Annotated in this window: 49 protein-coding genes and 2 pseudogenes (1 of these 51 cut by a window edge); 23 read left to right on the plus strand and 28 right to left on the minus strand. The window is 63.9% G+C overall.

What is annotated here, in order from left to right:
* Window positions 1-234 carry the 3' portion of a type II toxin-antitoxin system RatA family toxin gene (locus EDE08_RS09395; protein WP_131868627.1) on the plus strand. Its footprint begins 249 nt before the window's first position, so the window shows 234 of its 483 coding nt (coding positions 250-483); the start codon falls outside the window, past its left edge; it ends in the stop codon at window positions 232-234.
* A 159-nt stretch (window positions 235-393) separates the two neighbouring features.
* Here EDE08_RS09395 and EDE08_RS09400 read toward each other — a convergent pair whose 3' ends face one another.
* Genes EDE08_RS09400 through EDE08_RS09420 form a run of 6 tightly spaced genes read right to left on the minus strand, consistent with a single transcriptional unit; the run spans window position 394 to window position 5,534 of the window.
* Entirely contained in the window at window positions 394-1,209 is an 816-nt protein-coding gene (locus EDE08_RS09400) for a c-type cytochrome (protein ID WP_165935820.1), read from the minus strand.
* Window positions 1,209-2,831, minus strand: a complete 1,623-nt coding sequence (locus tag EDE08_RS09405; RefSeq protein WP_131868629.1) for a b(o/a)3-type cytochrome-c oxidase subunit 1 — start codon at window positions 2,829-2,831, stop codon at window positions 1,209-1,211. Before EDE08_RS09405 ends, EDE08_RS09400 begins: the two co-directional genes overlap by 1 nt.
* The gene (locus EDE08_RS09410; protein ID WP_131868630.1) at window positions 2,818-3,384 is read right to left on the minus strand and encodes a cupredoxin domain-containing protein; all 567 of its coding nucleotides are present in this window, start codon (window positions 3,382-3,384) and stop codon (window positions 2,818-2,820) included. Before EDE08_RS09410 ends, EDE08_RS09405 begins: the two co-directional genes overlap by 14 nt.
* On the minus strand, window positions 3,381-3,557 hold the full coding sequence (locus tag EDE08_RS38330; protein WP_027542758.1) for a hypothetical protein: 177 nt from the start codon (window positions 3,555-3,557) through the stop codon (window positions 3,381-3,383). The genes EDE08_RS09410 and EDE08_RS38330 overlap by 4 nt, the downstream gene beginning before the upstream one ends.
* Window positions 3,558-3,576: 19 nt before the next feature.
* Window positions 3,577-4,818, minus strand: a complete 1,242-nt coding sequence (locus EDE08_RS09415; protein WP_131868631.1) for a c-type cytochrome — start codon at window positions 4,816-4,818, stop codon at window positions 3,577-3,579.
* A gap of 8 nt (window positions 4,819-4,826) precedes the next feature.
* Window positions 4,827-5,534 carry a c-type cytochrome gene (locus EDE08_RS09420; RefSeq protein ID WP_131868632.1) on the minus strand — a complete coding sequence of 236 codons (708 nt, stop codon included), beginning with the start codon at window positions 5,532-5,534 and terminating at the stop codon, window positions 4,827-4,829.
* Window positions 5,535-6,542: 1,008 nt separating this feature from the next.
* Here EDE08_RS09420 and EDE08_RS09440 point away from each other — a divergent pair.
* Window positions 6,543-6,722, plus strand: a complete 180-nt coding sequence (locus EDE08_RS09440; protein WP_061881839.1) for a hypothetical protein — start codon at window positions 6,543-6,545, stop codon at window positions 6,720-6,722.
* A gap of 150 nt (window positions 6,723-6,872) precedes the next feature.
* Entirely contained in the window at window positions 6,873-7,649 is a 777-nt protein-coding gene (locus tag EDE08_RS09445) for a mechanosensitive ion channel family protein (protein ID WP_131868634.1), read from the plus strand.
* 22 nt (window positions 7,650-7,671) lie between these two features.
* Here EDE08_RS09445 and EDE08_RS09450 read toward each other — a convergent pair whose 3' ends face one another.
* Together EDE08_RS09450 and EDE08_RS09455 are read right to left on the minus strand one after the other, a co-directional pair.
* A complete protein-coding gene (locus tag EDE08_RS09450; protein WP_131868635.1) occupies window positions 7,672-8,280 on the minus strand; it encodes a CinA family protein in 609 nt (202 codons plus the stop codon).
* A 3-nt stretch (window positions 8,281-8,283) separates the two neighbouring features.
* Entirely contained in the window at window positions 8,284-9,465 is a 1,182-nt protein-coding gene (locus EDE08_RS09455; protein WP_131868636.1) for a bifunctional 2-C-methyl-D-erythritol 4-phosphate cytidylyltransferase/2-C-methyl-D-erythritol 2,4-cyclodiphosphate synthase, read from the minus strand.
* Between the two features lie 278 nt (window positions 9,466-9,743).
* Between EDE08_RS09455 and dusB the strand changes: the two genes are divergently transcribed.
* From dusB to ntrC, 3 genes are read left to right on the plus strand one after another with little or no spacing between them, the layout of a single operon-like run.
* Window positions 9,744-10,745, plus strand: a complete 1,002-nt coding sequence (gene dusB, locus EDE08_RS09460; protein WP_207912952.1) for a tRNA dihydrouridine synthase DusB — start codon at window positions 9,744-9,746, stop codon at window positions 10,743-10,745.
* A complete protein-coding gene (locus EDE08_RS09465) occupies window positions 10,742-11,917 on the plus strand; it encodes a two-component system sensor histidine kinase NtrB (RefSeq protein WP_028179545.1) in 1,176 nt (391 codons plus the stop codon). The genes dusB and EDE08_RS09465 overlap by 4 nt, the downstream gene beginning before the upstream one ends.
* 9 nt (window positions 11,918-11,926) lie before the next feature.
* On the plus strand, window positions 11,927-13,369 hold the full coding sequence (gene ntrC, locus EDE08_RS09470) for a nitrogen regulation protein NR(I) (protein WP_131868637.1): 1,443 nt from the start codon (window positions 11,927-11,929) through the stop codon (window positions 13,367-13,369).
* A gap of 168 nt (window positions 13,370-13,537) precedes the next feature.
* On the opposite strand, the gene EDE08_RS38335 is transcribed toward ntrC, so the two are convergent.
* Window positions 13,538-13,684 carry a hypothetical protein gene (locus tag EDE08_RS38335; protein WP_165935819.1) on the minus strand — a complete coding sequence of 49 codons (147 nt, stop codon included), beginning with the start codon at window positions 13,682-13,684 and terminating at the stop codon, window positions 13,538-13,540.
* 176 nt (window positions 13,685-13,860) lie between these two features.
* Here EDE08_RS38335 and EDE08_RS09475 point away from each other — a divergent pair, with 176 nt between their 5' ends.
* From EDE08_RS09475 to hflX, 4 genes are all read left to right on the plus strand, one after another.
* The gene (locus EDE08_RS09475; RefSeq protein WP_131868638.1) at window positions 13,861-16,263 is read left to right on the plus strand and encodes a sensor histidine kinase NtrY-like; all 2,403 of its coding nucleotides are present in this window, start codon (window positions 13,861-13,863) and stop codon (window positions 16,261-16,263) included.
* A 17-nt stretch (window positions 16,264-16,280) separates the two neighbouring features.
* A complete protein-coding gene (gene ntrX / locus EDE08_RS09480) occupies window positions 16,281-17,651 on the plus strand; it encodes a nitrogen assimilation response regulator NtrX (protein ID WP_131868639.1) in 1,371 nt (456 codons plus the stop codon).
* 310 nt (window positions 17,652-17,961) lie between these two features.
* Window positions 17,962-18,210 carry an RNA chaperone Hfq gene (gene hfq / locus EDE08_RS09485; RefSeq protein WP_007591126.1) on the plus strand — a complete coding sequence of 83 codons (249 nt, stop codon included), beginning with the start codon at window positions 17,962-17,964 and terminating at the stop codon, window positions 18,208-18,210.
* Window positions 18,211-18,221: 11 nt separating this feature from the next.
* The gene (gene hflX, locus EDE08_RS09490) at window positions 18,222-19,601 is read left to right on the plus strand and encodes a GTPase HflX (protein WP_165935818.1); all 1,380 of its coding nucleotides are present in this window, start codon (window positions 18,222-18,224) and stop codon (window positions 19,599-19,601) included.
* 210 nt (window positions 19,602-19,811) lie between these two features.
* Here the strand turns inward: hflX and mazG are convergent, their stop codons facing one another.
* The gene (mazG, locus tag EDE08_RS09495) at window positions 19,812-20,663 is read right to left on the minus strand and encodes a nucleoside triphosphate pyrophosphohydrolase (protein WP_131868640.1); all 852 of its coding nucleotides are present in this window, start codon (window positions 20,661-20,663) and stop codon (window positions 19,812-19,814) included.
* A 126-nt stretch (window positions 20,664-20,789) separates the two neighbouring features.
* On the opposite strand from mazG, the gene queC reads away from it, so the two are divergent.
* A complete protein-coding gene (queC, locus tag EDE08_RS09500) occupies window positions 20,790-21,503 on the plus strand; it encodes a 7-cyano-7-deazaguanine synthase QueC (RefSeq protein WP_131868641.1) in 714 nt (237 codons plus the stop codon).
* A 171-nt stretch (window positions 21,504-21,674) separates the two neighbouring features.
* Here the strand turns inward: queC and EDE08_RS09505 are convergent, their stop codons facing one another.
* Genes EDE08_RS09505 through nthA form a run of 3 tightly spaced genes read right to left on the minus strand, consistent with a single transcriptional unit; the run spans window position 21,675 to window position 23,331 of the window.
* Entirely contained in the window at window positions 21,675-22,052 is a 378-nt protein-coding gene (locus tag EDE08_RS09505; protein ID WP_165935817.1) for a nitrile hydratase accessory protein, read from the minus strand.
* Window positions 22,052-22,711, minus strand: a complete 660-nt coding sequence (gene nthB, locus EDE08_RS09510; RefSeq protein WP_131868643.1) for a nitrile hydratase subunit beta — start codon at window positions 22,709-22,711, stop codon at window positions 22,052-22,054. The genes EDE08_RS09505 and nthB overlap by 1 nt, the downstream gene beginning before the upstream one ends.
* A complete protein-coding gene (gene nthA, locus EDE08_RS09515; RefSeq protein ID WP_131868644.1) occupies window positions 22,708-23,331 on the minus strand; it encodes a nitrile hydratase subunit alpha in 624 nt (207 codons plus the stop codon). The genes nthB and nthA overlap by 4 nt, the downstream gene beginning before the upstream one ends.
* 119 nt (window positions 23,332-23,450) lie before the next feature.
* Here nthA and EDE08_RS09520 point away from each other — a divergent pair, with 119 nt between their 5' ends.
* Window positions 23,451-24,257, plus strand: a complete 807-nt coding sequence (locus EDE08_RS09520) for an enoyl-CoA hydratase/isomerase family protein (protein WP_131868888.1) — start codon at window positions 23,451-23,453, stop codon at window positions 24,255-24,257.
* A gap of 102 nt (window positions 24,258-24,359) precedes the next feature.
* A pseudogene (locus EDE08_RS09525) lies at window positions 24,360-24,482 on the plus strand (DL-methionine transporter permease subunit); the annotation flags it as partial.
* A 6-nt stretch (window positions 24,483-24,488) separates the two neighbouring features.
* Here EDE08_RS09525 and EDE08_RS09530 read toward each other — a convergent pair.
* Entirely contained in the window at window positions 24,489-25,478 is a 990-nt protein-coding gene (locus EDE08_RS09530; RefSeq protein WP_131868645.1) for a helix-turn-helix domain-containing protein, read from the minus strand.
* 179 nt (window positions 25,479-25,657) lie between these two features.
* Between EDE08_RS09530 and EDE08_RS09535 the strand changes: the two genes are divergently transcribed.
* Together EDE08_RS09535 and EDE08_RS09540 are read left to right on the plus strand one after the other, a co-directional pair.
* Window positions 25,658-26,854: a serine hydrolase domain-containing protein gene (locus EDE08_RS09535; RefSeq protein WP_131868646.1), complete on the plus strand. Its 1,197-nt coding sequence runs from the start codon at window positions 25,658-25,660 to the stop codon at window positions 26,852-26,854.
* A gap of 15 nt (window positions 26,855-26,869) precedes the next feature.
* Window positions 26,870-28,861, plus strand: coding sequence for a primary-amine oxidase (locus tag EDE08_RS09540; RefSeq protein ID WP_131868647.1), 1,992 nt, complete (start codon window positions 26,870-26,872; stop codon window positions 28,859-28,861).
* Between the two features lie 9 nt (window positions 28,862-28,870).
* Here EDE08_RS09540 and EDE08_RS09545 read toward each other — a convergent pair whose 3' ends face one another.
* The 5 genes from EDE08_RS09545 to EDE08_RS09565 form a co-directional block, all read right to left on the minus strand.
* A complete protein-coding gene (locus EDE08_RS09545; protein ID WP_131868648.1) occupies window positions 28,871-30,322 on the minus strand; it encodes an aldehyde dehydrogenase in 1,452 nt (483 codons plus the stop codon).
* Between the two features lie 43 nt (window positions 30,323-30,365).
* Window positions 30,366-31,091, minus strand: a complete 726-nt coding sequence (locus EDE08_RS09550; RefSeq protein ID WP_131868649.1) for an ABC transporter ATP-binding protein — start codon at window positions 31,089-31,091, stop codon at window positions 30,366-30,368.
* Complete coding sequence (locus tag EDE08_RS09555; protein WP_245524748.1) at window positions 31,084-32,757, minus strand: branched-chain amino acid ABC transporter ATP-binding protein/permease; 1,674 nt, start codon at window positions 32,755-32,757, stop codon at window positions 31,084-31,086. Before EDE08_RS09555 ends, EDE08_RS09550 begins: the two co-directional genes overlap by 8 nt.
* Entirely contained in the window at window positions 32,754-33,629 is an 876-nt protein-coding gene (locus EDE08_RS09560; RefSeq protein WP_061881593.1) for a branched-chain amino acid ABC transporter permease, read from the minus strand. The genes EDE08_RS09555 and EDE08_RS09560 overlap by 4 nt, the downstream gene beginning before the upstream one ends.
* 64 nt (window positions 33,630-33,693) lie before the next feature.
* The gene (locus EDE08_RS09565; RefSeq protein ID WP_131868650.1) at window positions 33,694-34,914 is read right to left on the minus strand and encodes an amino acid ABC transporter substrate-binding protein; all 1,221 of its coding nucleotides are present in this window, start codon (window positions 34,912-34,914) and stop codon (window positions 33,694-33,696) included.
* Between the two features lie 302 nt (window positions 34,915-35,216).
* Between EDE08_RS09565 and EDE08_RS09570 the strand changes: the two genes are divergently transcribed.
* From EDE08_RS09570 to EDE08_RS09605, 8 genes and pseudogenes are all read left to right on the plus strand, one after another.
* Window positions 35,217-36,041 carry a helix-turn-helix domain-containing protein gene (locus tag EDE08_RS09570; protein ID WP_245312134.1) on the plus strand — a complete coding sequence of 275 codons (825 nt, stop codon included), beginning with the start codon at window positions 35,217-35,219 and terminating at the stop codon, window positions 36,039-36,041.
* A gap of 317 nt (window positions 36,042-36,358) precedes the next feature.
* Window positions 36,359-38,623, plus strand: a complete 2,265-nt coding sequence (locus EDE08_RS09575) for a TonB-dependent siderophore receptor (RefSeq protein ID WP_502700579.1) — start codon at window positions 36,359-36,361, stop codon at window positions 38,621-38,623.
* A 59-nt stretch (window positions 38,624-38,682) separates the two neighbouring features.
* Complete coding sequence (gene fsrB / locus EDE08_RS09580) at window positions 38,683-39,975, plus strand: siderophore utilization protein FsrB (RefSeq protein ID WP_131868652.1); 1,293 nt, start codon at window positions 38,683-38,685, stop codon at window positions 39,973-39,975.
* Window positions 39,976-40,076: 101 nt separating this feature from the next.
* A pseudogene (locus tag EDE08_RS09585) lies at window positions 40,077-40,409 on the plus strand (hypothetical protein); the annotation flags it as partial.
* Window positions 40,410-40,667: 258 nt separating this feature from the next.
* A complete protein-coding gene (locus EDE08_RS09590; protein ID WP_131868653.1) occupies window positions 40,668-41,231 on the plus strand; it encodes an OmpA family protein in 564 nt (187 codons plus the stop codon).
* An 81-nt stretch (window positions 41,232-41,312) separates the two neighbouring features.
* Window positions 41,313-42,341 carry a hypothetical protein gene (locus EDE08_RS09595; protein WP_131868654.1) on the plus strand — a complete coding sequence of 343 codons (1,029 nt, stop codon included), beginning with the start codon at window positions 41,313-41,315 and terminating at the stop codon, window positions 42,339-42,341.
* A 309-nt stretch (window positions 42,342-42,650) separates the two neighbouring features.
* Window positions 42,651-43,679 carry an OmpA family protein gene (locus tag EDE08_RS09600; protein WP_131868655.1) on the plus strand — a complete coding sequence of 343 codons (1,029 nt, stop codon included), beginning with the start codon at window positions 42,651-42,653 and terminating at the stop codon, window positions 43,677-43,679.
* A 169-nt stretch (window positions 43,680-43,848) separates the two neighbouring features.
* A complete protein-coding gene (locus EDE08_RS09605) occupies window positions 43,849-45,078 on the plus strand; it encodes a matrixin family metalloprotease (protein WP_165935816.1) in 1,230 nt (409 codons plus the stop codon).
* Between the two features lie 238 nt (window positions 45,079-45,316).
* Here the strand turns inward: EDE08_RS09605 and EDE08_RS09610 are convergent, their stop codons facing one another.
* From EDE08_RS09610 to EDE08_RS09650, 9 genes are all read right to left on the minus strand, one after another.
* Complete coding sequence (locus tag EDE08_RS09610; protein WP_165935815.1) at window positions 45,317-46,903, minus strand: class I SAM-dependent methyltransferase; 1,587 nt, start codon at window positions 46,901-46,903, stop codon at window positions 45,317-45,319.
* Between the two features lie 5 nt (window positions 46,904-46,908).
* Window positions 46,909-49,548, minus strand: a complete 2,640-nt coding sequence (gene tssH / locus EDE08_RS09615) for a type VI secretion system ATPase TssH (RefSeq protein ID WP_131868658.1) — start codon at window positions 49,546-49,548, stop codon at window positions 46,909-46,911.
* A gap of 97 nt (window positions 49,549-49,645) precedes the next feature.
* Window positions 49,646-50,710, minus strand: coding sequence for a type VI secretion system baseplate subunit TssG (gene tssG / locus EDE08_RS09620; protein WP_131868659.1), 1,065 nt, complete (start codon window positions 50,708-50,710; stop codon window positions 49,646-49,648).
* Window positions 50,674-52,641: a type VI secretion system baseplate subunit TssF gene (gene tssF / locus EDE08_RS09625; protein ID WP_131868660.1), complete on the minus strand. Its 1,968-nt coding sequence runs from the start codon at window positions 52,639-52,641 to the stop codon at window positions 50,674-50,676. The genes tssG and tssF overlap by 37 nt, the downstream gene beginning before the upstream one ends.
* 1 nt (window position 52,642) lies before the next feature.
* A complete protein-coding gene (gene tssE / locus EDE08_RS09630; RefSeq protein WP_131868661.1) occupies window positions 52,643-53,191 on the minus strand; it encodes a type VI secretion system baseplate subunit TssE in 549 nt (182 codons plus the stop codon).
* A gap of 182 nt (window positions 53,192-53,373) precedes the next feature.
* Window positions 53,374-53,859 (minus strand): Hcp family type VI secretion system effector, encoded by a 486-nt coding sequence (locus EDE08_RS09635; RefSeq protein ID WP_061881606.1) that lies wholly within the window; start codon window positions 53,857-53,859, stop codon window positions 53,374-53,376.
* A 50-nt stretch (window positions 53,860-53,909) separates the two neighbouring features.
* Window positions 53,910-55,412, minus strand: coding sequence for a type VI secretion system contractile sheath large subunit (tssC, locus tag EDE08_RS09640; protein WP_061881607.1), 1,503 nt, complete (start codon window positions 55,410-55,412; stop codon window positions 53,910-53,912).
* 17 nt (window positions 55,413-55,429) lie between these two features.
* Window positions 55,430-55,957, minus strand: coding sequence for a type VI secretion system contractile sheath small subunit (gene tssB, locus EDE08_RS09645; RefSeq protein ID WP_131868663.1), 528 nt, complete (start codon window positions 55,955-55,957; stop codon window positions 55,430-55,432).
* A 124-nt stretch (window positions 55,958-56,081) separates the two neighbouring features.
* Window positions 56,082-57,395 (minus strand): type VI secretion system protein TssA, encoded by a 1,314-nt coding sequence (locus EDE08_RS09650; protein ID WP_131868664.1) that lies wholly within the window; start codon window positions 57,393-57,395, stop codon window positions 56,082-56,084.
* Window positions 57,396-57,671 lie beyond the last annotated feature (276 nt).

The following is a 57,671-nucleotide window of genomic DNA, read 5'->3' on the forward strand; positions in this document are numbered from 1 at the left end:
TATCTGCAAGGTCCCTTCAGCAACCTCGAAAACCGCTGGACCTTCGAGCCCAAGGGCCAAGAGGGGAGTGAGGGCGTTTGCGACGTCGGATTCTTTCTCGCCTACGAGTTCAGGAGCCGCATGCTGGCGATGCTGATGGGCTCGATGTTCGACGCCGCGTTCGCGCGGTTTTCGACCGCGTTCGAGAAGCGGGCGGACGCGATCTACGGCCGGCCGAAGCTGGCGTCGACGTAGGTAGCTCTCGTGTCCCGGACGCGCTGCAACGCCCTTGGACCAGCGTTGCTGCGCAGAGCCGGGACCCATAGCGACAGACTCCTCACTCGATAGATGGGCCCCGGCTCTGCAGCGCACCGCTGAAGGAGCGCTGCGCTGCGTCCGGGTACGAGACCTTCCTCAGTCCACCGCCTTCACCACGTCCGGCGGCTGCGAGGCGTAGTATGCCGCGGCCTGATCGATCTCCTGCGGCGTCATCGCGCGCGCGATGTTGCGCATCTGCTGGCTGATGTCATTGCGCCGTTCACCGGAGGCGAAGGACTGGAGCTGCGCCTTCATGTAGGCCTCGGACTGCCCCTCCAGCCACGGGCTGCCGATCTTGTTGTCGAGGCTGCCATGGCAGGAGCCGCAGGGCGCGATTCCGCGCATCGGCGCGCCATAGATGACGATGTTGGGTTTCGGCAGCTGCGGCGTCGGGTGGTAGGCCGGCAGCCGCGGCAGATAGGCGTAGTACATCGAGAGATCGGCGATCTCCTGGTCGGTCAGGTTGACCGCAAATGGCGACATCACGGCATTGGTGCGCGCGCCGGAGCGGAAATCGTGCAGCTCCTTGTAGATCACCGCCGCATACTGACCCGCGAGGTTCGGCGAGTCCGCGCGGCTGATGCCGGTCGGGCCGTGGCAGATGGCGCAGCGTTGCGCCAGCGTGGCGCCGCGGCCGATGGCCTCCTGGTTCGGGCGCGCCAGCGTGGAGGAGGTAAGCACGACCTCGGACAGGCGCCCGGTCTGCTCCGGCGCCGCCACGGTCGCCGCCCGCTGCGGCAGTCCGGCGGCGCTGCAGATCGCATCCCAGACATTGGCGAACTGGACCCAGGGCTGGGCGAAAGGCAGCACGATGAAGCCGCCGATCGCAGTCACGATCAGGATCGCGGCGGTGACGCCGACGGCTGCCGTGAAATGCCTGTTGCGGAAGGTGAAGAGGTCGCGCGCGATCATCACTGCGCTCCCACATAGACGGCCGGCACCGAGGTACCCTCGTTCAGCGCCAGCGTTAGGATCGGGTAGCCGTAATTGGTGAGGGTGAGCGCGATCATCAGCCCCACCCACAGCGCGTGGGTGTTGAGCGCGACCGGCACGGTCGCCGGCTGGTGCACGGCCAGCGCGAAGCGATACGGGCCGGCATCAGCCTGCGGTGCGCGCATGCCGCGCGCCAGGATGACCAGGAAGAGGATGCCCGATGCCAGCAGGATGAAGCCGCCGATCGCCGAAAGGGTGACGGAGAGCGCCTGCGGCGCGATCCCGGGATCGCCGAAGTCGAAATAGGCCATGCGGCGCGGCATGCCCAAAATGCCGACCCAGTGCCACGGGAACGTGGTGACCATCATGCCGACGAACCATAGCCAGAGCTGGGTGCGGATCAGCCGGAGATCGATCAACTCGCGGCCGGTCAGATGCGGCCACAGATCATAGGCGATCGCGAAATACATGATCACGATGGCGCCGCCGAAGATCAGGTGGAAATGGCCGGTGATCCACTGCGTGTTGTGGATGGACGCATCGAGTTGATAGCTCATGTTGATGAGGCCACCGGCGCCGCCGAAACCGAGCATGACGAAGGAGAAGGCGAGTGCGAGCATCATCGGATTGTCCCAGGGCAGGGCCCTGATCCAGCCAAACAGGCCGCGCCCGCCGCGCAGGCGCGCGGCGATCTCGACGGACGCGCAGATCGTGAACACCGTCAGGAATGTCGGCAACGTCACCAGCGCCGTGAAGGCCGAATGGATGAACTTGAAGCCGGCACCGACTTGCGGATCGGCAAAGGTGTGGTGCATGCCGATCGGCATCGCCACCACCAGGAACAGGATGAAGGAGATCCGCGCCATGGTGTCGGAATAGAGGCGGCCGCCGATCGCGCGCGGCACGATGGTGTAATAGGCGATGTAGGTCGGCATCAGCCAGAAATAGACGATGGCGTGCAGCGTCCAGGAGAAGAACACGCGAGCGAGGCCAGCATCGATCGTGGCCTTCAGCCCCGCCGCGACGGGAATGATCTGCAGCAACAGCTCGAGCGCGGCACCGACCGCAGTCCAGGCCCACAAATACGAGCCCGCGACGTTGGCGAACATCGCCAGAGGCACCGGCGCGCCGGGATGGGCCTTGCGCCAGACGCGCAGGTTGACGGACATCAGTGCGACCCAGATCCACGAGCCGACCACGACCAGCACGACGCCGAGATAGTAGAAGACGTTGCCGATCAGTGGCGGATAGAAGGTGTAGAGCACCGAGGCGCGGCCCAGCGCGATCGGGATCATCGCCATGATGCTGCCGGCAACGATCAGCCAGAATCCGGCCCAGGCCCAGCGCACGCCGACCAGACGCTGCTCCAGCGCGGACTCAGCTATGGCGTAGCCAAAACCCATCGCGACCAGGGTCGGGAAGACGTAGCCCATCACTGTGCCGTGCGCGGTCAGCGAGCGGTAATAGAGCTCGGGATTGGAGAGCCAGGTGCCGATCGGGCTGCGGATGAACATCTGCCAGGCGCCGAGCGTGAGCGCTATGCCGAACACGGCAAAGGCCAGCCAGAAATGGGCGAGGATGAGCTTCCTATTGACCAACACAGCTCAGCCTCCCGCCACCCTTCGCACGATCGGCGAATTCGGTCTTGTCGATCACCTTGACCTTGCCCCACATGCCCTCGTGGCCGAAACTGCAAAATTCCTGGCAGGGCATCAGATAGTCGCCGGTCCTCGCAAAGCGCATGGGTTGCTCGGAAATGTAGCCCGGCACGAGCATCGTGTTGACGTTGGTGCCCTGGATCAGGATGCCGTGCACGACATCGGCGCTGGTGGCGCGGAGCGTGATGGGCGTGTCCGCGGGCACAAGGATGCAGGCCGGCGTGAAGGAATATTGCTGGCCGATCGCACGCACGGTTACATTGCCGTTGGTTTCCAGCACGCTACCGAGATTGCTTTCGACGAATTCGCCGGAGAGATGCAGCCGCGATGGATCGGTGGTCTCGACGCGCGGCTGCGGCATGGTCGCGCGATGGATGCCGGCAAATGCGGCGAGCAGCGCCATGGCGACGATGATGATCACGGAAATGGTCGCCCAGCGCCGCTCGACGCGGGCCGCGACCTCGGCGCCGTCGTGATGGGATTCCTCTGCGCTCATTGCAGCGAGCCACGTGGCAGGAAGACGAACAGATAGAACGCGAGCCACATCGCGACCACGCAGGCCGTGGCGATGCCCGCGAGCACGATCGCGCCGGACGGGCCTTGCGCGACGACCTCTTCGACGGCCTGGTCGGCGGCGGCTGGACTGGTCGGCGGGTCGGAATTGATCATGGTGGATCCCTGGCGTCTCTCAGTTCAGCGGTGCGGAGCGCAGCTCGTTGGCCTCGCGTGCCGAGACCGGCGTGCCGCGATTGCCCCAGGCGGTGCGGATGTAGGAAACGACGGCGGCGATCTCGTTGTCGGACAGAAGCCCTGCGAAAGGCGGCATTCCGTAGGGCATCGGATTGCCCTTGGTGCCCGGCGGATAGCCGCCATTGAGCACCATGCGGATCGGATTGACTGCCGATTGCATCTCGATCGACTGGTTGTTGGCGAGCGGCGGCCAGTGCGGCGGCTTGCCTTCGCCCTGCGTGCCGTGACAGCTCGCGCAGTGCTTGTCGTAGACGGTCTTGCCGAGGCTGATCAGCAGGCTGCTCTCGGTCGTCGGCAGCGTCGTTCTCGCCGGCGGCGAAGGCGAGGGCTCCGCAATGCTCTTGAGGTATACCGCCATCGCCCTGGTGTCCTCGTCGTTGAGATATTGCAGGCTGTTGTGCACGACCTCGGCCATCGGGCCGTAGACGACGCCGCGCATGGAAACGCCGGTCTGCAGCAGGTCGGTGATGTCCTTGATGCTCCAGTCACCGAGCCCCGCCTCGCGATTTGACGTGAGCGATGGCGCGTACCAGTTCTGCATCGGGATCAGGCCGCCCTTGAAGGCTTCCGATTGCGAGGTGCCGCCGAGCGCGTTGATGGGCGAATGGCACATGCCGCAATGGCCGAGGCCCTCGACAAGGTAGGCGCCGCGATTCCATTCCGCGGATTTCTTCGGATCGGGCTTGAACTCGCCCTCGGTGAAGAACAGCGTGCGCCAGCCGAGGATGAGCTGGCGATTGTCGTAGGGGAAACGCAGCTCGTGCGGCTTGTTCTTCTGGTTCACAGGCTGAATCGAGCGCAGATAGGCGTAGATCGCGTCGCTGTCGGCGCGCGTGACCTTGGTGTAGGACGCGAACGGCATCGCTGGATAGATCAGCCCGCCGTCCGGGAAGCGGCCGCTGTGCATGGTCTTGTAGAAATCGTCGGCGCTCCATTTGCCGATCCCCGTGTCGGGATCCGGCGTGATGTTGGAGGTGTAAAGCGTGCCGAACGGCGTCGGCATGGGCCGGCCGCCGGCGAACAGGCGTCCCTCGGGGGCGGTGTGGCACGCCGTGCAATCGCCGGCCCGGGCGAGATATTCGCCGCGCACGATGACATCGCTGCTCTTGTCTTGCGCGTGCGCAATTGTCGTAAGCGCGACGATGGCAAAGAGCGTGACCGACAGTTTCGAGACCATCATCCGCCTCGTCAGTTGGGCTGGCTGCCGCAGCCGAAGGGCAGGGCATAGGTGCCTTTCGGGACGGGGGCCGGGTTGGCGGGCGCAGGCCGCGTCGCGAGCCAGGCGGCCACGGCCGTCACGTCGGCCTCGGTGAGATGGCCGGCGACGAGCTGCATGCAGTCCGGCGACTTGGCCGTACGGGTGCCGTAGCGCCAAGCGCCGAGCTGTGCGCTGATATAGGCGGCGCGCAAGCCCAACAGCCCGGGGATGCCTGGCTGCATGCCGGTCAGGCCGGGGCCGTGGCAGCTCACGCAGGCCGGAATGTTGCGATTGGCATCACCGCTGGTGGCGAGCTGTTCGCCCTGTGCGAGAACGTCCTTGCTGACCTCGCTCGGCGCCGGCTGCGGCAGCGGCGGATGCTCGTTGGCAAAATACTCCGCCATCGCCTGCAGATACGGATCGGGCAGAAACTCCAGGAGATAATTCATCGGCGGATATTTGCGCCGGCCACTGCGGAAGGCGAGGAGCTGGTTGTAGAGATAGCCGGCCGGCTTGCCCGCCAGGCGCGGGAAATAGACGTCGCTGGTGCCTTCGCCCTTGTTGCCGTGGCAGGGCGTGCAGGCTTCGACCCGCGCCGCCATCGTGTCCGGTGGCTCGTTGGCCGTTTGTGCGGCCGCACCATCAAAAGCGGCCAAGTTGGCAATGGCGATGGCCAGAGCAATGGTGCGAGCGAACACTCTCGTCACCCTCCAAAGAACAGGACCGGTTGATTCCAGATCACAACGTAGCGGAGCATTATTGCGTCAATATGCTCCCGCGCAAGGTAGGGCACGCGTGATGACGTTTGGTCGCGGCCCTCGCATGTGCGATCCCGATCGAATTCGACAAAACTTACGTGCTTTTTGAAAATCTGACACAACCCTGCGCTCTCGCGGCAGTTCCTGCCCGAGCTTTGCTGCATCTCGACACCCTCGTCAGTCAGAGGGCGCAGGGAAGACCAGGTGCCGGCCGGGCACCCACGGTTCACTGTGCGAAGGTTGCGCTACGAGAAGCTGCACAGCGGCATACAGGTGAAGCCAAACATCCGGCCTTCCCTGCGCAGTGGTTTGACGGCTTATGCCGAGCTCTCCCCGGGGAGCGATACACTATTGCCCCCGTCGCCCTGCAGATGACTGATGCGCGAGCCCGGTCGGGCCGCCACATCACCGCAAGACTTGATCGCAAGACTTGGCGCACAGACCCCGGGCGCCAGGACGACACGGTTTTGCCGTACGCAGATCGCACCGGTCGTGCGCGCGAAGACCTGTCGCTCACGGTCGCCCGCCCTGCGAAAGCCTGTCGCGCCGATGCTGCCTGCGCCCACCGCAGCTCATCCCGCGTGTCGTGACGATCGCGATACGCCCCTCTGACCGGGATGAGGTGACGGACGGATACGCCAAATCCGAACTTCGGTAAAGAAGAATATCTTTACGGGCGCGGATTGACCTGCCGGCTGGGTGTCTTGCCCGACAGGCAGCACAAGGGCTGGTAGGGATGGGCTGTCACGCGCAAGCCTTGGGCGCACGATCAAGCAGTCAGACTTCGTGCGGGCCAAGGTGACCCGTGCGGTCCGTGCCAAAAAGTAGAGCAGCGGCGGAACCGCCCTTACCCGCGAGCGGTACACCTGTAAGGGGTGTATTTACTAAGGTATTCAACTAGAATATGAGTCGGGCGCGCGCGGGGGCCTGCGGAGCTGGACGGGACAGATGGCGCGCTGGAAGCAATCGTGGAGCGAGGAAGACCTCAACCGACTCAGGGAGCTCGCAGGCACCAAGCCGATTACGACCATCGCGAGAGAGCTCGGACGGACCACGGGGACGGTGCTTGCGAAGGCGATCGAGCAAAAGCTCCCCGTCATGTGTCGTGTCGAGCGAGCGGCGCAATAACGGGATGCGCGATGAACCTGGAATTCCAGCCGGGTTTCACGTCGCTCGCACCCATGATGCCCCGTCAGGCGCTTGACGATTGGCTAGTCCCGAAAGGGATCATTTTCCGCGACAGCGAGTTCTCAACCGATTGCCTTGGTTGGAGCCGCCATGATCGTCAATTTCGACACGCTGAAAGCCTCGCTCGTTCTCTATGGGCTGAACGCGATCTACGCGATCCTGCTGCTCGCCATCGGTTGGTACCTGTCCACCACGATGCAGCGTTTCGTCACGCGCGTCCTGAGCGTCACGCATCGCGTCGATCCGCTGGTGACGTTGTTCGTGGGCAGCCTTGCGCGCTATGGCGTGCTCGCGGTGGTCGGCATCGCCGTGCTGCAGCTCTTCGGTATCCAGACCGCGAGCCTCGTCGCCGTGCTGGGCGCCACATCTCTCGCCATTGGTCTGGCGTTGCAGGGTACGCTCTCCAATCTCGCTGCCGGCGTGATGCTGCTGTTGTTCCGGCCCTTTCGCATCGGTGACGACGTCGAGGTCGCGGGCAGGGCGGGGAAGGTGAGGTCGCTGTCGCTGTTCATGACCGAACTCGTCGCGGCCGACAACACGCAGATCCTGCTGCCGAACGGACAGGTGTGGGGTGCAGCGATCGTCAACCACAGCGCCTATCCCGGCACGGGCGAGGTCAAGGTGGCGTTTCCGGTTCCGGCCGGCGCCGCTTCGGCGCTGGCCGATCGGATCCTGACGGAGTTGCGCAATGACTCCCGCATGGACGATCAGGCTGCGCCTGCGGTCAACATCTCCAGAGTGGTCGATGTCGCCAATCCGGCGTCGCCGATCGTGGAGTTGACGGTCAGCGCGAAGGCCAAGCCGTCACAGGCGGACGCGGTCAGGCAGTGCGTGCTCGACCACGCCAGCGCGCTGCTCGCGGCGTAGGCGTTTCGGCGGTGCAGGTCTTTCAGCCTCGCGGCGAACGCGGCGGCCTGCGCTTCACCGCATGCCGGCGCGGCGAGCGGGTCACGCGCGGGCGCAGGCGGCTGGCGGCGGTGCGCTGCGGCTTGGCCGCGACTTGCGGGCCGCGGGCGAGCTCCATCAGCATGCGCAGCGCCTCGACCACCGAGCGGGCGCGTACGGCGCTGCGGCCGATCGCGCCAAAACGCTGCTCGCGATGGATGATGCGGCCGTCGCGCGCGGCGGCGGCGAAGTGCACGAGACCGACCGGCTTGCCGGGCGTGGCGCCGCCGGGGCCGGCAATGCCGGTGATGGCGACGGCGAGATCGACATCGGCACGCTCCAGCGCGCCGATCGCCATTGCGGTTGCGGTCTCCTTGCTGACCGCGCCGAAATTCGTCAGCGTGCTTGCCTCGACGCCAAGCATCGCGCGCTTGGCGTCGTTGGAATAGGTGACGAAGCCGCGGTCAATGACGTCAGACGAGCCGGGGATGTCGGTCAGTGCGCCGGCAACCAAGCCGCCGGTGCAGGATTCCGCGGTCGCGATCGTCAGCTTGCGCATCCGGCACAGATCGAGCAGCGAGCGGGAGAGGGCGCGTGCGTCGCTGCCGCCCATGGCCTAGATGCTCCAGGGGAGGCGGATGGTGGCGCTCGCGGTGGCCGCGATGCCTTCCTCACGGCCGGTGAAGCCGAGGCGCTCGCTGGTCGTCGCCTTCACCGCGACGCGGGAGATGTCGACGCCGGAGATCTCGGCGATGCGCGCGCGCATGGTGTCGCGCAAGGGACCGATCTTCGGCCGCTCGCAGATCAGCGTCACCTCGAGATTGGCGACGCGGCCGCCGCGCTGGGCGACGCGCTCGATGGCGTATTTCAGGAACTGGTCGGAGGAGGCGCCCTTCCATTTCGCATCGCTCGGCGGGAAGTGCGAGCCGATGTCGCCGTCGGCGAGCGCGCCGAGGATGGCGTCGACCAGCGCATGCAGGCCGACATCGCCGTCGGAATGGGCCAGGAACCCCTTGGTGTGCGGCACGCGCACGCCGCAGATCATGACATGGTCGCCTTCGCCGAAGGCGTGCACGTCGTAGCCGGTGCCGGTCCTGATGTCGCCGAGCAGGGCAGCCAGGCGTGCTTCCTCGCGCACGAAATCCTCGGGTGTGGTGAGCTTCATATTGGCAACATCGCCCTCAAAGGTTGCGACCGTCAATCCCGCCCATTCGGCAATCGCAGCATCGTCGGTGAAATCAGAGCGCCCGTCCTTCGCCGCGCGACGATGCGCCTCGAGGATGACGTCGAAACGAAAGGATTGCGGCGTCTGCGCGATTCTGAGGCGCGCCCGGTCCGGCGTGTCCTCGACATTGCCGCCCTCGCCGGTGAGCTTGATGGTATCGGTGACGGGCACGACCGGGATCGCAGCGCCGGCGCGGCCCGCCGCTTCGATCGCGCGCGAGATCACGCCTGCCGAGACGAAGGGGCGGGCGGCGTCGTGGATCAGCACGATGTCCGGCTTGTGCTTCGCCAGTGCTTCGAGGCCGGCGAGCACTGAGGCCTGCCGGGTGGCGCCGCCATTGGTCGGCGGCTCGTGCCTTAGCCCTGTGACCGCTGCGGTGAACATAGCGCTGTCGTCGGGGTTCACCACCGGCTGCACCGCAAATACCTCCGGGTGCCGGCTGAACGCCTCCATGGCGCGGTAGATCACCGGCACACCGCCAATCTCGCGATATTGCTTGGGCCCGCCGGCGCCCGCACGCAGTCCACGCCCGGCTGCGACGAGAACGACCGCGGTGCGCTGTGATTTCGCCATAGGACTCAATTACTCAGTTGCTCATCAAGGAGTCGGGGAGGGGATTGCCGGCATGCCTCTAGCACGGCAGGCCCGCAAAAAAAGGGGGTTTCCCCGGATTGTGGGAAACAGCATTTTGCTGCACTGCACTTGAAAGATCTGCAGAACTGTCTAAACTGTAGGCATGACGCTTGACTGCACAAGAATTGTGCGCAAGATAGATCATGGCAGGCGCGATGAAGCCCTGCACAGTCAACGAGACCCCTGTGACCGGCTCGGCAGTATCCGGCTCTAAGCCGTTGAAAATAGGTGATATTGATATCGCCACCCCGGTCTTCCTGGCACCAATGTCGGGTGTGACTGACTCGCCCGTCCGCCGGCTGGCCGCCGAACTTGGGGCGGGTCTCGTCGTGTCCGAAATGACCGCGAGCGATGAGCTCGCCAATGGCCACCGGATGTCCCGGTTGCGCTGCGAAGCCACCGGCATCGGCCCGCATGTGGTCCAGCTCGCCGGCTGCGAGACGCGCTGGATGGCCGAAGGCGCCCGGATCGCCGAAGCCGAAGGCGCCGATATCATCGACATCAACATGGGCTGTCCGGCCCGCCACGTCACCGGCGGCCAGTCCGGCTCGGCCTTGATGCGCGACCTCGACCATGCCGTCAGCCTGATCGATGCGACGATCGCCGCGGTGAAGGTGCCGGTGACGCTGAAGATGCGGCTCGGCTGGGACGAGCGCACTCGCAACGCGCCGGAGCTGGCGCGGTGCGCGGAAGCCGCCGGCGTCAAGCTGGTCACTGTCCACGGCCGGACCCGCAGCCAATTCTACAAGGGCGAGGCCGATTGGGATGCGATCCGCGCCGTGCGCGAGGCCGTCTCGATCCCGCTCGTCGTCAATGGCGACATTACGTCTTACGAGAAGGCGCTCGCAGCATTGGAGGCCTCAGGCGCCGACGCCGTGATGATCGGCCGCGGCGCGCAGGGCCAGCCCTGGCTGCCCGGTCAGATCGGCCGCCGCCTGCGGGGCGGGGCCGAGGAAGCGATGCCCTCGCTCGAAACGCAGCTGCATTATGTCCGCACGCTCTATGACGGCGTCTGCGCGCTCTATGGCCTGCGCATCGGACTGAGGCATGCCCGCAAGCATCTGAGCTGGGCACTCGACGTCGCGGCGCAGGCGAGCCGTGCGCCGGCGGAGAAGCTGAAATCCTGGCGCCAGAAGATCCTGGTCTCGGAGGATCCGCGCCTCGTTCACAAGTCACTGCAAGACGCCTTCGACGACTTCGCATGGAGCGCTGCTGCATGAGCTCAGCCGCTGAACATCGTCGGCCGCTTCAGTCCGACAGCGACGCGATCCTGGACGCCTTGCCCAACCCCGTGCTCATGATCGGGCCGGACGGCAAGATCGTCGCCGCCAATATCGCGACCGAAGCCTTCTTCGAGATCTCGACGCAGTTCCTGAAGCGGCAGTCGTTGAAGGAGCTGGTGCCTTTCGGCAGCCCCTTGCTGGCGCTGATCGACCAGGTGCGCTCGTCGAATTCGCCGGTCAACGAATACAAGGTCGATCTCGGCACGCCGCGCATGGGCGGCGACCGCCAGGTCGATCTGCACGTGGCCCCTCTCACGGAGCGGCCCGGCCATATCGTGGTGATGCTCCAGGAGCGCAGCATTGCCGACAAGATGGACCGCCAGCTCACCCATCGCAGCGCCGCGCGCTCGGTGATCGCGCTCGCCGCGATGCTGGCGCACGAGATCAAGAATCCGCTGTCCGGCATCCGCGGCGCCGCGCAGCTCCTGGAACAGCAGGCCTCGTCCGAGGACCGCATGCTGACGCGGTTGATCTGCGACGAGGCCGACCGCATCGTGACGCTGGTCGACCGCATGGAGGTGTTCGGCGACGAGCGTCCCGTGGTGCGCGGCCCCGTCAACATCCATTCGGTGCTCGACCATGTGAAGCGGCTGGCGCAGTCGGGCTTTGCCCGCAACATCCGCTTCGTAGAGGATTACGATCCCTCGCTGCCGCCGGTGCTGGCGAACCAGGATCAGCTGATTCAGGTGTTCCTCAACCTCGTGAAGAACGCCGCCGAAGCCCTGATCGACGTTCCCGACGCCGAGATCCAGCTCACCACCGCGTTCCGCCCCGGCGTGCGCCTGTCAGTCCCCGGTCAAAAATCCAGGGTATCCCTGCCGCTGGAATTCTGCGTGAAGGACAACGGACCAGGCGTGCCGGACGATCTTCTGCCCAATCTGTTCGATCCCTTCGTGACCACCAAGCAGACCGGCTCGGGTCTCGGCCTGGCGCTGGTCGCCAAGATCGTCGGCGATCACGGGGGCATCATCGAATGCGAATCTCAGCCGCGCAAGACCACCTTCCGCGTGCTGATGCCGATGTATTCCACATCGGTGAAACATGCCGATCAAAGCAGTCGCGCCGACTCTGCCGGGAAGTCGTCGCCTGCGTCACAGGGGGCAAAATGAGGATCAACGATGCCCGCAGGTAGCATTCTCGTAGCCGATGACGATACCGCCATCCGCACCGTTCTCAATCAGGCACTGTCCCGCGCCGGTTACGAGGTGCGGCTGACCGGCAATGCCGCAACGCTGTGGCGCTGGGTCAGCCAGGGCGAGGGCGATCTCGTCATCACCGACGTGGTGATGCCGGACGAGAACGCCTTCGACCTGCTGCCGCGTATCAAGAAGATGCGGCCGAATCTGCCCGTCATCGTCATGAGCGCGCAGAACACCTTCATGACCGCGATCCGCGCTTCCGAGCGCGGCGCCTACGAATATCTGCCGAAGCCCTTCGACCTCAAGGAGCTGATCGCCATCGTCGGCCGCGCGCTCGCCGAGCCGAAGGAGCGGACCTCGTCGCCGGACGAGGACGCCGAGATGGAGGCGATCCCGCTGGTCGGCCGCTCGCCGGCGATGCAGGAAATCTACCGCGTGCTGGCGCGCCTGATGCAGACCGACCTCACCGTGATGATCACGGGCGAGTCCGGCACCGGCAAGGAACTGGTGGCGCGGGCGCTGCACGATTACGGCAAGCGCCGCAACGGCCCGTTCGTTGCAGTCAACATGGCGGCGATTCCACGCGATCTCATCGAGTCCGAATTGTTCGGGCACGAGCGCGGTGCCTTCACCGGCGCGAACACTCGCGCCTCCGGCCGGTTCGAGCAGGCCGAGGGCGGCACGCTGTTCCTGGATGAGATCGGCGACATGCCGATGGAGGCGCAGACCCGCCTGCTGCGCGTGTTGCAGCAGGGCGAATACACGACGGTCGGCGGCCGCACGCCGATCAAGACCGACGTGCGCATCGTCGCGGCCTCCAACAAGGATCTGCGTGTCCTGATCCAGCAGGGCCTGTTCCGCGAAGATCTGTTCTTCCGCCTCAATGTCGTGCCGTTGCGGCTGCCGCCCTTGCGCGAGCGCATCGAGGATCTGCCGGATCTCGTGCGGCACTTCTTCACGCTGGCCGAGAAGGACGGGCTGCCGCCGAAGAAGCTCGACTCGCTGGCGCTGGAGCGGCTGAAGCAGCACCGCTGGCCCGGCAACGTGCGCGAGCTGGAAAATCTCGCCCGGCGCCTTGCCGCCCTCTATCCGCAGGACGTGATCACGGCCTCCGTCATCGACGGCGAGCTTGCGCCGCCCTCGGTCAGTCCGGGCGCCGCGGTCCAGCAGGGTGTCGACAATCTCGGCGGCGCGGTGGAGGCGTATCTGTCCTCGCACTTCCAGGGCTTTCCGAACGGCGTGCCGCCGCCCGGCCTCTATCACCGCATCCTCAAGGAGATCGAGGTGCCGCTGCTCACGGCCGCGCTCGCCGCCACCCGCGGCAACCAGATCCGTGCGGCCGACCTGCTCGGCCTCAACCGCAATACGCTTCGCAAGAAGATCCGGGATCTCGACATCCAGGTGTATCGGAGCGGGGGCTAGTCTCTCGAAGCGGCCGGTGGCTCAGCTCCCCCTACCAAGGCAGAGCTGAGCCTGTCCGGATCGCGCTGGCCGTTGTGGCTGACGCGGTGAGCAGAAGTCCCGACGGGACTGCAATGTTCCGCTCGCACATTCAAATTGATCGTTCCAGCCGCAACGCGGCCATCACATCTATCTGACCGGTCCGCCGGGTGCTGGCACCACGCTCGCGAGATTCAGGAGAGGCTGCTGAAGACCGAGGCCGTTGACCAAGAGGTCGGCGGCCACGATCAGCAGCAGAACGGCCGAAACCATCGTCGCGAGAAAGATCCTATCCATGCGGATCAAGCCGGGATGGTGGGAATCCGTTCCGCCCAGGCAGCATGTGCCTGTGGATTGTGCGGGTCCGCCATGGCGGACGCGCCGCGGAATTGTCGCAATTCGGCAACAATGTGGTACGAATACATCAGTATCCGCGCATCCGCGGGCCCGTTTTCATCACCACCATTGCCGGAATGACCAGCGCAGATACCTCGGCCGCACACTTTGACACGGCCCCAGCGGAAGAGCCCCGGCGTTGGTCGGTGCGACGCTGGCTGGCACCCTTTGCCGTCGCGCTGGCGCTGCTGTCGGCCCTCCTGACCTTCCTGGTCTTGACGGGTCTGAGCACGATCGAGCCGACGCCCGGGGTGGTCCGCACATTCTATCTGATCAATGCCGCCACGATCCTGCTGCTGGTCGGGATCATCATCCGGGAACTCTGGCAGCTGATCCTGGCGCGGCGGCGGGGCAGGGCGGCGGCGCGCCTCCATGTCCAGATCGTCAGCCTGTTCTCGATCGTGGCGGTGCTGCCGGCGGTGCTGGTCTCCGTCGTTGCCAACGTCACCATCGAGCGCGGCCTCGACCGGTTGTTCTCCGGCCCGACCAGGGAGGTGATCCAGAACTCGCTGACGATCGCGCGGGCCTATATGCAGGACCACGCGCAGCTGATCCGCGGCGACATTCTCGGCATGGCCAACGATATCGCGCACGCAAGGCCGCTCTACGACCAGGATCGCCGCTCGTTCCGGGAGATGCTGACGGCGAGCGCCGCCTCGCGCAATTTGCCGGGCGCGATGATCATCGACAAGAACACCAATATCCTTGAATCCGCTGACACAGGCATGCGGCTGGCTTATTCGCCGCCCGCGCCGGACTTCCTCAGCAACGTCAACGAGAACGAACCCGAGATCGCGGTCCTCCCGGACGCGAGCTTCGTCGCCGCGGTGATCCGGCTGCGCGCCTTCAACGACACCTTCCTCTATGTCGCCCGTCCGCTCGATCCGAACGTCGTTAATCAGCTCAAGCAGACCGAAGTCAGCGTCGCCGAATATGCCCAGATCGAGTCCCGGCGGCTCGGCATCCAGGTTGCCTTCGCGCTGATGTTCGCGGTGATCGCGCTGACCATTCTGATGGCGTCGGTGCTGATCGGCCTCAACTTCGCCAACTCGCTGGTCTCACCGATCCGGCGGCTGATGAACGCGGCCCAGACGGTCTCGACCGGCGACCTCCATGTCCAAGTGCCCGTGCATCAGTCGGAAGGCGATCTCGCCCAGCTGGGCGAGACTTTCAACAAGATGACGCAGGAATTGCGCAGCCAGCGCGACGAACTGGTCAATGCCAGCGACCTCATCGACAGCCGCCGCCGTTTCATCGAGGCCGTGCTGTCCTCGGCGAGTGCCGGCATCATCGGCGTCGATACTTCCGGCAGCGTCGGCATCCTCAACCGCTCGGCCGAGAAGCTGATCGGGCACTCCGAAGCGGAGACGCTGGGCCATCCGCTCTCGGACGTGCTGCCCGAGCTCGACGAGATGATGAAGACGGCGCGGGAAGGGACCCAGCGCCTGGTGCAGGGGCAGATCACCATCACCCGGGACGGTGCCGAGCGCAACCTGTCGGTCCGCGTCAGCGCCGAGAAGAACCAGCCGCACGACAGCTACATCATCACGCTCGACGACATCACCGAGCTCGTCTCGGCACAGCGGACCTCGGCCTGGGGCGACGTGGCGCGCCGCATCGCCCACGAGATCAAGAACCCGCTGACGCCGATCCAGCTCTCCGCCGAGCGCATCCGCCGCAAGTTCGGCAAGTCCATCACCGAGGTCAAGGACAAGCAGATATTCGACCAGTGCACCGACACCATCGTGCGCCAGGTCGACGACATCAGGCGCATGGTCGACGAGTTCTCGCGTTTTGCGCGGATGCCCAAACCGGTGATGGAAGGCGAGGACGTCGCCGACACCGTGCGTCAGGCGGTGTTCCTGATGAAGGTCGCCCATCCCGAAATCGATATCGAGGCCGAGTTCAAGGACGATCCGCTCCGCGCCCAGTTCGACCGGCGGCTGATCTCCCAGGCGGTCACCAATATCGTCAAGAACGCCACCGAGGCGATCGAGCAGGTTCCCCCCGAGGAGCTCGGCAAAGGCCGAATCGACGTCGTGGTGTCGCGCGAGGGCGACGACGTGCTGATCGACGTCATCGACAACGGTATCGGCCTGCCCAAGGTCGCGCGCTCGCGCCTGCTCGAGCCGTACGTCACCACGCGTGCCAAGGGCACGGGCCTGGGGCTGGCCATCGTCGGCCGCGTGCTGGAGGACCATGGCGGCCGGATCGAGCTGAAGGACGCCTCCGACTTCCGCGAAGGCCAGCGCGGCGCCTGGATGCGGATGCGCTTTGCAATCTCGGGGCAACCCGCGAAATCCGGGGGCGCCGAGCCAGCGCCCAACGAAGCAATCAAGCCGGAAAACAAGGCAGCGGTCACGGATTCCGTGAACAAATCCAGCAGCGAGCTGGAAACAAAAGAGCCGCCTGCCGGAACCAAAGAGCCGGCTGAAAAGACCAATGAATCAACGAAAATCGAAGCCTCAACGGGCAGCTGACAACACAGGCGCGATCCATGGCAAGTGAAATTCTGATTGTCGATGATGAGGCCGATATTCGGGATCTCGTTGCGGGCATTCTCGAAGACGAGGGCTTCGTGACCCGGACCGCACGCGACAGCGATACGGCGCTCGCCGAGATTGCCAATCGGCGGCCGCATCTCGTGTTTCTCGACATTTGGCTGCAAGGCTCCAAGCTCGACGGCTTGCAGCTGCTGGAGCAGGTCAAGAAGGACAATGCCGATCTGCCGGTCGTGATGATCTCCGGCCACGGCAACATCGAGACCGCGGTCGCCGCGATCAAGCGCGGCGCCTACGATTTCATCGAGAAGCCGTTCAAGGCTGACCGGCTGATCCTGGTCGCGACCAGAGCGCTGGAGAACTCGCGCCTCAAGCGCGAGGTCAAGGAGCTGAAGCAGCTCGCGCCGAGCGCGAGCCAGCTCGTTGGCCGCTCGCCCAGCATGAACCAGCTGCGCCAGACCATCGAGCGCGCGGCGAAGGCCAACAGCCGCATCCTGATCGTCGGCCCCGCCGGCGCCGGCAAGGAATTGACCGCTCGCACGCTGCATACGGCCTCGGGCCGTGCCGACGGCCCCTTCGTGGTGATCAACGCGGCGGCGATCACGCCCGAGCGCATGGAGCACGAGCTGTTCGGCATCGAGCAGTCCAATGGCGAGCAGCCGCGCAAGCCCGGTGCGCTTGAGGAAGCCCATGGCGGCACGCTGTTCATCGACGAAATCGCCGACATGCCGCGCGAGACCCAGAACAAGATCCTGCGCGTGCTGGTGGAGCAGTCGTTTCAGCGCGTCGGCGGCACCGCCAGGGTGCAGGTCGATGTGCGCATCATCTCCTCGACCGCGCGCAACCTGGAAGAGGAGATCGCGGCCGGCCGTTTCCGCGAGGACCTCTACCACCGGCTCTCGGTGGTGCCGATCCGCGTGCCCGCGCTGTCGGAGCGGCGCGAGGACATTCCGGAATTGATCGACTATTTCATGGAGCAGATTTCCGCCGGCAGCGGCCTTCCCAAGCGCCAGATCGGGCAGGACGCGATGGCGGTGCTGCAATCCCATGTTTGGCCTGGCAATGTGCGTCAGCTCCGCAATAACGTCGAGAGGGTGATGATTCTCGCGGCAGGGGGGCCGGAGGTCATCATCACGGCCGACATGTTGCCGCAGGACGTCGGCTCGATGGTGCCGGCGATGCCGACCAGCAACAATGGCGAGCACATCATGGGCTTGCCGCTGCGTGAGGCGCGCGAAGTGTTCGAGCGCGACTATCTAATTGCGCAAATCAGCCGTTTTTCAGGAAATATTTCCCGTACGGCCGAGTTCGTTGGCATGGAACGCTCGGCGCTGCATCGGAAGCTGAAAGCGCTCGGCGTCGGCTAGTGCGATTTCGAGCGGAGTGGAGACCGGTTCGCGTCGAGAAGAAGCGTCAAAACAACAATCTAGCCCGCGACCTTGCGGCCATGCGTCAGGAGTAAGCGAGTAAGATCATCGATTTCCGTAGTTTTCCGGGACAATAGGGCGCGGCCTGCCGCGTGAAGCGGCTTGCCTAATATCCCGACCTGTCCTCTAATCGAACCGCTGTTCCTTCCGAGGGGGATCTCATGAGGGACAGCAACCGGGAGAGGCCCCGAACGTCACAAGAGGGCCGCAACCGGCGCAATAAAAAGAAACTCAAAGCGAGAAAAAAACAATGGCGGCAGACCGCGCACAAAACCTACAGGACACATTCCTTAATCACGTTCGCAAAACCAAGACGCCACTGACGATCTTTCTGGTCAACGGAGTGAAGCTCCAGGGCATCGTGACCTGGTTCGACAATTTCTGTTTGCTGCTGCGGCGCGACGGTCACTCGCAGCTGGTCTACAAGCATGCGATCTCGACCATCATGCCGGGCGCACCGATCCAGTTGTTCGAAGGCGGCGAGGATCAGCCGGCTTGAGAGTGATCTGATTGGAACCCCGGAGTTTCGACGGGGATGCCGACCGTCCGCGGTCGGCAGGGGCCAATACGGGGCGGGTGCTGGTCATCGGCCCCTATTTGCGAGTGCGCGCCGGCAGTGCCGACACGCAATCGGAAAGTCACGTCCAACGCGACGCCGAGGCCCGGCTTGATGAAGCCACGGGCCTCGCGCGTGCGATCGATCTCGTCGTTGCCGACGCCATCATCGCGCCGATCAACCAGATCCGGCCAGCGACCTATGTCGGCAAGGGCAAGGTCGAAGAGATCGCCGGGCTGGTCAAGAGCCTCGATGTCGAGCTCGTGGTGATGGATTGCGCGCTGGCGCCGATCCAGCAGCGCAATCTCGAAAAGGAGCTGCACGCCAAGGTGCTCGATCGGACCGGGCTCATTCTGGAAATCTTCGGCCGCCGCGCCAAGACCAGGGAGGGCTCGCTCCAGGTCGAGCTTGCGCATCTCAACTACCAGCGCTCGCGCCTGGTGCGCTCATGGACCCATCTCGAACGCCAGCGCGGCGGTTTCGGCTTCATGGGCGGTCCTGGCGAGACGCAGATCGAGGCGGACCGCCGCCTGATTCAGGAGCGCATCTCCAAGCTCGAGAGCGAGTTGAAAAAGGTGCAGGCGACGCGGCGTCTGCATCGCGCCGGCCGCCAGCGCGTACCGTATCGCGTCGTCGCGCTGGTCGGCTACACCAACGCCGGCAAGTCGACGCTGTTCAACCGCCTGACCCGCGCCGACGTGCAGGCGGCCGACATGCTGTTTGCGACGCTCGACCCCACCTTGCGCGCGCTCAACCTGCCGCATGGCGGCAAGGCGATGCTGTCCGACACCGTCGGCTTCATCTCCAACCTGCCGACCCAGCTCGTCGCCGCCTTCCGTGCCACGCTGGAGGAGGTGCTGGAGGCCGACGTCATCCTGCATGTCCGCGACATCTCGCACGAGGACGCCGAAGCGCAGCAGAGCGACGTCGACGCGGTGCTGCGTCAGCTCGGCATCAACCCTGATGATAGTGGCCGCATTATCGAAGTCTGGAACAAGATCGATCGGTACGATGCCGAGCAACGCGAAGAGCTGCTGAACATCGCCGCGCGCAGGCCGGAGGATCATCCGGCGATGCTGGTCTCCGCCGTGTCAGGCGAGGGTATCGATCCACTGCTCGCCGCGATCGAGGAACGCCTCGCCGCCAAGCGCACCACGCTCGATCTCTCCGTCGACGCCTCGGACGGTGCCGGCATCAGCTGGCTGCATCGCAACGCCGAGGTCCTGTCGAAGGAGCTGCACGACGGCCGCTTCGACATGACCGTGCGGGTGGACGAGACCAAGCGGGATATCGTTGTGAACAGGTTCGACGCCGTGCCGCATCACGCGACGTAGGTCCCGCCTCGTGAATTGCACCAATTGCGTCCTCAACAGCGATGTCGTCCCGGACAAGCGTAAGCGCAGATCAGGGACCCATAGCCACAGGACGCCGTTTGGCGGAAGGCTCGTGGTTATCAGATTGCCGCTACAACCGCTCCCTGGGGTTATGGGTCCCGGATCTGCGCGCGCTTGAGGCGCGCTTGTCCGGGACGACAGTGAAGTTAGTTAGCCGCGAGCTTGATTCCGCTTCTCTGGTGCTGTCTCCTCACCCTTCGCCGCATCCCACAGCGCGTCCATCTCCGCCAGCGACGCCTGCTCGAGCGTGCGGCCCTGCGCCTTCAGCGCGCGTTCAATGAAGGCGAAGCGCCGCTCGAATTTCGCATTGGTCGCGCGGAGTGCGCTTTCCGGATCGGCGTCGACATGGCGGGCGAGGTTGACGAGGGCAAACATCAGGTCGCCGGTCTCTTCCGCAATCTCCTGCTTGTCGTTGCGGTCCAATGCCGCCTCGATCTCGTCGGCTTCCTCACGGATCTTTTGCAGCACCGCGCGCGGGTCGTTCCAGTCGAAGCCGACGGTGGAGGCCTTGCGCTGCAGCTCCATCGCGCGCGTCAGCGCCGGCTGGCCGGCCTTCACGCCTGACAGCAGCGATTTGTGCGACGGCGCTTCTTCCGGCGGCCGGCGTGCTGCGCGTTCGGCTTTCTCCTCCGCCTTGATGCGGTCCCAGACCTCCTTGACGTGCGAGGAGGCGAGATTGCCGTCCTTGTCGGCAAAGACGTGGGGATGGCGGCGGATCATCTTGCGGGTGATGGCTTCGACGACGTCACCAAAATCGAACGCGTTCTGCTCGGAAGCCATCTGGGCGTGGTACACGACCTGGAGCAGGAGATCGCCGAGCTCCTCTCTGAGATCGTCGAGGTCACCGCGGGCGATGGCGTCGACCACCTCATAGGCTTCCTCGATCGTGTAGGGCGCGATCGTCGCAAAATCCTGCTCGAGGTCCCAGGGGCAACCGGTGACCGGCGTGCGCAGCGCCGCCATGATCTCGATCAGGCGGGAAATGTCGCGGGAAGGGGTCATTGCGGGGCAGTCTCCTGGCTCCGCAACGTTATGCCAAAACCCGGCCGGCGTTCCCAGCCCGGTACGGTGGAACAGGCCGATTTCCACCGATTGGCGAGCAGGTCGCGCAATGCTAAAGCGCGGGCCATGAGTGACGCATTTTCCTCCGAGACCGCGCTGGTGCTGTTCTCCGGCGGCCAGGATTCCACCACCTGCCTCGCCTGGGCGCTGAGCCGATTTGCCCGCGTGGAGACGCTGGGGTTCGACTACGGCCAGCGCCACGCCATCGAGCTTGCCTGCCGCGAGCGGTTATTCGACGGCGTCAAGGGGCTGCGTGCGGATTGGGCCGCAAGGCTCGGCGAGAGCCACACGCTGTCGATCCCGACGCTGGCGGCCGTGTCCGAGACCGCTCTGACACGCGACGTCGCGATCGCGATGGGGGCCGACGGCCTACCCAATACGTTCGTGCCCGGCCGCAACCTCGTCTTCCTGACCTTCGCCGCGGCGCTGGCCTATCGACGCGGGATCAGCCACATCGTCGGCGGCATGTGCGAGACCGACTATTCCGGCTATCCCGATTGCCGCGACGAGACCATCCGCGCCATGCAGGCCGCGCTCTCACTCGGCATGGCCAGGAAGTTCGAGCTGCATACGCCCTTGATGTGGATCGACAAGGCCGCGACCTGGAAGCTCGCGCACGATCTCGGCGGCGAGGGGCTCGTCGACCTCATCCGCGAGCACTCGCACACCTGCTATCTCGGCGAACGCGGCGCGCAGCACGATTGGGGCCATGGTTGCGGCGAGTGCCCGGCATGCAGTTTGCGGGCGAAGGGATGGGCGGAGTATGTGGCGAGGCGCTGAGGCTCGCCGTACTCCTCTGTTCGTGCCCCGGACGCAGCGCAGCGCTCCTTCAGCGGTGCGCTGCAGAGCCGGGGCCCATGCTTCGTAACGTATCGTGTCGCTGGCTGGGTCCCGGTTCTGCGCCGCAACGCTAGCGCGTTGCAGCTTGTCCGGGACACGCGCGTGCGCAAGCTACCCGAAATCCTCCGGCCGCAGCTCGATCGGCTTGCCGTGCGGCGTGCGATCGGCGGCGTGGTCCCAGGCGGCGCGATAGCGGTGCAGGGTTTCGACCGATGCGACGCCCTTGCGGGCCACGAGGCCTTCCAGCGTCGCCAGCCAGTGCAGGTAGTAGGTCTCGCCCGTATCAGGATCGCCCGCCGCTTGCGCGCGCTTGATCTCGTCGGCGAGTGCGGCGGCCCATTCGGGCCAAGTGAACACGCCGCGCTCGTGCAAGGTCAGCGCCATGGCAAAGGCATGCGCCTCCCAGGGCGCGCGGAAGACCGGGCCGTCGTCGTCGCGGGGAATGCTCGGTATGGCCGCCGTGGCGGCCGCAGCAAGCGGCGTGCTCATCACGCCGGGTCCAGATAGGGCTCGAATGCATCGATCGAGACGGTTGTGGTCGGATCAGCGTCGGGGCCCCAGAGCTCGCGGCTCTCGAACACCACGGTGTAGAGCCATTGCGGATTCTCGCCGCGCTCCATCGCCGCCGTGTCAGGAAAAACGTGGCAGCCATGGTTCAGCTCGACAACGCCGACATGGCCGCGCACATAGCGCGGCAGCCTTGTGTGCGTGGTCGGATGGATGTTCTTCGCGCGCACGCGGTCGCCGATGTTGAATTTCGCCGGCGCCGGGGCAGGGCGGTCGAACTTGCCGCGCACCATGATGCGTTCGACGTTCGCGAGATCGAACTTGCCGTGCTTGAGCGCCCTTGCGGGCTGTATCGCATGGCCGGCGGCGACTTCCTCCCTGGTGAGGTAGCCCTTGTCGATCAGCATCTCCTCGAGACCGAGGAACCATTTCTTGTAGTAGGAGCTCGCGAGATAGACGTGCGGCGGCAGCGTTTCGCGGTAGAAGCGCGAGGTATCGATGTTGAAGGCGCCGGCCGCGCCCATCGCGCGTACCATGGCAAGGACACGCGCTTCCCAATCCGCGTGAAACATCGGCTCGTTGGGCTCGGGCTCGACCTTGCCGAACCCGTCCATGCCGCCCATGTCGTGCACGCCGTTCATGACGGGGCTCCAGGCTTCCGCGGAAAGCCGGTGCCGATCATGGAGTCGCGGGTGACGAGTTCGGCGAGTTGCTCCTCGGTCCAGCCCTCCGTGCCTGCAGGGCGCATCGGCAGCACCAGGAAGCGCGTCTCGGCGGTCGAATCCCACACCCGGATCTCCATGTCCTTGGGCAGGGTGACGTCGAAATCGGCGAGCACGCCGCGCGGATCCTTCACGGCGCGGGAGCGATAGGGCGCAGCCTTGTACCAGACCGGCGGCAGTCCCAGCATTTCCCAGGGGTAGCAGGAGCACAGCGTGCACACGACCATGTTGTGTCGCTCAGGCGTGTTCTCGACCACGACCAGATGGTCGCCGACGCGGCTGACATGTCCGAGCGTTCCGATCGCCTTGCTGCCGTCCTCCAGCAGTGCCTTCTTGAACGCCGGATCGGTCCAGGCCTTGGCGACGACGCGCGCGCCGTTATGAGGTCCGATCCTGGTCTCGTAGGCCTGGATGATGGCATCGAGCGCGGCCGGCTCGACATAGCCTTTTTCGGTCAGGATCGTCTCGAGCGCGCGCACGCGCAGCTCGGTCTCCGAGAGCTCGGAATGATCGTGGTGATGGTCGTGATCGTGGCTCATGGCGGCAAAGATATGCGCAATGGCCCAGGCCTGTCGAGTGTTCCTTGCATCGTGATCGGGCCCCATATTCGTGACGACAATTGTGCGCTAACATCGCCGAAAGCAGCGTGGAGATGATGGTGACGGACTACGTGAAGATCGAGAAGGGCCTTGGGCCCGAGGGTCGGATTGCGGTGGTCCGTTTCGACCGCGGCGACGGCATCAACGCGCTCTCGCCGGAGGCATTGCGGCAGCTGACCGCGGCGGCGCGCAGTTTCGAGGATGACGCCGCGACGTCGGCCGTCGTCTTGACCGGCAGCTCGGGCGCGTTCAGCGCCGGCTTCGACCTCAAGGATGCGGAGGGACGTTCGCGCAAGGAGATGGATCTCGGCACGCTGCGTCGGCATCTCAAGCTCGGGCCGCGCCTGACGCACGCCTGGCAGGAGATGGAGCAAATCACGATCGGGGCGATCGAGGGCTTTTGCGTCGGCGGCGGGGTGGCCCTCGCCGTAGCGCTCGACTTTCGCATCATGGGCCGCAACGCGCATTTGCGCGTGCCCGAGATCGGGCTCGGCATGAACATGAGCTGGCAGAGCATCCCGCGCATGCTGCATCTGATCGGGCCGGCCCGCACCAAGCAGGCGGTCATATTGGCCGACCAGCGCATCAGCGCGGACGAGGCCTATGAATGGGGCCTGGTGGAACAGGTGACCGACCCCGGCCATGCCTTCGATGCGGCCATGGAGCTTGCCCGCAAGGTCGCTGCACAGCCGCCGCTCTCGGTCGCCATGACCAAGCTGACCGTCAACCGGCTCGCGCACGCGCTTGACGATCTCGCCAGCCACATGGATGTCGATCAGTTCGCGCTCGCCAGCCTGAGCGAGGATCACAAGGAGGGCGTCGAAGCATTCCTGGCCCGCCGAAAGCCACGCTTCAGGGGGCGGTAGATCAGGCACCGCAGGAGGATGATCCTGTCGGCAGATAGATATCCTTTGCATCCGACGGATTGGGAAAACTTCGTCCAACTCCCCGCAAATATCTGACATTGCCAACGCTTCATGCCGGAGATGATGCTGGCCGTCGTGGTCGTGCTGATCGCACTGGTGCAACTGATCCAGAGCGCCGGCGACTATCTGGCGCGCCGGGTCAATCGCCGGCTGCGGCATCGCTGAACCGGATCACGCGGCACGCCTCGCCCGCCGCAGCGTCTCCGAGGGCAGCTCGGCAAAGTGGCGCTTGTAGTCGAGCGAGAACTGGCTGAAGTGCCAGAAGCCGTGCTGCACGGCGACGTCGTAGATGGATGTCCCAGCGCCGCCGGCGCGTTTCAGATCGCGCCGTACGCGGTTCAGCCGCATCGCACGCCAATAGTGCATCGGGCTCGTGCCCAAAACCGCCTGAAAGCAATAGCCGAGCTTGCGCGGACTGGCGCCGGCCGCCTTGCAGACCTCCAGCAGCGACAGCGAATGGTCATTGTTGCCGTGCATCAGCTCGCGCGCGCGATCGACGGTACGCTTGCGCGCGTTCGCGCTGCGGCCGGGATCGGTGGCGCGTGCGGTCGGCAGCATGTCCATGATCTCGACGAGGAGGGCGTCTTCGAGCACCTGCCGGGTGGCCGGATCTTCGAACCGTTCGGGCGCGGTCGCGATGGCCTGGTGAATGACCTCGAGATGGGCTCGCAATCGTGCGACCGGCGCCTGCGCCATCTCGATCACCCGAAATTGGTGCCAGACCGCGCGCGGCAGATCGATCTCGAGCCGGGCGGCGAGATCCCGGATCAGCGCCGCACTGGCGACGACACCGCGCAGCTCGAATGACTTCGGCGTGCACATGTCGACCTCGGCGTCGATGCAGGCGATGACCTGGGCGCCTGCAACGCTGGCGCCGTTGCAATTGACCTCGCTGTCACCGCGCCAGGGTAGGCCGATGCCAAAGCTGTCGGCGCCAAGCTGGCCGTATTGGCGAACCTGCTGGCTGGTGATTTCGCGGAACACCTCGACATGGGGCAGAGAGAGCTGGGTGAAGCTGCCTCGAAACGCCCCGGCGCTGATCTGGTCGTAGCGCAGCCGCCAGCGGCCGAGCGCGGCGCAGTGCTCATCGACATCCGTACTGCTCGCCTCGATCAGGCCGGCAGCCGAGTCCTGAATCGGAGGATTTACGCTCAAGGCCATGATAATGCGTCGAAATTTGTAAGCCAAGATCAGCAATAAACGTGCCCAGACTGACACGCCGGACGGCCGAGTCCAGCAAAATATTGCCGGATCTCGATAACGCCCGATAGCGCCGCGGTGCAGATTTTCCTTCCAACCGTTCCGACAGCGCAGTCGGGATGGCCTTGCGGAGGATCGAGATGCGACCGACCGATGTCATGCGCGGCAGCCCGCCCGCGCCCGAGGCCCAGGTGACGCGTGCCAACTGGCGCAGCTTTCCCGCGATCCGCTGGGGCTTCACCCACACTCGCGAAGTTTTGCCCACTGCGGAGGTGCGCCGCTCGGCCCGGCCGACGCCGATACAAACGGCGCCGCGCGAATTGTCAAAGCTCAGCTTCAAAGCGCCGGACGGCCAGCCGACGACGATCGAGGCCACGCTGCGTGAGACCTTTGGCGATGCACTGCTGGTCATGCATCGGGGCACGCTGATCCATGAATGGTATGGCGACGGCATGAGCGCGACAACGCCGCATCTGATCTGCTCGATCAGCAAGTCGGTTGCCGGCACGCTCGGCGGCGTGCTGGCCGCACGCGGGCTGCTCGATCCCGAGGCGAGGGTGATGCGTTACGTGCCGGAGTTGGAGAATTCCGTCTACGGCAGCTGCACGGTCCGCGATGTCCTCGACATGGCCGTCGCCATCAAGTTCGATGAAGACTACGAGGACCCTGCCGGCGACGTCGCGCGTTACCGCTTCTCCTCGGGCTGGGATGTGCCGCCACCGGGTGTCGAGCCCAGCCACCAGCGCGCCTATCTCATGACCCTGCGCGGCACCGGCAAGCCGCACGGCAAGGTGTTCCACTATGTCTCGACCAACACGGAAGTTCTCGGCTGGGTGTATGAGCGCGCCTGTGGCATGCCTTACCCTCGCATCCTCTCCGAATATCTCTGGCAGCCGATGGGCGCGGAAGAGGACGGATCCCTCACGCTCGACAGCCACGGCATGGGCCGCATCGCCGGCGGTCTTTCCGTCACGGCCCGCGATCTTATCCGCTTCGGCGAGATGATCCGCTGCCGCGGCGTGGTCGAGGGACGGCAGGTGGTGCCGGGCTGGTGGATCGACGACATCCACGAGAACGGCGATCCCAAGGCCTGGGCCGACGGCGACCTCGCCGATATCTTCCCGAGCGCGCGCTACCGCAGCAAATGGTACACGATCGATCCTTCGCGGTACGATCTCGCCGCGATCGGCATCCACGGCCAGTGGCTCTACATCGACGCGGCTTCCGACACCGTCATCGTCAAGCTCGCGACGCAGCCGAAGGCGATGGACGTTCCGCTCGACCATCGCTGGCTCGCTGCCTTCCGCGCCATCACCGCACATCTCGCCTCGCGCTGACTTCTGGACATCATCATGCTCGATCCCGCCAAGGCACGATCGCCCGCCCATGCCGCCACGGCGCATCCGCTCGATCCTCTGACGATTGGGGAGATCACGGCGGCGTGCACGCTGGTGCGTGCGGCCGCAAGCTCACCGGAACACTGCCGCTTCCCGACGGTACGGCTGGAAGAGCCGACCAAGCAGGATCTGGCCGCGGGCGGGATAGGGCGCCGTGCCTTCGTGCTGACACTTGATATCGCCACCGGCGAGGCCATCGAGCACATCGTCGATCTTGGCCGCAGCGAGATCGTCGAGCGGAAGCTCCTCCCCAACCGCGACGTGCCCTATGGGCAGCCGCCGGTGATGCTGGAAGAGTTCTTCAAATGCGAGGCCGTTGTGAAGGCCGACCCCGGCTGGCGTGCGGCGATGCAGCGGCGCGGGCTCAGCGATAAGGACATCGAGCTCGTTCAGGTCGACCCTTTCTCCTCTGGCTTCTTCGACAAGGAGTTCGAGCGCGGTGCACGCATCGTGCGCGCCGTCAGCTATTTTCGCGAGCATCTCCAGGACAACGGCTATGCCCATCCGATCGAGGGCGTGGTCGCTGTCGTTGACCTCATCGGCGGCAAGGTCATCGACCTCACGGATGAAGATCCGATCGTGCCGATACCGCGCAAGAAACGGAACTACGGCGCGCATGAGGTTGCAGTACCGCGCACGGACATCAAGCCCCTGCACATCGAGCAGCCCGAGGGCCCGAGCTTTCGCGTCGACGGCTGGAAGGTCGATTGGCAGAAATGGAGCTTTCGCGTCGGCTTCACCCCGCGCGAGGGCCTCGTGCTGCATCAGCTCGCCTATCAGGACGGCGCGCGCAAGCGCTCCCTGATTCATCGCGCCAGCGTCACCGAAATGGTGGTGCCTTATGCCGACCCGACCGCGAACCATTTCTGGAAGTCGGCGTTCGATGCCGGCGAATACGGCCTCGGCATGCTCGCCAACGCGCTCGAACTCGGCTGCGACTGCCTCGGCAACATCCACTATTTCGACGTGCCGGCCGCCGACAGCAAGGGCGAGCCTTTCGTCATGCAGAATGCCATCTGCATGCATGAAGAAGATTACGGAATTGCCTGGAAACACTACGAATTTCGCAACGGCCTGTTCGAGGTCCGCCGCTCGCGGCGGCTCGTGATCTCGTTCTTCGCGACCGTCGGCAACTACGACTACGGCTTCTACTGGTACCTCTACCAGGACGGCACGATCCAGTTGGAGACCAAGCTCACCGGCATCATCCAGACCGCGGCGGTGCCGCCTGGCGAGACTTACAAATGGGGCGGCATGGTCGATGACCAACTGGGTGGACCGACGCATCAGCACTTCTTCAACGTGCGCCTGCACATGGATCTCGACGGCGGCGGCAACACCGTCACCGAGCACGACTTCGTGCCGCGGCCCTGGGGGCACGACAATCCGCACGGCAACGTGTTCGACACCACCACGCGCGTCCTGTCACGCGAGCGTGACGCAGCGGCGATCGCCAACGGCGAGACCGGCCGCTTCTGGAAGATCAGCAATCCGAACGAGACCAACTCGGTCGGCAATGCTCCCGCCTACAAGCTCGTGGTCAATCCGAGCCCGCTGATGCTGGCGCAGGAGGGCAGCTATGTGCGCAGCCGCGGGGGCTTCGCGACGAAGCATGTCTGGGTGACGGCATTCGACGCGAGCGAAAAATATGCCAGCGGCGACTATCCCAACGTCCACGCCGGCGGCGACGGCCTGCCGCGCTACGCCGCGCAGAACCGCAACATCGAGAATACCGACATCGTGGTCTGGCACTCGTTCGGCCACACCCATGTCTGCAAACCCGAGGACTTTCCGATCATGCCGGTCGAATATGCCGGCTTCATGCTGAAGCCGACCGGATTCTTCGCGGCCAATGCGGCCGGAGATATTCCACCGGACCGCAACAGCCGCAGCGTGCTGACCGGCACCGGGAAGGATGCCGGCAGCTCGTGCTGCCAAGAGAAATAGTCGTTCCGGTCAGAACGGATAATGCCGTGGCCCGGTCTGCACGGTGATCCAGCGCAGCTCGGTGAATTCGTCGATCGCCGCCTTGCCACCAAAGCGCCCGTAGCCCGATGCCTTGGTGCCGCCGAACGGCATCTGCGGTTCGTCGTGCACGGTCGGAGCATTGACGTGGCAGATGCCGGCCTCGATCCGCTTGGCAACGCCGAGGGCGCGCGCGATGTCGCGACCGAACACCGCGGAGGAGAGGCCATATTCGGTGTCGTTGGCGACCCGCACCGCCTCGTCGATCCCGCTGACGCGGACGACGGTCACGACCGGACCAAAGCTCTCCTCTCCGTAGATGCGCATCGCCGGCGTGACGTGATCGACGATGGTGGCCGGCATGATGGTGCCGCTCCCGTGTCCGCCCGCCGCGATCACCGCGCCCTTGGCGACGGCATCGTCGATCAAGCCCCTGACGCGATCGCAGGCAGCAGCACTGACGAGCGAGCCGAGCACGACATTTGCCCTGCTTGGATCGCCGAATGGAAGCCCCTTTGCCTTGGCGGCGAATTTGGCGATGAAGGCGTCGGCGACCTTGTCGTCGACGACGATCCGCTCCGTGGACATGCAGATCTGACCCTGGTTCATGAAGGCGCCGAAGGCAGCCGCGTTCACGGCTGCATCCAAATCGGCGTCGTCGAGGATGACGAGCGGGGCCTTGCCGCCGAGCTCCAGCAGCGCGCGCTTCAGATGTCTGGCGCAAGCCAGCGCAATGAGGCGGCCGACCCGGGTCGAGCCGGTGAAGTTGACGCGGCGGATGGCAGGGTGAGCGATCAGTGCCTCGACGACGGCCTGCGCGTCCTCGGGCGCGTTGGTCACGACATTGACGGCGCCGTCACCGAGACCAGCCTCGGAGAGGCAGCTTCCGATCAGGCGGTGCACGCCGGGGCTCATCTCGGAGGCCTTCAGCACCACGGTGTTCCCGCAGGCGAGCGGCATGGCGACTGAGCGTACGCCGAGGATGACCGGCGCGTTCCAGGGCGCAATGCCGAGCACCACACCGACCGGCTGGCGAAACGCCATGGCGAGATTGTCGGGCTTGTCGGTTGGAATGACCTCGCCGGAAATCTGCGTCGTCATTGCCGCGGCTTCGCGGAGCATGCCCTCTGCAAGATGCACGTTGAAGCCGGCCCAGCCCGCGGTGGCACCGGTCTCGGCCACCATCAGCGCGGTGAACTCTGCCGCCCGGCGCGCGAGGATGTCGGCGGCAGCGCTGAGCCGCTTGCGGCGCTCGGAGGGACCGAGCTGCGACCAAGCCGGAAAAGCCGCGGCCGCCGCGTCGGCAGCGCGCATCGCATCGTCGATCGAGGCCGCCGCCACGATGGATGCGATCTCGCCGGAAATCGGGTTGTGACGCTGGAAGGTGCGCTGATTGCTGGCCGACTGGTCCTTGCCGCCGATGAGAAGGTCGATTGCGTTCATGGAACTCTCCATGGGTTTCCGGGTGATATGGGTTGCTGGGTGACTATCTTGATGCAGCGCGCGCCTTGCCCAGATAGGCGCGCTGAATCTCGGGATCGTTCTTCATCGCGCTGGCCGGTCCGCTGCCGGCGTTGCGGCCGGACTCGATCAGGTAGACCCGATCGGCGAGATCGAGGCTTGCCCGGGCATTCTGCTCAACCAGCAGCACGCCGACGCCACCGGCGCGTATCTGCGTCAGCGCGCGAAAGACCTCGCGGCTGAGCAGGGGAGACAGCCCGAGCGAAGGCTCGTCGAGCAGAAGGAGACGCGGGTTCGACATCAAGGCGCGGCCGATCGCGACCATCTGCTGCTCGCCGCCGCTCATGGTGCGGACGGCCTGGGGCAGGCGCTCGGCCAAGCGCGGGAACAATTCCAGGGTTTTCGTGAGCCGGTCCGCTTCGCCCGCGCGCGCACGGGCCGGATAGGCGCCAAGCTGCAAGTTCTCGGCAACGGTCAGGTCACCAAACACGCCGCGTCCCTCCGGCACCAGGGCGATGCCGCGCTCCACGATGAGATGCGCCGGCAACTCGCCGATGTTTTCCCCCTCGAACCGGATGGTCGCCCCGAGGGCGGGCTTGATCAGACCGGCGATGCTCTTGAGCAAGGTCGACTTGCCGGCACCATTGGCACCGAGGATCGCGACGATCTCGCCCTGGGCGATGCCGAGCGTGACATCGGCCAGCGCCTGATGCTTGCCGTAGAAATGGGAGAGGGCGGCGACTTCAAGCATCGTCGTCTCCGAGATAGGCCGCGATGACCTTCGGATCGGCCAGCACCTCGTCCGGCGCGCCGCGCGCGATCACGCGGCCGGCGTTCATGACGATGCAATGGCCGCAGAGCGCGCGGATCGCATCCATGACATGCTCGACCATGATGATGGTCAGGCCGCGCTCGCGCAGTTTCGCGATCAGGGCGATGCCCGTTTCGAGCTCGCTCGGATTGAGGCCCGCCAGCCATTCGTCGAGCAGCACGAGGCGAGGCCGAAGCGCCAGCGCACGGGCAAGCTCCAGCCGCTTCTGGTCGATATAGGTCAATTCGCGCGCGAGCGTTTCATGCATGGTGCCGAGCCCGACCAGGTCGAGCAGCTCGCGTCCCGTCGTGTCGGAACCGTCCGACGTGGAGAACAGCCGCGCTGCCGCTACGTTCTCGGCGACGGTCAGGTCCGGCATCACACGCACCAGCTGGAACGTGCGCGCGAGGCCCAGGCGCGCAATCTGGTATGCCCGCAAACCGGTGAGGACGGTGCCACTGAACCGGATCGTGCCCGATGAGGGCTTCAAGGCGCCGGACAGCGTATTCAGCAGCGTCGTCTTGCCCGAGCCGTTCGGGCCGATGATGCCGATGATCTCGCCGGTTGCGACCGTGAAGCTGACGCCATCGACCGCGCGCAATCCGCTGAATGACTTGCTGACGCCTTCGACTGCGAGAAGCGGTGCCTTGTTCATCGTGCGCACGGACTCTGATACAGGAGAACCCACCGGAATCCGCCAGCGTCCGGTCCTGAACAAGCCGATCACGCCATTCGGCAGCGCCATGACGATGAGCACGAAGATGACGCCGAGCACGATGCTGAAATGGTTGGGCAGGGTCGCGGTCAGCACCTCGAACAGCAAGACCAGCGGAACGACGCCCAGCACAGGCCCGAACAGAGAGCCTGCGCCGCCCAGCAACGCCATGATCACGACCTGGAACGAGATCGTTGGATTGAAGGCGATCGCGGGATCGATATAGGTCCAGCGCGGCGCCATCACCGCGCCGGTCATCGCCATGAATGTCGCGCTCAAAACGAATACGGCGAGCTTGACCCGCGTGGCGTCGATGCCGGAATGACTGGCCGCGGTTTCATCGGCGCCGATGGCGCGTAGCGCCAGCCCGTAGCGCGACCGCCCTAGCAGCCATCCCACGAGAAAGACGAGCGCGGTCAGGCCAAGGAGCTGCCAGTACAGGATGTCCTGTGTCACGGCGCTGAACAGGTAGCGGCCGACCGACTTGTGGATGTTGACCTCGTACCAGATCACCAACTGCCGGATGAGCTCGGCGAGGCCGAACGAGAAGATCACGAAATAGATGCCGGACAGGCGGAGGGTGGAAAGCCCGGTGATGGCGGCGGTCAGCGCACCGAGGCCGGCGGCGGCCAGCACCACGACGGGCCAGGGCATCGTCTCCCCAAGGGCGGCGGCCGTGTAGGCGCCGAGGCCGAAGAAGGCGACCGTCGCAAGCGAGACGTAGCGGGTGGGGCCTGAGAACATCGCCCAGGCGGTCGCCAGGATCGTGAAATAGAGAACACTGATGCCGAGCGCGAGATAATAGCCGTCGGCATACAGCGGATAGGCGGCGATGGCCGCGGCCGCGACGAGGCCGGCGCACCACAGCGACGTCCGGACGAGCCCCGTCACGACGCCGCTCTCCCGAACAGGCCGGTCGGCTTGATCAGGAGCACGCCGAGAAACAACGCATAGGTCGCAGCCAGCGTCAGGCCGGGATCGACCAGCCGGGCCACGGCGGTCTCGACCACGCCGAGCAGCAACCCCGCGACCAGCGCGCCCATGACGTTGCCGACGCCGCCCATGATGACGACGACCAGCGCCTTCATGGTGAAGACCACGCCCATGGCCGCATTGAAGGTGAGAAACATGCTGACGAGCACGCCACCGACGGCGACAAGGCCGCCGCCGAAGGCGAACGCAAGCCCCGACAAGGCCGCCACGTCGATCCCGACGAGGCGCGCCGCATTGGCGTCCACCGCGATGGCGCGGACCGCTGTGCCGATCCGCGTGCGGGTCAGGGCAAGATACACGGCGCCGCCGACCAGGGCTGCGAACAGCAGCGCGACCAGACGGTTGACCGCAAGGGTCGATCCCATGATCGTCAGCGGAATGGAGAGATAGCTATAGCTGTAGTACTGGCCGCCGAAGGCGACCAGCATCGCGCCCTGGATTACGAACAACACGCCGAACGTGACGAGGATGCTGTCGATCTCCTGCGCGCCCCGGTCCTTGCCGCGCCGCATCAGCCGTTCCAGCAGGAAGCGATAGAGCAGCCAGTTCAGTACCATCGCGACCGGCACGGCCAGCAGCAGCGCCGCGAGCGGACTGAGACCCAGGCCTGTGTACAGCGAAAGTGCGCCAAAGGCGGCCGCGACCAGCGACTCGCCGTAGGACAGATTCATGATCCGCGCCACGCCGTATTGGAGCGTCAGCCCCAGCGCGATCAGCGCATACATGCCACCGAGCACCAGACCCGGCAGGACGATGTCGACAAGCAGCATGAGACGGCGTCCCCTCGGATCGAACGGTCGGCAGGCCTCGTGAAGCAAGGCCTGCCTGCCGGACTCACTGCCATTGCGCCTTGGGTACGACCGGCGCGCGTGCGCCCGGGAGCGAGGTTGGGGCGAGGCCGTAGAACTCGCCGTTTTGCCATTGGCCGACGCTCCACACCTCCTGGAGCAGCCCGTCCTTCAGCTTGACCTTGCCGATGATGGTGTCGAACGTGCCCCCGCGGATTTCCGCCGCGACCGCGGCGCGATCGAGCTTGCCGACCTTCTCGATGGCCCGCTGCAGCACCTGCAGGCTCGCATAGGTAATCGAACTCGCCCAGCGATCGGGCTCCTTGCCGGTCGCGGCCTTGTGGCGCGCGAGATAGTCCTTGAGCTGCGGCGAGTCCGCGTTCCAGCCGCCGATCCCCATCACGCCGTCGCTGTTGGCGGCGAACTTGCCCTTGTAGAGCGGAAAGGCAGTGCCGACGCCTACGTAGAAGATCTTCGGGTTGAACTTCAGCAGTTGCGCCTGTTCGGTCAGCGCAATCGTGTCAGGCGGATAGCTGAAGGCGATGAAGGCATCGGGCTTGGCGGCCATCGCATCGTTGAGCAAGGGCTGAAGGTCCTGCGACCCCATTGGATAGGTCTTGTCGTAGGCCAGGGTGAAGCCCGCCTTCTTGAAAGCCTCGCGGGCGGCCGTGGAGAGCTCGATGCCGAACTGGTCGGCGACGCTCACCATCGCGATGGTGCCGCCGATCTTGCCCTCGCGCTTGAGCCTGCCAAGCAGCTCGGCGAGCGCCTCGGAGATCTGCGCCGAGGTGCCGAGCCAGAACGTCGCGTTCGACCAGCGCTTGGCCAGCTCCGGGGCCTTGTCGGTCACGGAGGTGACCGCGAGGTGCGGATAGCCGAGGCGGTTCAACGTCGGCCCCACGGCGAGATTGAGGCCAGTGCCCCAGGGCGGAAGAATGAAATCGACCTTGTCCTGGTTGGCGAGGCGCTCGATCGCCTTGACCGCTTCCTCCGAGCTGCTGCGATCGTCGTACTCAACGACCTCGATCGGCAGTTTCTTGTCGCCGAGCTTGATGCCGCCCGCGGCGTTCACGTCCTTCACCCACAGCTCGTAGTTCGGCAAGGTGGTGATGCCGGCGCCGCCGGCATAGGGCCCGGTCTTGGAAATGGCATAGCCGATCCGGATCTTCTCCTGCGCATCGGCTGCGGACGTAAAGGTCCCCAGCGCCGTGGCGAAAGCCATCAGGCCAGTGACGCGCAGCAACGTTCGACGGTTCGCCGAAAACATGTCGATCCTCCCTCGTGTTCACTCAAGCGATTGTTCGCAACGATGAAATTGGTCGCTTCCTCATCGTCCTGATTTCTTCGGCGCCGCTCGGAAGCCGGCCGCGATCGGGACTTGACCTAGCAAGCACTGTCGGTTTTGTTCGCACAATGGACAAATCCGGGGAAAGATTGGACGTTTCCGGTCGCATCGGTCAGGTGCGTCGAGCGGTCGCGGGCGCCCATCCGGTCGCAATCGCCGCACCGGCGGCATCGGCACCGGTCGGCGCTGCGTTGATCGGATCGCACTATGTTGCGAGACGCTGGATGCTTGGGTCGAAGGCGACGCGGCCGTTCATCCACCTGCTTTGCCTTCATCGCGGCTCCGCTGCCGAGATCCGCCAGGCCGGTCAGGTGATCGCATTGACCGGGCCCGCTCTGATCTGGTTGCCGGCGGGCTCGGCCGAGTATTTGGAGATATCCGCCGGAGCGACTGCCGAGCTCTTGCAATTGCGCTCCGGCGTATGGCACCGCTTCCTGCCACCATCGGCGGAGCCGGCCTATCTGGCCCTCGAAAGCGCCGCGGGCATCATGACATTGCCGGTCGAGCCTGAACTCGTGACGACGATGTCGCGTTCGATCGGAGCAATCGCAACCGAGCTCGCATTGCCGACGCGCAGCGGTGCAGGGTCGATCATGTCCGCCGAGCTGACGCTGTGCGTGTTGCGCTTCTGGCGTCTCTTCGCCGGCAATAGCGATCAGGATGACCAGGGCAGCAATGCGGACGTCTTGAGCCGCTTCCGCCGACTGCTCGAGGAACGATATCACCAGCATCTGCGCGTCAGCGACTACGCCAATCTGCTCGGCATAACGGCGGACCGCCTGCACTCGCTGTGCAGTCGCGAACTCCAGCGATCGCCAAGCGAGTTGATCCAGCAGCGTGTCGTCAAGGAAGCCGCGGCGCGGCTGGAGGCCGGCACGGCCGCCGTCAAGCAGGTCGCGTTCGCGCTCGGCTTCAAGGACACCGCCTATTTCAGCCGCTTCTTCCGCAAGCACACCGGTGAGGCGCCCGGCATGTGGCGGCGACGCGTTGCTGCACGCGTGAGGGCGGGGCGATCAAGGCCAACGCTGAATTTCGCCGATTGGCCCTGAGCCGCGATCGGTCCGCAGGAGCTTGATTCCGATCGCACCGCCGACAGACACAAGACGCGTCACCACAGAAACACTCCGAAATCAATCGGGTCAGATCGGGACGAAGGCTGCCCAGGGACGGCGGGCAACGTCAGCCTGCCGATGAGCGCATTGGTCGTGCATGCTGCACACACGTCTGGAGAAATTCTAACGTTGTTCCTATCGCACTCCCAAACCGCCTGAGTTAGGGCGGGGCATCAAGAACAAAACCGGCGAAGCCGGCAGTGCGTGGGGCTTTACGAGACGTGACAGACTTCCAGTTTCCTTTGCGTTCCGACATGCGTCGTCAACGGATCCAGGTGCTTTTCTTCGGTGCGGTCAGCACACTTGCTCTCACCGTGCCGTTCGGTTCTGCGCGAGCGCAGGCGCAAATTCCCGCTGTCACCGTGGAAGCACCGGCGGAGCGCACCCGTCCGGTGGCGATTGCCTCGTCGCGAAGGGCGGCGGCAACGCGCACCGCACGCACCAATCGTCGCGCTCCGGCGCAGCAGGCCGCCCCGACTCAGTCGGCATCATCGAACGGCGCCACGGGCGAGCGCGCCAATGGTCCCGTGCGCGGTTTCGTGGCGACGCGGAGCGGCACCGCCACCAAGACGGATACGCCGCTGATCGAGACGCCGCAGTCGGTGTCCGTCATCACCACCGACCAGATCAGGAACCAGGGCGCGGTCTCGATCGGCGAGGCCCTGCGCTACACCGCCGGCGTGAGCGGCGACGTCAATGGCGGCTCGGACACCCGGTTCGGCGGCCTCCAGATCCGCGGCTTCGACATGACCATGCCGGGCCTCTACGTCGACGGCCTGCGGATTCCGTCCAGCAACTACGTGCATTTCAACGGCCTCGATCCCTATGGCGCCGAGCGCATCGAGGTGCTCAAAGGTCCGTCCTCCGCGATGTATGGCGGCAGCGGCACCGGCGGCATCCTCAACTATGTGACCAAGCTGCCGACTGCTCAGCAGTTCGGCGAAGTCTCGATTTCCGGCGGCAGCTTCAACCGCTATCAGGGCCAGTTCGACATGGGCGGCCCCGCCAACAAGGAAGGCACGGTGCTGTGGCGTCTCACCGGCGTGGTTCGCGACGGCGAGACGCAGGTCGACTTCAGCAAGGACAATCGCGTTTTCATCGCGCCCGCCGTCACCTTCAAGCCGAACGAGGACACCACCATCACCTTGCTCGCCAACTATCAGCGCGATCGAGCAGGGTGGGGTCTCCAGTTCCTGCCGGCCTCGGGTACGGTGTGGCCGAACAACGGCCGCACCATTCCGGTCTCGTTCTTCGCGGGCGTGCCGAGCTTCGACGCGTTCAACACCGAGATCGCGACCGTCGGCTACCAGTTGGCGCACAACTTCACCGACAACATCACGTTCCGCCAGAACCTGCGCTACGCCTATCAGCACAACGAGGAGAAGGTGTTTTACGGCGGCGGCTATACCGACGAAGCCGCAGGGCAGCTCGCGCGCTATGGCAGCTACAGCAACTCCTACATCAACTCCTTTGCGGTGGACAATCAGCTCCAGGGCAAGTTCAACACCGGCATTTTCAGCCACACCACGCTGGTCGGCGTCGACTACCGCAACACGTCCTTCCGCGACACCGCTTATGGCGTGACGACCTCGTCTCCGACGATCAATGTTTTCAACCCGGTGTATAGCTACGACTATGCCGTGGACGGCGTGCCGAGCGACAAGACTGGCGTCAAGCAGTCGCAGGTCGGCCTCTATGCGCAGGATCAGATCAAGCTTGGCCGGCTCTCGTTCCAGCTCGGCGGCCGTCAGGATTTCGTGACGACGCAGGTCGATAACGGCATCGCCAACACGACGGTCGCGAAGGACGCTTCGGCCTTCACCGGGCGAGCCGCCGTCATGTACAATTTCGACAATGGCATCGCGCCCTATTTCAGCTACTCGGAATCGTTCCTGCCGCTGCTCGCGACCGGCTTTGGCGGACAGATGCTCAATCCCGAGACCGGCGTCCAGTACGAGGTCGGCGTCAAGTACCAGCCGATCGGCTGGAACGCGCTGTTTACCTTTGCCGCCTTCGACCTGACGCGCGACAACCTCGCGGTGTACGTGCCTGCAGCCACCTTTTACGAACAAATCGGGCAGGTGAAATCGCGCGGCATTGAGCTCGAAGGCACGATGTCGCTCGCCGACGGCTGGAACCTGCGCGCCGCCTATGCCTATGTCGATGCCATGGTCACGCAGGATCCGGTGAATGTCGGCAAGGCGCCGGTCACGGTGCCGCTCAACCGCGCTTCGTTGTGGAGCGACTATACGCTGCAGAACGGGCCGCTCGCGGGCTTGCAGTTCGGCGGCGGAATCCGCTATGTCGGCGCGACCTGGGGCGATGAGGCCAACACCTTCAAGGTGGGTGCCTCGACCGTGCTGGACGCGCTGCTGGCCTACACCCATGACAATTGGCGGCTGTCGCTGAACGTGACCAACGTTGCCGACACGCGCTACGTCGCTGCGTGCTACAGCCTGGCGGGATGCTTCTATGCCGAGGGGCGCAAGGCGATCGGCAAGCTGACCTATCGCTGGTGAATTCGAACGGAAGACGGTCTGGCACCGGGGGCCGGGCCGCTGGATGAGAGTGGAAGACGATGAGAGCGATATTCGGCAGGCTGCATCGCTGGGCGGGATTGCTCACGGCCGGATTCCTGTTCTTCTCCGGCATCACCGGCGCGATCATCTCCTGGGATCACGAGATCGACGACGTCCTGAACAGCCATCTGTTCGACGTCTCGACGAAGGGCCCGGCCATTCCCTCGATCGAGCTCGCCAAGATGATCGAGCAGCGCGATCCCCGTGCGCGCGTCGTCTACCTCTTCATGACGCCAGAAGAGGGCCACTCGCTGTGGTTCTTCGTCATGCCGCGGATCGATCCCGCGACCGGCAAGCGTTACCCGCTCGACTATAATCAGGTCTTCCTCGATCCCAACACGGGTGCCGAGCTTGGCCGGCGCTACTGGGGCGCAGTCTGGCCGGTGACGCGAGAGAACTTCGTCTCGTTCCTCTACAAGCTGCACTACACGATGCACATCCCGGAATTCTGGGGCAGCGACCGCTGGGGCATGCGCGTGCTCGGCGTGATCGCCATCATCTGGACCATCGATTGCTTCGTCGGCTTCTATCTGACGCTGCCCTCGCGGCGGCGTGCCAAGGCGGCGCGGGCGCCTGAAGTCACACGCCAGCTCGAGCGCGGCTTCTGGGCGCGCTGGGCGCCGGCCTGGACCATCAAGACCTCGGGCAGCGCCTATCGGATCAATTTCGACATCCACCGGGCCTTCAGCCTGTGGACCTGGGGCGTGCTGTTCATCATCGCCTTCACGGCATTCTCGCTGAACCTCTATTTCGAGGTGTTCTCGCCGCTGATGAAGATGGTGTCGAACTATACGCCGACGCCCTATGAGCAGCGGCCCTATCGCGGCCTCGACGACCCCATCGAGCCGAAGATGACCTTCGCCGAGATCGCCGCCCGCGCTGCCGCCGACGGCAAAGCCCGTGGCTGGAGCACTCCGGTCGGCGCGCTCAGCTACGGGCCAGCCCATGGCGTCTATGCCGCCGCCTTCTTCCACCCCGGCGACGACCACGGCGCAGGCGGCGTCGGCCCGGCGCAACTCTATTACGACAGCGAGGACGGCCGCCCCATCGGCGAGCGACTGCCCTGGGTCGGCACCGCCGCCGACATCTTCGTGCAGGCGCAATTCCCGCTGCATTCGGGCCGCATCGTCGGGCTGTTCGGCCGCATCCTGATCTCGATCATGGGCCTCGTGGTGGCGGCACTCTCTGTGACCGGCGTCGTGATCTGGTGGCGCAAGCGCCGCGCCCGCGTTCGCGTGCGTGAGACCGCCGCGATACGCCTGAATCGGCAGCAACTGACACCGGCAGAGTAGGGCTCCCGCACTCCGCCGACGGATGAACCTTCCCGCCCGGCACAGGCACAAAGACTGGAGACCGCACCAGTCTTCCGGATTGCCATGAGATCGCTTGCCTTGCTCTGCCAGCAGCAGCAGCCGCCGTGCTCGGCCTGCGCGGCAATGGCGATCTCAAGGCACCACCGCATGAAATCGACGTCGTCGCCATCAAGGACGACAAGGTCTTCTTCATCGCCACATCGGACGCCGTGAAGACGGCTAAAATCCCGGCCTGCGAGAAGGTCTGGAAGCAGATGATGGCCAGGAAGACCCCGCAGGACGCCATGGCCCGTGAAGACCGGGCGATGGACGCCTACACCAAGTGCTTTGCCAAGGAAGCGCCAAGCCAGAGCTGGTTCGCAGCCGCCGTCAAGAAGGCGCAGAGCCAGCTGGATCTGCTGCCGCTGCGCTAGGCGCCGCAGCTCGAGCGTCTGGCGTACCCTCCGCCTGGACCTTCACAGGCAAGGCGGCCGGCTCGCCGCTGTGAGCGCGCCGGGGCTGGCCCCGAACAACAGCTCGATGCTGCGCATCGCCCCGAAATGACTGTCGAGGCACCGTACCTTCACCTTTGAACTTTCCCGACCGCTCGCGTCACTACTAGTCATAGCCGTGGTGGGAACCGAGGCTCCCTCCAGTGCTCGGCTTTGCGCAGGACAATGGGAGAAATGGCCATGGGACGCGCGCCGCAGCCACTGCCGCAATACACGCCGCCGGGCCCGGTGGAGCAGATGCCGAATATGGCGACGCAACCGCAGTGCTCGCCGCTTGCCAAGGTTCACAGCGCCGCCGTCTTTCCCTACGTGGCCAATGAAGTCGCAACGTCCCGTACCGAGGTCGGCCATCTCGGTGTGGACGTCAGTCTGGTCCCGCCGGCCGGCATTTGCCAATATCTCATCATCTGGGATTTCGGAGTCGACTGGCGGCATCTCAAGAACATTGCCAAGCGCGATCCGCTGTTGGCAGCGCAGCTCATCCGCTTCGAGACCGACAAGTCGCTGCAGTTTCAGATCGTCGGATACAGCGACAGCGCCGGCGGCGAACGGAACAACATCTTCCTGCGCACGGGCCGCGCCAGGAACGTCTTTCGCCTGTTCGGCCCAAGCGCCCGCTCGCGCGTCTTCTCCGTCAAGCCTGCTTCACACTACGAGTATCTGAAGGACAACACGACCGTGATGAACAGGGCCGCCAATCGCGCCGTGGTCGTCGAAATCTTCGTCGGCGGCGGGACGATCTAGCCACTTCCCACAGGACGGAGGCTCTCATTTCCGGGCGTGAATTTGGCGTTGTCGGACCGGACGAGGACAGGAGAACTAGCCATGGCCGCCTTTCAAGAGGTCTTCCGCCGCTCCGGCGTCGATGAGCGCCGCAGCCCGCCGGGCATGGTGGTGCCGTTCGGGGGCTCCAACATCGTGGCGCTGATCGACCCCGGAAGAAAGCTCAAAGTCGATCCTAATCCCCATGCCCTCGGGATCAAGGAGATCAATGGCGCCGATACCCTTAGACGCATAGTGCAAGCCAGAGACACCTTCTCCGGACCCGATATCGATCCGCAGCTCAGGGCGGCGTCGCTTCCTGCCACCTTCAACAGCGATGCACGGTTCTTCGAAATCAACGGCCGGATCAAGCCGATTGGCTTTCCCGGCCTGGAGGTGGTGGCTCGGTCGGCTGGCCGGAAGATCGAAGCCAGGCTCCATGTGGCCGTGCTGCCAGAGATCAAGATCAAGGTGGCGTTCCGCAACGTCATGGTTCCGGGGACCAGCGGCGCTCCGGCGTTTCACGCCAAGAAGCCCTGCAACGAGCAAGATGAATTGGCGACGATGAACAGTATATGGAGGCCGCAGGCCAACATCCGTTTCGAGCGGGTGCCAAGCGACTCGCTGGTCATCGACGACTCGCAGGCTGCCGTCAAAGGGGAGCTTGCCAATGCCACTGGCATGAAGGATGCGAGCCTGGCGGTCCTTCCCGATGTGATCGAGGTCGAGAAACTGAAGAGCTTCTTCGTCAAGCACAAAGTAAAGGGCGCCCATCTCACCATTTTCTGCGTCGATAAGCTTCGGTCCAATGGCTCATTCCCCAATGGATCGTTTGCTCGATCGTTAGACCTTGCCTTCATCAGCTCACAACGCGGGCCCAACACGTCTGCCCATGAAGCCGGGCATTTTCTCGGCTACTACTCGAAGAGCGCGAGCAAACCTTGGGACAGCCAGGGCCACACGCTGGAGACCGATCCGAAAACCGGAAAAGAAAACAGGGCGGAAGACATCAAGATGCTGATGCGCGGCGGAGGCGCCGGGTGGAAAATTCCGTTCAATCTCGTCAAGGAGTTCCGCGACTTCCCCGGCTAACACTCCAAGTTCGCATGGAAGCTGCAGGGTCCTCTCGCGACTGCAGGGCGATACCGAACGGCTTCGCTGCGACATCGCGATGAAGCCAACGCCGCGTACGCTCATTCCGCTCGAAACCACGGAGTGTCCTATGGCTTCGCCTTCACCTACCTCGACGGCGTCGATGGCACCTTCAAGTAGCTGACGGGATATCTGAGGGCGACGATGAACCGCCAAAACGTCCAGAGCGACCCATTAATTGATAGGCGGATCTTTCAATCCGAGTTCTACCCGTTTCGCAGTCGGTCTCTCCGTTGGGAGATAAACAACATGGCATCACCCGGGAAAATCCTGGAGTACGGATCGCAGGCATCGGATACGATTGCGGCGAAGTTATTCAACTTTGACGTCGGCAAGTTCGCCATAAAGCCGGAACATTCCAATTGGCTGAATAACGTCGTCGCTCCGAAATTAAGGGACGGAGGAAGCCTTACAATCATAGGACTTGCAAGTCGTACCGGTAGCGACGATTTCAACATGCTATTGTCGCATAATAGGCTGCGGGCCGTCGTTGATTTGCTTCGGAAGCAAGTGCCCAACAATTTCAAAGTCGCGTTCGAGGTGGCGAAAGGGGAACGCGCGGCCAAGTATGCAGGTGAAATGGACGGGGTGGAAAACGAGACCTGGCGTGGTGTTATCATCTCAGTTTGGAATAAACCAAACCCACCACCACCACCGCCGCCACCGCCGCCACCGCCGCCTCAAACGAGACCTCAGTACTATCCGGCGGAACGCAAATTCTTCAAGCGTTGGCTCGGCTTCGGCGTTAAATCTGGCGGGCAGTTGTTAATCGGCGGCGTCGAGAGCACGACCGCGTACGTCGTGAACTTGGGAGATTTGGAGACCTTTGATCTCCAGATTGTTAGCAGTCGGTGGGGATTGGGTCTTGGAGGCAGCGGAGGGGCCGTTGCCGTCATCGGCTTTGGGTTCAGGGTCCCATATGAGTTGGACCATGAATCCCTGAATGACTGGGGCGTCAATGTCGCATTCACCGAAAAGCTGATCTCGAAATCGGCACTACAATCCATCCATCACAGCAAGTACTTCATCGATGGCTTGAAAAACGGCAAATACGTGGCGCCCACGCTAAATGCGCGAAACGCCTTTACGGCTGTTGGAATACTTCAGAACGTGAGAAATGCACTTCACACGCTGTACGGAGGACTTGAGGCAGCCAAGGGCTCGGGCGTCATTGTGCTCGACTTGCCGCTTTTGGGTGTTGGACTTGAATTGTCCGCTTTCGTGACGCGAGGAAAGATGTACGTCTCGAATCCTTCCCATTGGACAGGACCGGATTGAAGGCTCGGGCAGCATGCGATGCCGTTTGATGTCGCAGTTTGGTCAGAGGCGGGAAAGGTGCGGTAGAATAGGAAGTCGTCGCGATCGCTGCCGCGCCCGCGCCCTTTGAACCTCATGAGCCCCGATGAGACCCATCGGAAAGCGCGGAGATCATCGGACGGAGCGGATCATGGTGATCAACCTGAAACCCATCAACGTGATCGGTTTCTCCATCGCGGAATCCGTTGGCCTGAAGGGTTCGAACCAGCCGGACGATATCTTCGTGATCAAGACGCTGTTGAACGGCATCGCGCCCCAGGACGGCGGGGCCGATGGAACGCTCGATATCAACGATCTGACCAACACGCCGGAAGCCATGGAGCCGGTGATCGACGCGATTCTCGTGTTTCAGAATGCCCAAATTGACCTGCTGCACGACGGTCGCGTCGACCCTGAAAAGAATACGATCAAGCGCATGCGTCTGATGTTCAACCGTCGCAAGGGCGGCGGGCTTGACGTGAACCTGACGATTACGCCGGACGGTCCGATATTCGGACCATGCGATGCGCGCGGCTTCAGTGCCGCAAGGCTCAGGCTGGTCGGCGACGAATGGTCGGCATTCGACGGCCTTGCGCCGGTTCGCCAGATGGTTCCGATCGGCAAGACGCGGAAGCTGAAGTTGAAAGGGACAAATGGCGCTGCGGTGGGATTTGCCCTCGAGAGTCCTAAGGTGGAAATCCTCGAACGAACGAGCGACACCGTCACGGTCATCGGACGTTTGGAGGGTGATGCCGACTTGAGCGTCATCGTCGAAGGCCAGAGGGGTCCGATCCCGGTTCGCCTCCAGGTGCGCAAGGCGTCTTCGATTCCGATCGACGTGATCCATCTCGGTCGGGCGACGCTCGCCAACGGGCTCATGATCGCTACGCAGCGCGCCGTTACCAGCGTCGTCAGTCGGATCTACGACAATCAGGCAAACCTGACGTTCACATCTGGCACAAGCCGAATCGTCGATGCCGTGACCACCGAAGGCCGGGCAGTGCCGATCGATCCGAACAAGAAACTCAGCATCCGCTCCGGCTTCGGCCCGCTGAGCACGGCGCAGGAATTCCGATTTGACGATCTGAAGTCGCTCGTCACCAATCGTGCGGCGATCACCATGTTCATTTCAACACAAATCATCGATGACGAAGACTCGAACGTTGCCGGGCGCGGCGATCCCGGCAATCGGATGCTATGGTTCAATCCCGCGACGCCCGGAAGCGTGAACACCAATATTGTGCCCGCGCATGAGATCGGGCATGCGCTAGGTCTGGGCCACATCACGACGAAGAACAACACGGGCTTCCTGATGAACCCGACCGTACAGTCGAACAATATAATTATCCCATGCGAGACACTGGTCCAGCTCCCGTCGTGACGACGCACGCCTACCGTTGATGCAGCAATATTACAGGCGGACAGATCACGCTCAACTGCGCGAACGGAGGCGATGTAGCGCATCGCCAGGCAAAGGCAGCCAAATACGGGACACGTTCGGCAAGCCCGCACAAATCAAGTGGTGTCCGGCAAAATTCCAAGCTCGGAAGGTCAGGCGCGTATCTTGTCGTCCGCTGCGGTGGTCTGACGCCGTCGTCTAGAGTTGGATCGCTATCGCATCACGCGACCAACAAGCCCAGCTTGCCAATCATCGCAAGCGAGCGTTCGACGCTCTCTCGGGTTGACAGCAACAGCGGCTCGGTGGGGTTTCCGTCCTTATCCTTTTGTTCGACCCGGATGGTCGACCCGAATGCTGCGGTCATTTCGGCCGTGAGCTGGTCGATGGTACGAGCGCCATCGAGCAGTTGCAGGAAATGCCGCGTCCGGTCGTCCTCCAACTGTACAGTCTGGTGGAGGAGGTTGGTGACCAGCGGACCTGTCTGCGACTGCTTGCGGGCCAGCAAGCTCGCCTGCGGGTGGTCGGTAACTTCCTTCAACAGGAAGGGCGGCGAGACCAGGAAGGAGACCTCGCCGCTGCAGGCCAGGATGTACATCGCATCCGTCAGTGCCCGTTCGTCATCATCGGCTCGGCGGCCGTCCAGCAGCGCGCGCGCACCGTCCAGCAGCTCACTGAATGACAGCGCCCGCGGCCAGGCCCGGCCGAGACACAAATGCGCGGCCTTCAGAATCGGATTGGTCACCGTAATCCTGCTGCCATCGTGGTTCTCGAACTCCATCGGGGAATCGTCGGTCAGGCAGGATTCGGGATCGACCGGGCTGGTCGTGCTCAGGAGGTGATATCGCCTGACGAAATCCACGTCGATCTGCCGGTTGAGGGAAACGTCGTCGTGGCAGAACAAGGTACGACGGAAGCCGTTGCCGTCGACAAAGTCCTGATACTGGTCGCGCGCCATGAACTCGCTCTCCGGGAAGCGCTGCAGCGTGGCGCGGACCTCCTCGGAATGGCCGGCGAGATAGCGGCGCGCGAAATGGGAATCGCCGAGATACTGCAGGCCGTGTCGGGCGGCATCCTCGGCGACCTCGTGCAGCAAGAAGGCGGTTGCGTCGTCGTCGAGGTCGTCGTGAAACAACAATTCGTCCGGAGCCTTGAGGACACGATTGTACTGGTCCCGCATGACGGCGCCGTGCACCGTGTTCGCCTTGGAGCCCTCGCTCAGGAACTTCAGGATCGCGCGGGCCTGTCCGACCTTCTCCTTCATGCCGGTGAGGCGGCGGGTGTGATACCGCATCATGTCACGGACCATGTCGCGAAGGTGCGAGAATGGGTGCGCATTGTAGCTGACATAGCAGATCCCGCGCGGCGCCAGATTCTGCTTGAAGATCGCCATCATCTTCTCGCGCACGTGGGGCGGTACCCAGGAGTAAACGCCGTGCGCAATGATGTAGTCGAACTTCCCGAAGCTTGTGTCGACATTCATGATGTCACAGTGCAGAAGCTTGATGTTGCTCAGACCCAAGGTCGCGATATTCTGCTGGCCGCGCTCGATCGTCACGCCGCTCAGGTCGACGCCGACGAATTCACTGTCCGGATATTGAAAGGCCATCGGCAACAGGTTGCCGCCAACGCCGCAGCCGAGCTCCAGCACCCGACAATGCTCGACCGGAGCAGGCTGCATGCCGTAAACGGTGGCGATCGTTGCGAGATGATTGGGGTGGGTGAGCCCGTAGACGTGGCCGGGGTAGTAGACCTCGTCATACGGCGTGGGGCCGGTAACGGGATGGCGATGCTCCGACTGAATGTTCATCGCGCTCAGCTCCACGAATAGGCGAACTTGTCGTCCGCGATCGAGACGCGCGTCTGCCTGATCTCTTCCTTGGCGAGCGATTTGCTGAGGAATTCGCGCGAGAGCTCCGGCAGCAGGGTATTGGTGATGATGTTGTCGATCATGCGTCCGCCGGAATCCGGATCGTTGCAGCGTGACACGATGTGCTCCACGACTGCATCGTCGTAGCTGAAGGCCGCGTTGTGATTGTCGCGCAGTCGCCGTCCGATGCGGTCGAGCTGCAGCCGGGCGATGCCGGCGAGCATCTCGTCCGAGAGCGGGAAGTAGGGGATCGAGACGATGCGCCCGAGCAGTGCGGCAGGAAATACCTTGAGCAATTCCGGCCTCAGCATCCTGGCGAGCTCTTCCGGCTCATTGCGATACTTCGGATCGCGCGAAAGCCCCATGATCAGATCGGTGCCGACGTTGGTAGTCAGGATGATCAAGGTGTTCTTGAAGTCGATCCGTCGCCCGTTGCCGTCCTCCATGACGCCCTTATCGAACACCTGGAAGAAGATCTCGTGGACGTCGGGATGGGCCTTCTCCACTTCGTCGAGCAGGATGACACTGTAGGGCTTGCGCCGGACGGCCTCCGTGAGACGCCCGCCTTCGCCATACCCGACATAGCCGGGAGGCGCTCCCTTGAGGGTCGAGACGGTATGCGCCTCCTGGAACTCCGACATGTTGATCGTAATCATGTTCTGCTCGCCGCCGTAGAGGGTTTCGGCGAGCGCCAGGGCGGTTTCGGTTTTACCAACCCCGGACGGTCCGGCCAGCATGAACACGCCGATCGGTTTCGACGGGTTGTCCAGCTTGGCACGGCTGGTCTCAACTCGCTTGGCGATCATCGTCAAGCCGTGGGACTGGCCGACGACGCGGCGGTTGAGGATCTCCGGCAGCTTCAGCACGGTTTCGATCTCGTCCCGCATCATCCGGCCGACCGGGATGCCGGTCCAGTCGGACACCACGGACGCCACCGACTGCTGGTCCACATGGGCGTAGACCATCCGCTTTTCCGGATTGATGCCCTCCAGCGTCTCGAACTTGCCGCGCAGCTCCGCGCGCTTGGCGGCCGGATCCTGATCTTTCCCGGGTTCGGACAGGATGTCACGAATGCTGCGGATGTCCTTGACTAGCTCCTGCTCCTTGGCCCAGTCGGCCTCGAGATTCGTCAACTTGTCCTTCAGTGTTGCGATATCGCTGTCGATCGCGGCAACGCGCTCGTTGTCCTCAATGCCCAGGTCGCTGTCGCTGACCAGCGCCGATTTCTCAGCTTCGCGAGCGGTGATCGCGACGCGCGTATCCTCGATCAAGGCCGGTGTCGCGCTCTGGCTGATCGCCACGCGGGCCGAAGCGGTGTCGAGCAGGCTGACGGCCTTGTCCGGTAGCTGTCTAGAGGGAATGTAGCGGTGCGAGAGGTTGACGGCTGCAACGATTGCAGCATCGGAGATGCGAACACCGTGGTGCCTTTCCATCGGGCCGAGAAGGCCCCGCAGCATCACGCAGCAGGTCTCGACGTCAGGCTCGTCGATCTGGATCGGTTGGAAGCGCCGCGTGAGCGCAGGATCCTTCTCGATGTACTGGCGATACTCAGCCCACGTGGTGGCGGCGATCGTGCGTAGCGTGCCGCGGGCGAGGGGAGGCTTCAGGAGGTTGGCTGCATCACCGGTGCCGGCTGCGCCGCCGGCGCCGATCAGTGTGTGGGCTTCATCGATGAACAGGATGATGGGGGTCGGTGAACTCTGCACCTCATCGATCACCGAGCGCAGGCGCTGCTCGAATTCGCCCTTCATCGAGGCGCCGGCCTGCATCAGGCCGATGTCGAGCGCGCAAAGCCTGACACCGCGTAGCGGTGGCGGCACGTCGCCGGCGGCGATCCGCTGGGCGAAACCCTCGACCACGGCCGTCTTGCCGACGCCGGCTTCGCCCGTGAGGATCGGATTGTTCTGCCGCCGCCGCATCAGAACGTCGATCAGCTGGCGGATCTCTTCGTCCCGACCCAGGATCGGGTCCATCTCGCCCGACTTGGCCTTGGCTGTGAGATCCTGCGAGAACCGGTCGAGCGGCGTCGTCCCCTTGGGGCTCGCCTGATCCGCGCCCTCCGTACCGGCGCCGACCAGCCCCGAGCCGTCCATCGGACGCATGGACTCCTCGTCGGAGCCGGCCCAGACGGCGCGGCGCTCCGCGGCCAATGCGTCGACGTTCACCTTTGCAAATTCCTGGGAGAGGTTGTTCAGCGCGCGACGGATGTCATTCGACTTGAGCCCGGCCACCAGCAGATGGCCGGTGCGGATCTGGGTTTCGCCGAAGAAGAGCGTGGCGTAGTGCCAGCCGCGATCGAGAAGATCGATGACCGGATTGGCGACGCCCGGCATATCGGTTTCGTTCTTGCGGAAGCCGTTGATGACGCCGGCAAGGTCCGACAGCAACCGTGACCGGTCGAGCTTGTAATGGTCGACCGAGAGGCTGAGGTCGGTGCGGTCCTGCTGCAGGATATGAAAGAGCCAGTGCGCAAGCTCGACGTTGCGGTTGCCGGCGCTCTTGGCGTGGCGGAGAGCCTGTATGAAGGCATCATAGCCAGCCCGGTTCAATTTGCCGGTTACCGCTTCAAGGCTGATGTCGGTCACAGCGGCCCCTCCTGCTCAATTGCTCCGCGGATGCCTCGCACCTGGCGGAATTGCCTCGAATCCCATGATGTTAGGACGACAGGGGCGGCCGATAGGTTCAAATCGCCACGGCATCCGCTGCGCTGCTCCGACGGGCTCTCAAGCGCTCGCCAAGCTGAAAGCGGGCATCGCGGCGATATTCTTCCGTGGACGTCCAGTTCGGCGAGACCCAGGTGGTCCATCCAAGTCGTCCGCTCTGGCCGAGTCTGACCGGGGCGACCTCTCCCGCTGGAATGGCGAGTTCAACCTCCCACTCCAGTTCGTCGCCGATATAAAAGAAGACGGCGTCCGCCAGCGGCTCCGACAAGTTGCGGCTTTCGGTCGGCAGAAACTGCTCGTATTGAGCAAAATTCTTGACGAAGACCCGAACCCTGATCTTGTCCTCGACGCTGAACACCCGTGAGCCGAGAAGAGCGTCTCGACCGAGACTGGCATGGGCCTGCCCGATCCGGCTGCAGTGACTTGGGTCGAACGCGAGCCAGGTCCCGACAAACTCGTCGATCTCGACTTTGACATCGAACAGCCCCTGCAGGAACCGCGTCAGCCGTGACGCGCACTTCGCCCTTGGGGCGATAAGCCCGGCGAAGCTGAGCTTCGCCATGTCCGGTACGGTGTCCCGATTGGCGAAGACGTCGGAGCCGAGGCCCGCAAAGGAGCCGACATAGGCGATGAAGCGATCCTCTGCCGGTCGATCGTGCTGCGCGATCGGCCGCGCATCGGCCCAGGCGCGAAAGAACAGCTGCAGGAAGCGCCCGTTGAGCAGATCGAGAAATCGCGGGAAAGCGTCATCCCGCATCAGCCACCAGCTGAGACTTTCATCGGTGGTGGCAAGCGGCAGCGCGCCCTGCGGCCCGAGCAGACCCAGAAACTTGACGAGTATCCTGAGCCGGCCGTCCTGGTCGTCGACCGCTGCAAGATTGGAGGCGGGGAACTCCAGATATGGGACTTGACCGAGGTCGACATACTCGTCGCGGCGAGCGGCGCTGTCGCCGATCCGCGGTCGATCCCGGTTGGCTCGCTCCAGCTGGCGCAGCGTATTGAAGAAATCGAACCGCCAGGGTTCGGACTTCATCTGGTCGATCAGCGTCACAACGGTCTCCGCGTGCCCATGCGCGGTTGCCACCGCATGATCTCGCCGCGCTCCGGCGTTGAGATGACCGTCTGGGTAAACGTATTGAAGCCCGAATAGTCGGCGAAGAATCGCTCTAGGACGGCTCCGAGCAAGAACACGCCGCTCCCCTCGAAAGCCTTCTCGTCGAGTACGACGGTGATCTCCAGCCCGCGCGCTGCGCCGCTACCCGTGCGCTCTCGCACCCGTCGCACCACCGGCCGGCTTTCGATCGAGCGCACGCCGCGGATCTTACGTTCCGTGGCGTCGTCGTACTGGTCGGCGAACAAAGATAGCATTTCTCGCAGCGCCCCGGCGTTCTTGCCGCCACCACGCTCGACAAGACCAAGGTAGTTCAGGCTCAGCATGTTGATCAGCCGCCAACTGACAACTCCGCTATTGGCGACCTCGCTGCGGCTGCGCAACTGAGCCACCACCGGCTCCCGTGGACGCGTGGGACCGGCGACGCACACCAGATCGAGGGACGTATCATCCAGCAGGCGGAAGTCGGCGCCGCCGTGGCCAACCGGAAGGTGCTCCGTGAGATGCCGATTGGAGCAGAGCGCCCGGACGCTGAGTTCGGCAACGGGGTTTTCTCCGCTCAGCTCACCGGGCTCGAGCAGTGACAGGAACATGTCGGTCCCGGTGTAGTCGGACGAAGAGCCATACGTCTTCTCCTCCATCGTGCGGCGTCGGGGCAGGCGGCGGACGGTGAAATAGAGACCCTCGACCGATCCGCTGGTCGGGTCGACGGCAGCCGAATACAGCGGGCGCACCAGCCGCTTGTCCTTCTCCGCCGGAAGGTGCGCGTAGACTTCGATCACCTGGTGCGGTTCGTATTCGAGATAGCGACTACGATCGGGCACCACGTGGTATTCGTGGGTATTCGATTTGACGGGGATGCGATCGCTCGTCTTTTCGAACAGATTGATCGCCGGCGCAGTATAGAGCTTGAAGGCGTCGGGACGCACCGCGGCGGCAAGCCGCGAATTGTGTTCATCGAAAGCGAAGACGATGTCGATCGACTTGCTGCGCAAGCGCGGCATCACGCTGCGAAGTCCGGTCAGGTTGACCCCAAGGAACTTGCGTGGAAATGCGAAATATTCCCGCAGCAGCTCCGAGCCTCGGAAGATCCGATTATCGTTGGGAAACAGCGACTCGTTCTCATCGAAGCCGATCTGTTGAACGCAGTCGAGCGGCGCACGCGTCACCACGGGATCGCCGAAGTCGTCGAGATGGCGGAAGTAGACACCTCTGCAATTCGCGATCAGTTGCTCGTAAAGCGCGATCGAATCCGACTCCGCGCCGGAGAGGTAGATCGGGAGCTCGCCCACGCGGCAGCCTGCAAACCAGGTTTCCGGTTTGGTCCGGGCCTCGGTGTCGGGCGGTTCCTCATCGAGCCGGGCCGCGGTACGGTGGGTCAACGACAGTCTCAGTCCCGCTATGACATCGCCGCCGACCGGTATCCCGAGTGCCTGCAGTGCGCCGGCTGTCGAAAAGTACTCGGCGCCGCTGAGGTCGAACGGCCAGAGCACGATGTCGCGGCAAAGTCGAAATCGGCAGGCGAGGCTTCGTTCTCTCTCGCGGTACGTGGCGTCGAAATACGCGCCGCGCGCGATCTTCTTGCCGTCACGCAGCGCCGGGTCGGCATAGGGTGGCCGCGCCGCGACCAGCATGGCTGACGGTGTCGGAGCAAGATAGTTCGGAACCAGCTGTTCGAGCAGGTTTGCGGTGAATTCCGGAAATTCGTGCTTGAGCTTCAGCTGGACGCGGGCGGCGAGAAACGCGGCGCCCTCCAGCAGGCCGGTGATCATCGGATCCGAGCGATCCCGGATCAGGCCGCCGAGGCGTTCCGCGATTCCGGGGAATTCTTCGGCGAAGTCTCCCGCCTGCTCGTACAGCAGCGACAGTTCACGATTGTAGAAGTCCAGGAATTCGCGGTTCATGCTAAAGTCGGTTGATCTGAATATCGCCGCTGTCGAGCTCGACGTCGGCGACGAACTCCACGGGAACGTTGAGCGGTTCGGCTTTCATGTCGGCGTGAACGATGAAGCGCAGCTTGAGCTGCTCAGGGCCGACCGAGCCGTCGCGGCGGACGCGGATCGTCTTGCGATCGAGCCTCGGCTCAAAAGTCGTCAGGGTCTCGCGCAGCGCGTCGCTGAGTTCATCGTCCGTGACCTCGTCGATCGAGCGATGGGCAATATCGGGAAAGCCATAGTTCAGGATCGACTTTCGCACGCAATCCCGGCCGGTCATGTCCAGCGTCGATTCCAGAGCGATCGTATTGAGCAGCGTTTCGAGGTCATGGGAGACCTCGCGCCGCAGCAATGTTTCCGAGATCGGATGGCGTCCCGTGCTGCGCCGGCCTGCGATGATCCGTTCACCGGACTGGTCGCGCAGATCGAGCTCCTTGCGCGCATCACGTGCCTCGTGAGCCGCGCGAAAGGCCAGCATGAGCGGTGGAGAAAGCCGATCCTTTTTTGGCGTAAGCGTCATTCCGGTCCCCATGTCGACCGGCGCATATGCAGCTTCGGGGGCGGCAATTGGCGTCCGGCGTGATCTGCCGTGATCAAGCGTCCAGCCCGAAAGCCGGGATAGCCCGAAAGGCGCGGGCGGGATCGCGTCGCACGGCACCGGTTTCCGCTATCGGTAACCGGCGCCAGACGATGATCCGTGGATCAGGCCCATTCCTTGTTGGCAGGAACGTCCCAGCCGAAGGTCGGCGACGCGCCGGCGGCGCCCTTCTCCGTCTGGGTCTTGTAAGTCATCTTGACCTTCGCAAAGTTCAGACTCACGTTCTCGGTGAGACGATCTTCGCCGTGCGACCCGCCGGTCGACACGCTGGTGACCAAAACCTGCTTCATCTCGATCTTGAGATATTCCAGCGGGTTCTCGCCGGCCTTGCGAACGGTGAGGATTGCGGTATCAATGTGCTTGCCATTAGCGCAGACCTTGAACAGTTCCGGCGTGGCCTTGTCGACGAAGTGCGTGAAGTGGAGATCCTGGACGCTGACCTTGCCGGCGCCGCCGCCGGATCCGCTGTGGAATGTACCGGTCTGGCTTTCGCCGAAAGACCAGCTCAAGATATCGATTTCGTCAGGATGTTTGTCGTCCTTCGATTCGCCCTTGATCGGATCGAGTTTCAAGAAAATATCGACAGCCATAGCATAGTCCTCTCAAAAATCTTGATATTGATGGTCGTGATGACGTGACGTCAGGAGCTCGGGCCCGGCAGGCGCGAGACAAGGCTGAGGCCGACGTCCATCGCTTCAAGTTGAAAATGGGGACGGAGAAAGAAGCGTGCGTTGTAGTATCCCGGGTTCTCCTCGTTTGCTATGACCTCAACCTTCGCAGCGGCCAGCGGCTTGCGCGCTTTCTGAGCTTCTGACGACAGGGCCGGATTGGCATCAACGTATTCGTTGATCCAGGTCTGCAGCCAAACCGTCAGCTCATCCTTCTCCTTCATGGATCCGATCTTGTCGCGAACCATGCACTTCAGATAGTGCGCAAAGCGAGACACTGCGAACATGTAGGGCAGACGTGACGATAGGTTGTCGGACGCGGTTGCATCCACGCCTTTCTCGCCGAAATACTTCTTCGGCTTGTAGAGCGACTGCGCACCGATGAAGGCCGCCTTGTCGGTGTTCTTGCGATGGATCAGCGGGATGAGGCCCGCCTTTGCAAGTTCGTGCTCGCGACGATCGCTGATGGCGATCTCGGTCGGGCATTTCAGGTCGACGCCGCCGTCGTCGGTCGGGAACGTGTGCGTCGGCAGGTTGATGACCTCGCCGCCGGACTGCACACCGCGGATGCGCGTACACCAGCCGAACTCCTTGAAGGCGCGGTTGACATTGACTGCCATCGCGTAGGCGGCGTTGATCCAGCCGTATTTGTCGCCGGTATGCCCGTCGGTTTCTTCCTCGAAGGCGAACTCCTCCACAGGCTCGGACTTGGCGCCGTAGGGGAGGCGACCCAGTACCCGCGGCATGCAGAGACCGAGATAGCGTGAGTCGTCCTGGTCGCGCAGCCCCTTCCATGCCGCATATTCCGGCGTGTCGAACACCTTGCCGATGTCGCGCGGATTGGACAGTTCGGTCCACGAATCCATTCCCATCAGCGTGGGCTCGGCCCCCGCGAAGAAGGGGGCGTGTGCCGCGCCGGCAATCTTGCTGAGATCGCGCATCAACTGCACGTCGGTGGGCAGATGACTGAAGTAGTAGTCTCCGATGAGGCAGCCGAACGGCTCGCCACCCAGCTGGCCGAATTCGTACTCGTAGACCTGCTTGAACAGCGGGCTCTGATCCCAGCGGGCGTCCGGGTAAAGCCGGAGGTTGCGATAGAGCTCGCTCTTGGAGACGTTCATCACGCGAATTTTGAGGTTGGCGTCCGTCTCGGAATTGAAGACGAGGTAATGCAGACCGCGCCAGGCGCTTTCGATCGCCTGGAACTCCGGTGCGTGGAGGATCTCATTCATCTGCGCGGTGAGCTTCTGGTCGATCCGCGCGATCATCTCCTCGATGGTGTCGAGGACGTCGGATTTGATGACGCTGGTATCCTTCAACGCTTCCTGGACGAGCGTTGATACCGCGTTCTCGACTTCGGTCGCCGCGCGTTCAGTGCGAGGCTTGAAGCTTTGCTTCAGCAGGGTCGCGAACTCGTCAGCCTCGACGGTCCCGAGCTGAGTAACGGTTGCTTTCTGACCAGCTTCTTTTGCCATGGTCCCCAGTCCTTCCCTTATTTCTCAACGTCGGGTTCGGTCGGCTGGCTGGCTGCGCGCTCCTGCAGCGCCGCCATCAGCTGAGGATCGCTGAGAAGCTTCTTCAACTGATCCTCGGCGGCCACCTTGCCGTCCATGTAGCGCAGCAGGTTGGCGAGCTGTTCGCGGGCCTCCAGCAGCTTGGCCGTGGCTGGAACTTGCCGGGCGACCGCCACCGGTGAAAAGTCGGCCATCTTGTTGAAGCGCAGGGCGACGGAAATCTTCTCGTCGGGCGCATCGCCCAGACGATTGGCCACGCGTGTCGTCACGCCGGGCTGAATTGCCGCCATGCGGTTGTCGAAATTGTCCATGTCGAACTCGAGGAACTTGCGCTCCTCGACCTTGGACTTCTCGACGCCGGCGTTGTTGCCGGAAAGGTCGGAGAGGACGCCCATGACAAACGGCAGCTCGACCAGCCGCTCGGCGTCGTAGGGATCTTCGTAGGTGATGTGCACGCGCGGTGCGCGGTTTCGCCGAATGAATTTTTGACCGCTGTCCGTAGCCATTGGCTGCCCTCTCTACAAAATCGCTTTGGAAACCGACTTGCGCGACGCAGGCTGATAAGGCGGCTCAACTCGCGGTCGACAAGCTTCCTTATGTCCTGTTAGTGCCGTCGAGCGAAAAGCGGGTTCAATGCGATTTGTCGATTGTCTTGAGCGTCCCCTCGGGCAGGACGTCGTTCAAGAGGCTGAGGAAGTCCCGCTGCGCGAGATCGCGCGCGCGATCGACCAAAAAAGGGATCGGGCTGGACGGCTCTGCGGCTCGGAAAAATGCCGCCACCTTCGCCAGCAGGCCCAGAGCTTGAGTTCTGTTTTCTACACAAAAAACAATATCTTGAGATGCGTTCTCGACCGTGGATGAGGGTGTTGTGGCGAGCTCCGCCATCCGTTCGATCGGCAGGTCGAAAACCTTGTCGCGCCCGATGTTGATCGCGGCGCTCTCCACGTGGGTGGGCACCAGCATCCGCATCACCTCGATGAATGACTTGCCGACCATTTCCTGCGCCTGGCGCACCAGCAACAGCGCCGGGTTGGACGGTTCCATTCGGGAAAAATAGTCCGCCACGGCCGCAAGTGCCGCGGTGGCCTGTGCTGACGAAGCCAGCACGCCGGTCGCTTCCAGTGGCACTTGCGCGTCAACCGGTGCCGCATCGTCCGGTAGCGCGGCCACTGCGGCCGGATCACGCTCCGTGACAAGACCCGCAAGCCACGCGGCCATACCGTTTGCGACTCCGGAGACTCGATCGAGGCTGATGGGTTGACCAGTGTTCAACTTTTCGTGCCAGATCGCCTTGAGGCCGGAGATTTCAGCCGCGACCGCCGAACACCGGGCACTCACGGCCTTGAGGGTGTCGAGATCGGTATCGCCGATGATGCGCTCGATGGTCGCTAGATCGGGGCCGCCCGCGTCGGCATCGCCGGCGGCGATTTCGCCTTTGGCGACCTGATAGGCCCGGTAATTGATGCTGCCATGCCTGCGGTTCTCGATCAGCGGAAGGAATTGGAGAGGGTTGATCACGGTTGGAAACACATCGATCGCTTCGATCGTGACGGCCCGAAGAGCATAGTCGTCGTCTTGGGCCCTCGGATGCACCGCTTCCCACTGATCCCTCAGCAGCGTGGTGGTCGCCTTCAGGCAATTCAGAAAGCCGTCGAGATCCCGGTTCAGGATGGAGAACTTGGCCAGCAGCATGTTCAGGCGCAGATCGCGGGTGCGCGCCAGAAGGGGCCGTACGGCCTCGAACTGGCCCGCGATATCGACGGCCTTCGGATCGAAACGTCCGCGCTCTCCATTGGCGTTGACGACCTCGAAATACGACATCGGCAGCAGGGATTCTGCACCTGCGAAAAAATTGAGGTACTGGATGTCGCCGGCGGCGTCGAGATCCGGCCCGCAGGGATCATCGGCCGCTATGGCCTGGGTGAGGGATGCGACGTCGAGCATGCGAGGATCGTCCGTCTCCTAAGCCATCCCGCCCCTCTGCCGAAGCCCGTGTCGTCCAGCGGATCGGGCAGGGGAGGATCATGATCTGATTGCCTTGATAGGTCAGATCCATGATAGCCCTGGTTCATTCCCCAAACGATCATGGCAGTTTCGCGTGAACCGGCAAGCTCTTGGAGGCGACTATACTTGAGGGGCGAGGTGGTTCCTTGGACGGCTGCCGTGGCGCGTCAGGAGGCCCACCCACCCTCGGGGCGGAGTTGCCGGCCCTGTCAGCGG

The organism is Bradyrhizobium sp. R2.2-H (assembly GCF_004346455.1).
In the GTDB taxonomy this organism is placed as follows: Bacteria; Pseudomonadota; Alphaproteobacteria; order Rhizobiales; family Xanthobacteraceae; genus Bradyrhizobium; species Bradyrhizobium diversitatis.

Bases quoted from the DNA above. Each gene is read 5' to 3' on its own strand.
- tssF (WP_131868660.1), bottom strand. From the start codon at position 52,641: ATGAACCGCGAATTCCTGGACTTCTACAATCGTGAACTGTCGCTGCTG.
- EDE08_RS09440 (WP_061881839.1), top strand. From the start codon at position 6,543: ATGGCGCGCTGGAAGCAATCGTGGAGCGAGGAAGACCTCAACCGACTC.
- nthA (WP_131868644.1), bottom strand. From the start codon at position 23,331: ATGAGCCACGATCACGACCATCACCACGATCATTCCGAGCTCTCGGAG.
- EDE08_RS09400 (WP_165935820.1), bottom strand. From the start codon at position 1,209: ATGATCGCGCGCGACCTCTTCACCTTCCGCAACAGGCATTTCACGGCA.
- EDE08_RS09610 (WP_165935815.1), bottom strand. From the start codon at position 46,903: ATGAACATTCAGTCGGAGCATCGCCATCCCGTTACCGGCCCCACGCCG.
- EDE08_RS09530 (WP_131868645.1), bottom strand. From the start codon at position 25,478: ATGGCCTTGAGCGTAAATCCTCCGATTCAGGACTCGGCTGCCGGCCTG.
- tssE (WP_131868661.1), bottom strand. From the start codon at position 53,191: ATGACGCTTACGCCAAAAAAGGATCGGCTTTCTCCACCGCTCATGCTG.
- EDE08_RS09600 (WP_131868655.1), top strand. From the start codon at position 42,651: ATGGCATCACCCGGGAAAATCCTGGAGTACGGATCGCAGGCATCGGAT.
- EDE08_RS09550 (WP_131868649.1), bottom strand. From the start codon at position 31,091: ATGCTTGAAGTCGCCGCCCTCTCCCATTTCTACGGCAAGCATCAGGCG.
- EDE08_RS09635 (WP_061881606.1), bottom strand. From the start codon at position 53,859: ATGGCTGTCGATATTTTCTTGAAACTCGATCCGATCAAGGGCGAATCG.
- EDE08_RS09595 (WP_131868654.1), top strand. From the start codon at position 41,313: ATGGCCGCCTTTCAAGAGGTCTTCCGCCGCTCCGGCGTCGATGAGCGC.
- EDE08_RS09590 (WP_131868653.1), top strand. From the start codon at position 40,668: ATGGGACGCGCGCCGCAGCCACTGCCGCAATACACGCCGCCGGGCCCG.
- EDE08_RS09535 (WP_131868646.1), top strand. From the start codon at position 25,658: ATGCGACCGACCGATGTCATGCGCGGCAGCCCGCCCGCGCCCGAGGCC.
- EDE08_RS09650 (WP_131868664.1), bottom strand. From the start codon at position 57,395: ATGCTCGACGTCGCATCCCTCACCCAGGCCATAGCGGCCGATGATCCC.
- EDE08_RS09570 (WP_245312134.1), top strand. From the start codon at position 35,217: ATGCTTGGGTCGAAGGCGACGCGGCCGTTCATCCACCTGCTTTGCCTT.
- EDE08_RS09560 (WP_061881593.1), bottom strand. From the start codon at position 33,629: ATGCTGCTTGTCGACATCGTCCTGCCGGGTCTGGTGCTCGGTGGCATG.
- EDE08_RS09540 (WP_131868647.1), top strand. From the start codon at position 26,870: ATGCTCGATCCCGCCAAGGCACGATCGCCCGCCCATGCCGCCACGGCG.
- fsrB (WP_131868652.1), top strand. From the start codon at position 38,683: ATGAGAGCGATATTCGGCAGGCTGCATCGCTGGGCGGGATTGCTCACG.
- nthB (WP_131868643.1), bottom strand. From the start codon at position 22,711: ATGAACGGCGTGCACGACATGGGCGGCATGGACGGGTTCGGCAAGGTC.
- hfq (WP_007591126.1), top strand. From the start codon at position 17,962: ATGGCGGCAGACCGCGCACAAAACCTACAGGACACATTCCTTAATCAC.
- EDE08_RS09445 (WP_131868634.1), top strand. From the start codon at position 6,873: ATGATCGTCAATTTCGACACGCTGAAAGCCTCGCTCGTTCTCTATGGG.
- EDE08_RS09455 (WP_131868636.1), bottom strand. From the start codon at position 9,465: ATGGCGAAATCACAGCGCACCGCGGTCGTTCTCGTCGCAGCCGGGCGT.
- tssB (WP_131868663.1), bottom strand. From the start codon at position 55,957: ATGGCTACGGACAGCGGTCAAAAATTCATTCGGCGAAACCGCGCACCG.
- mazG (WP_131868640.1), bottom strand. From the start codon at position 20,663: ATGACCCCTTCCCGCGACATTTCCCGCCTGATCGAGATCATGGCGGCG.
- EDE08_RS09565 (WP_131868650.1), bottom strand. From the start codon at position 34,914: ATGTTTTCGGCGAACCGTCGAACGTTGCTGCGCGTCACTGGCCTGATG.
- EDE08_RS09410 (WP_131868630.1), bottom strand. From the start codon at position 3,384: ATGAGCGCAGAGGAATCCCATCACGACGGCGCCGAGGTCGCGGCCCGC.
- tssC (WP_061881607.1), bottom strand. From the start codon at position 55,412: ATGGCAAAAGAAGCTGGTCAGAAAGCAACCGTTACTCAGCTCGGGACC.
- EDE08_RS09450 (WP_131868635.1), bottom strand. From the start codon at position 8,280: ATGGGCGGCAGCGACGCACGCGCCCTCTCCCGCTCGCTGCTCGATCTG.
- ntrC (WP_131868637.1), top strand. From the start codon at position 11,927: ATGCCCGCAGGTAGCATTCTCGTAGCCGATGACGATACCGCCATCCGC.
- EDE08_RS38335 (WP_165935819.1), bottom strand. From the start codon at position 13,684: ATGGATAGGATCTTTCTCGCGACGATGGTTTCGGCCGTTCTGCTGCTG.
- EDE08_RS09545 (WP_131868648.1), bottom strand. From the start codon at position 30,322: ATGAACGCAATCGACCTTCTCATCGGCGGCAAGGACCAGTCGGCCAGC.
- EDE08_RS09505 (WP_165935817.1), bottom strand. From the start codon at position 22,052: ATGAGCACGCCGCTTGCTGCGGCCGCCACGGCGGCCATACCGAGCATT.
- EDE08_RS09605 (WP_165935816.1), top strand. From the start codon at position 43,849: ATGGTGATCAACCTGAAACCCATCAACGTGATCGGTTTCTCCATCGCG.
- EDE08_RS09465 (WP_028179545.1), top strand. From the start codon at position 10,742: ATGAGCTCAGCCGCTGAACATCGTCGGCCGCTTCAGTCCGACAGCGAC.
- EDE08_RS09575 (WP_502700579.1), top strand. From the start codon at position 36,359: ATGCGTCGTCAACGGATCCAGGTGCTTTTCTTCGGTGCGGTCAGCACA.
- EDE08_RS09475 (WP_131868638.1), top strand. From the start codon at position 13,861: ATGACCAGCGCAGATACCTCGGCCGCACACTTTGACACGGCCCCAGCG.
- EDE08_RS38330 (WP_027542758.1), bottom strand. From the start codon at position 3,557: ATGATCAATTCCGACCCGCCGACCAGTCCAGCCGCCGCCGACCAGGCC.
- ntrX (WP_131868639.1), top strand. From the start codon at position 16,281: ATGGCAAGTGAAATTCTGATTGTCGATGATGAGGCCGATATTCGGGAT.
- EDE08_RS09415 (WP_131868631.1), bottom strand. From the start codon at position 4,818: ATGATGGTCTCGAAACTGTCGGTCACGCTCTTTGCCATCGTCGCGCTT.
- queC (WP_131868641.1), top strand. From the start codon at position 20,790: ATGAGTGACGCATTTTCCTCCGAGACCGCGCTGGTGCTGTTCTCCGGC.